This window comes from Akkermansia sp. UNK.MGS-1 (assembly GCF_000980515.1).
Classification (GTDB): domain Bacteria; phylum Verrucomicrobiota; class Verrucomicrobiia; order Verrucomicrobiales; family Akkermansiaceae; genus Akkermansia; species Akkermansia muciniphila.
In genome coordinates this window covers 1-56,634 of sequence record NZ_LBCB01000036.1, presented here as the reverse complement: position 1 = coordinate 56,634, position 56,634 = coordinate 1, and the positions used below count along the sequence as shown (strand labels likewise).

Genomic DNA, 56,634 nt, shown 5'->3' with positions numbered 1-56,634 from the left:
GCTGTAGTCAAATGCTTTCTCCACGGAAACGGCGATGGGGGGAGCGGTGGCCGGTTTTGCGTGGAGCGGGAGAATATTGAATGCCGAAAGAAGGAAGAGGCTGAAGAACAGCCATGAACGGGAGAGAGGGCGGCGCATGGGGGAAGGGCTGAGGAGGTGTGGTCAATGAATTTTTGCGGCGGCCAGGGAATCCGGCAGGGGCTTGTTCTGGGCAGGGATTTCCCTGACCAGGCGGTTGATGACTGCGGCGGGTGTCTGTCCGTCCAGACGGGCTGTGTGGTTGAGCAGGATGCGGTGCTCCAGCACGGGATGAATAACGGCCTGCACATCCTCAAAGGAGCAGAAAGCGCGCCCGTGGCGCAAAGCTCGGGCTTTGGCGGCAGCCGCCAGGCCCAGGGCCGCCCGGGGGCTGGCCCCGTATTTAACGCCTCCGGAGGCTTCCGATTCTCCGGGATGCGTAGCGTTGACCAGCCTGCCTATATAGTCCGCCACCACTTCGGGAATGGCTACATTCCGGGCCATTTGCATGAGTTCCTGCAATTCCTGCGCGTTCAAAACCGGGGATATTTCAGGTTCCACGCCCATTTCCCGGTTGAGGACAATGCGGGCCAGCACATCCGCCGGTGTGCGGTTGACGTTGATTTTGAAAAGGAAGCGGTCCAGCTGCGCTTCCGGCAGGGGAAAGGTTCCTTCCAGTTCAATGGGGTTCTGGGTGGCAAGCACGAAAAAGGGGGAGGGGAGGGCATGGGTCTCTCCCATGACGGTGACGCGGCGTTCCTGCATGGCTTCCAGCAGGGCGGACTGGGTCTTGGGGGAGGCGCGGTTGATTTCATCCGCCAGCATGATGTTGGCGAAGACGGGCCCTTCCTGGAAGATGAAGTTTTTTGTTCCGTCCCTTTCCTGAAGAACCGGGGTTCCCGTGATGTCTCCCGGCAGTAGATCGGGTGTGAACTGGACGCGGCGCGCTGTGATATCCAGTGCCCTGGAGAGGCCTTTGACCAGTTCCGTCTTGCCCAGGCCGGGCAGGCCCTCCAGCAGGATATGCCCGCGAGCCAGTACGCCAATGAGAACCAGTTCAATGAGATCCTTTTGACCGAACAGGACCTGGTTCATGGCGGCAGCCAGAGCACGGAGCTTTTGCATGGCGCAGCCAAGTTCTTCCTGAGAGAGGATAGGGGGGGTATTCATGGGAAACTGCCGGATTTCCGCGGCTTTTGGGAAAAAGACCGGGCATTTGTTAGATTTCTTCATGAACTTATGCCATGCATCCAGAGGGGCTGCAAGCGGAAAGATAGAGGGACCTGTTAATTTTCAGCAATATGAAGAGAAAATACCCTGCGGGGTTTGAGTGGTAAATGGAATTGCCGCAATATATGTTCCATCTGTTGAAAAAAGAAGGCTTCCTGGCATGTATTATTGTCATGCCTTCCGTATATCCCCCCGGCAACGAACGCATTTACGTGGTGGACGCTCTGCGCGGCTTTGCCGTAATGGCGATCATGCTGCTGCATTTTCTTGAACATTTCATCTATAATTCCTATCCCGTGGCTTCTTCCCCAATGATGGAAGCGGCCAACCAGCAGTTTAAGGAGGTCTTTTTTTTCCTGTTTGCCGGCAAGTCCTACACCATTTTCGCCCTTCTGTTCGGATTCACTTTTGCGGTCCAGTACCGTAACCAGGCCCGGAAGGGAAGGGATTTTGCGGGCAGGTTTGTCTGGCGCATGTGCCTGCTGGCGGTGTTCGCCTGCATGAATGCAGCGTTTTTCCCGGGCGGTGATGTTCTGCTGACTTTTTCACTTGCAGGTTTGTTGCTGGTGCCGTGCCGCCGGTTGAAGACATCCTCGCTGGTGGCTTTGTCCCTGTTTTTCCTGGCCCAGCCGCTGGAGTGGGCCTATGCGGCGGTGCAGTGGATGCATCCGGGCTGGGTTCCTCCCTCCCTGTCTGTTGCGGAATCGTACGCTTCCCTGAAATCCGCCGTGGATACGGGAAATTTCTGGGTGATGGCCTGGGAGAACCTGACTACAGGACAATGGGCCAGCCTGGCATGGGGTATTGAAGCCGGGCGTTTGATGCAGGCCCCGGGCCTGTTCCTGCTGGGGTTTGTTCTGGGGCGCCAGGATTTCTTTTTGCAGAATGACGGAACGGCTGTGTTCTGGACCCGCGGACTGCTATTTTCCCTGGCCGGGGCCTGTGCATTTTACGTGGTGATGTGCCTGCCGGGGCTGCCGGGGCCTGTGCATACCGTGTTTAGCATGTGGCACAATGTTTGCTTTACCGGCGTATGGGTGGCCGGGTTCGTTCTGTTGTACCGGCTGGAATATTTCAGGAAAGCGACGGCTCCGCTGCTGACCTACGGGCGCATGAGCCTGACCAACTATGTTTCCCAGTCCGTGATCGGCTCCCTGATTTTTTTCCCGTATGCACTGGGGCTGGCTCCCTACTGCGGGTATCTGGCCAGTTTTGCGGTCGGCTTTGCCGCCATGACCGGACAGATATGGTTCTGCCGCTGGTGGCTGGAGCGGCACCGCTACGGGGTGCTGGAAGGATTGTGGCACCGGGCGACATGGCTGGCCGCCGGGAAGGTTTCCGCTCCGGAACACCGGTAAGAAACGGGGGCCGGCGCAATGATGTTTCCCGATACTTGCGGGACGCTTTTTAGCGTCTTCTGCCAAAGCCGGTGATTTATCCGGACGGAGGATGCATCCGGTTCCGCAAGGGGCATTTTGGAGAGGAGACATGGAACAGGGGGCAGAGGCAGGAGGAAAAGGGATGAACGTTTCATGGCGGCGGGAGACATGAAAGCGCGGTATTTTTTGAAGAATGGCTTTCCGGGAGATTTTTCCCACAGGGAACGGTCTGTTTTCCTGGGGATGGCGTGCCGCGCCCTCTCCGGTCCGTGTTCCGGCGGCTTTTCCGACGGACTGATGCAGGAGGGGATTCCGTACCAGATGGCGCTTTTCTTTAAAGGGGAGATGTAGTATGGCATGGTGTATGGAAAGGAGGACGGGCATAGGCGGTTTTTTCGGGCTGGAATTGCCGGAGTACGGCAATTTCCCGCAATGGCATCCCGGCAGGAGTGTAGCCGTGAATTCCGGCAGACGCGCTTTGGAATATATCCTGCGCCGCCTGGGGGATGTGCGCTGTGTCCGTGTTCCCCTGTATACATGCCGGACGGTGGTGGAAACGATGGAACGGCTTGGCATTCCCGTGATTACTTACCGCATTGACGAACGCCTGGAACCGGAGGAACTGCCGGAATTGGAAAAGGGGGAATACCTTTTGTACACCAATTACTTCGGAATCAAAGAGAAATGCGTGGACCGTCTGGCTTCCCGGTATGGCGGCAGCCTGATTGTGGACAATGCGCTGGCCCTGTATTCTCCGGCCCGTTCCGGAGTGGCCTCCTTGTACAGTCCGCGTAAGTTTTCCGGTCTTCCTGACGGGGGGATCGCCGTGATGGATGCGGAGCGGTCCTTGCCGGAACCGGAGGAGCGGGACGAATCCCTGCCTGCCGCCGCTTTTTTGCTGGAATGCCTGGAGCATGGGCAGGAAAGGGCTTCCGCCGCCTGTGAACGGAATGAACGGCGCTTGCGGAATACCCCGCTGCGAAGGGTTTCCCGGCTGACGGAGCGACTGATGAGCGGCATTGATTATGAACAGGCGCGGCTGCTCCGCATGAATCATTTCCTTTTTCTTCATGAAAGGCTGGGCCATTTGAACCGTCTTTCCGTGGAGGCGGATTCCTTGTCCGCTCCGTGTTATTATCCGTTTTGGACAGCTTTTCCCGAGCTGAGGAACGTGCTGATTGATAAGCGCGTTCTGATTCCTCTCCTGTGGCCGGAGGTATTGGAACAGGCCCCTGCCAGCAGCCTGGAACGGAAACTGGCGCTGCATCTTCTGCCGCTTCCTGTGGACCAGCGCTGCGGGCCGCAGGACATGGAACGCATCGCCCGGATTGTGGAGGCATTCTATTCCTGAAGAGAAGGGAGGATTATTTTGTTAGACAGTTGGATAAGACGTTGACGATACGTGAATGAATGTTCTAACATTTTTGGTGTGTCCGACTACCTTTCCTCTCTGGGCTATCCTTTCCGTGGAAGGCCCATGGTTTTTGTCTTTTCCGTCATGATGGTATGGGGCATGTTCCTGGCGGCCCGGGATGTTCTCATCGGATGGATTGCCGCCTTTTGTTTTCTGCTGCCTTTCATGTGCGCCTTTTTCATGAAAATGGTGAGGCAGTCCGCCATGGGAGAAGAGGATATCTGCCCCTTTCCTGAACTGGATGAATGGCTTGACTCCCTCATGCTGCCTTTTGTCCGGCTGGTGGTGTGCATCATCGTTTCCTTCCTGCCTTTCGCCGTGTATGTGCATACTGCGGCCTGGGCGGCGGATACTCCCCTGGCGTGGCTGTTCCTGGCGGCGGGTGTGATTTACTTTCCCGGCGTATTCATGAGAACCTCCGTTCGGGAACGTTTTTCCGGTCTTTCTCCCGTGGGCTGGTGGGGGCTGGTCAGAAGGGCTCCCTTTTCCTATGCCGGGTTGCTTGGCGCCATATGCGCCGGGGGATGGATCATCCTGAACCTTCCTTCAGGGCCTTTGATGGATTTCGCCATGGTGCCCGTGAAGCTGTATGTCGCCTGCGTGTTGATGAATATGTGCGGACTGTTCATGCTCAAGCATGAATTTGCTGGGGAGGAAGAGGACGGCAGCTTTTCCCCTTCCGGGCCTGCGGCCTCGTGATGCTGCCGCCTTTCCGGCGGGCCGGGAACAGGTGAGTTTATTTGGCGGGTTCCTTGTCCAGGTTCAGGATACCCAGTACAGACATGTTGCCTTCCGCATCTTTTCCGGAGGGGAGATAGACCTTCGCATTGTTCAGCATGTTTTCAAAGGCCTTGGCGCGGAGCATGTTCGGTCCCATGGCCTTTTCCTTCAATGCCAGTCCTTCCGCTTCCGCCCGGGCTGCTTCCAGGGCTGCTTCCGCCTGGGCCTTGCCCCGCATGACAATGACTTTGGCCTCCGCTTCTCCCCGGGCCAGGTTAGCGTTTGCTTCCTGGCGCGCTATTTCCATTTTCATGGCGCCTTCCGCCTCCCCGCGTGCACGCTGGATAGCGATGTCTTTCCGGGCGATTTGAAGTTCCGTTTCCTTGCGTTCGTTTTCCTGAGTCGTCTGAACTTTTCTGACGACGGATTCAATGATGGCCTGCGGGGGATTTGTTTCCCCCACGGCTACGGAATCCACAATAAAGGGGGTGCCGTCCAGCCGCTTGCTTAACTGCGTGTAAACGTTGTCGGAAATTTTTTGCAGGCTGCCGGAGGCGTCCAGGGCATTGTACTGGCTTAATTCCGCCCGCACGGCTGTACGGAAAGGCTGCTGAATGAAATTTTTGTAGGCAAAGAGCATGATTTCGTCCGCCACTTCGTCATCATTGCGGCCGGAGCTTTGGGCGATGCCTCCGTAATCTTCCATGAATTCCTTGACCCGGGACGGGTCCAGCCGGTAAACCAGAGAAGCTTTGCAGGAAATGGGGAGCTTGTCCTTGCCCAGGATAGCCCCTCCATTGCGGGCGTCGAATTCTTCCACCGTGGTATCCGGAGTGATGGAAACCTTGCTGACTTCCTTTCTCCACGCCCATCCCGTGGAGGACGGCCCGATCAGGATGCCTTCAAACCTGTTCTGTCCGAAAATGGGTTTGGAATAGACATATCCGGCAAAGCCGGACAATACGCGCTTGTTGCTGAAATTCTGGAAGGCAAAAATGGCGGCGCCCGCAGCGACGAAGATGACGGCGGGAATGAGCAGGGAGAAGACGGTTTTGGGAGATTTATTCATGACAGGGCAGCGGTTGTGACGGTATCCAACATAAGATGAGGCTGGTGAAAATCAAGTTATCTTTTCCTGTGCGGCCGGGAAAAGTGTTCCACTGAAAAAATTCTTTCCGGAAGAGGGAATGCGGCAAAGTATGTCCTCTTCTGAACACAGGGGAGTGCCGGAAATGTCTTATCCGGCAAAGGCTGCCTGTTCCGTGGGGGAGATTCCGGCGAGGTGCCGGACCTCCGCCCCGGAGGCGGGCCTCCATTTGGGTTAAGGTGATGAATGTAGCCATTACGGGATCCGGAGGATTTATAGGGAGTCATTTGTCCAAGCGTCTTGAGATGTTCGGGCATCGGGTGACGCCCTTGCGGCGCTATCTATTTGCCCAGGAGGGCGTGGATTGCCTGGCGCAGGCCCTGGCGGGATGCCATGCCGTCATCAATCTGGCCGGAGCGCCCATCGACCGGCGCTGGACGGATGCCTACAAGAGGGAGCTGGTGGAGAGCCGCATCATGACCACCCGCAAGCTGGTGGAAGCGGTCAACAGGCTGCATGAACCGCCGGGAGTGATGATTTCCGCCTCTGCTGTCGGGTACTATGGCTCGTCCGGCGGCTGTCATGGGGAACTGGACGCTCCGGAAGCGGATTCCTTTCTGGCGGAATTGTGCGTGGCCTGGGAAAAGGAGGCCGGGCTGGTGAACAGCTCCGTGCGGCTGGTCCTTACCCGGTTTGGCGTAGTCCTTTCTCCGGATGGAGGGGCGCTCCCCGAGATGATGCGGCCGGCCCGGTTCGGCGTTACGGCAACCGCAGGAAATCCGGATCATCTTTTTTCCTGGGTGGCTTTGGAAGATCTGGCGGATGCCCTGGTCTTCATTATGGGCAGGCAGTATATTTCCGGCCCGGTCAATGTAACGGCGCCGGAGCGCACCACCAACCGGGAATTCTACAGGGCAGCCGCGGAACATTTCCACACCCGTCTGTCCATCCGTGTTCCGGACGCCGTTCTGCGGTTGCTGATGGGAGAAGCTTCCCAGGTGATTACCGGCGGCCAGTGCGCCGTTCCGGAGACGCTGATGAGGGAAGGGTTTACGTTCCAATATCCGGATATCCGCACTTTTTTTAACAAAGCATTTTCTGTCAAATCATGAGCATGATACAGACCATCGTTACTTCCCTGTTTCACGGTCATTCCGTCAAAACCGATCCCATGCCGGATTTCAATCTGGAACGTTATCTGGGGGAATGGCACGAAATAGCCCGTCTGGAAAACTGGTTCGAGCGCGGGCTCAGCAGGGTTCTTGCCCGGTATGACCGCAGGGAGGACGGTTCCATTTCCGTGGTTAACAGCGGTTATGACGTTCGTACCGGGGAACGGAAGGAGGCGCGTGCACGGGCGGTGGCGGGGGATGCCCCCAATCATTTGAAAGTGTACTTTGTACCACTGGTATACGGCCGGTATGAAGTGGCTTTCCTGGATGAAAATTACACCCGCGCCGTAGTTTCCGGCGGTTCCCTGAATTATCTGTGGCTGCTTGCCCGCTCGCCGCAGTTGAAGGATGACGAGCTTCAGCCGATGCTTCATTGCGCGGAAAAACTGGGGTATGATACTTCCCGGTTGATTTACGCCAATGTCCAGGCCTCTCCGGACAAATGACATGGGGCGGGCTTGAAGAAGCGGTGTGCCGTGAATATGGGATATTTTTGAAATGGGGAATGTGGAAAAGGTGGCTTTTCTCCTGCCAGGAAAAAATTTTTGGGCATGGGCCGGGCGTTCCTTTCCAGTGTTCCGCCGTGCGGGAATGTCATGCTTTTGAATTCTCCGGTGTGGTTCTTCTTCCTGCATGGCTCCGGTCCCGTATTTTTCCGCTTTTTCCTGCCCCGTCCTTTCCGTTTTTTTGCAAAGAACAGGGAAAAACACAGGCGCCTGCTTAAAATAGGCTTGCAATCATGAGAAGGATGGATATGTTGACATTCATCCAAACATTGGATGTTTGGATGAATTACTTAAAGAAGGAGTAACAATGGATATTATTCATGACAACGCCGCTGATCTCAGCGCATTGAACGGCAAGACCGTTGCCGTGATCGGATATGGCGCCCAGGGGCGCGCTCAGGCACTTTGCATGCGTGATTCCGGTGTGAACGTGATTATCGGCGTTCGCCCCGGCAAGTCTTTTGACGCCGCCGCCCAGGATGGATTCCAGGTAATGAGCGTCGCGGAAGCCGCCGAAAAAGCGGACATCATTCACATTCTGCTGCCGGATGAAAGCCACGGCGCCGTGTATGAAGCTGAAATCAAGCCTCACTTGAAGGCCGGCAAGACGCTTTGCTGCTCCCATGGCTTCGCGTATGTTTTCAATACCATCGTCCCCCCCGCGGATGTAGATGTCATCATGGTGGCCCCCAAGGGCCCGGGCACGGAAGTGCGCCGAGTATTTGAAGAAGGGTTCGGCTGCCCCGGCCTGATTGCCGTTCATCAGAACCCCTCCGGCAAGGCCCGTGACGTGGCTCTTGCCATGGCCAAGGCTGAAGGCCTGACCCGCGGCGGCGTGCTGGAATGCACCATGGCCCAGGAAACGTATGAAGACCTGTTCGGTGAACAGAACGTCCTGTGCGGCGGTCTGGTGGACCTGATGAAGTACGGCTTTGAAACCCTGACGGAAGCCGGCTACCCGCCGGAAATGGCTTACTTCGAATGCGTGCATGAAGCCAAGCTTATTGTGGATCTGATTTATAACGGCGGCATTCAGAAAATGAACTCCGTGATTTCCAACACGGCCGAATTCGGCGAATATTACAACGGCCCGCAGATCCTGCCCGCGGAGGTGAAAGAACGCATGAAGGAATCCCTCAAGCGCATTGAATCCGGCAAGTTCGCCAAGGACTGGCTGGAAGAGGCAGCCAAGGGCGCTCCCAACCTCAAAGCCAAGCGCGAAGCCCTGGGCCAGCACCCGGTGGAAATCGTGGGCGCCAAGATTCGCAGCCTGTTTGAAAGGAACTAAGGTTTCTTTTACCTGGAACGCGTGCCGTTCCGCCGGAATGCGGCGGAGCGGCACGGATATTCCCGGGCTTTTCCCGGAAATCCGCCATTTGTTCAGTTTATGGAGCACGCCACGCCGGCCGTCAATGTGGAAAACGCCAGGGTATACCTGGGCGGGCACGAAATCCTGCACAATATTTCCTGGCAGGTGCAGCGCGGAGAACGTTGTTTTATTCTGGGGGCCAACGGCGCCGGAAAGACAACGCTGGTCAAGGTGCTGATGGGGTTTGCGTGGCCGCTCTTCGGAGCCAGGGTGCAGGTTCTGGGCAAGACCTTCGGGCACGTGAACCTGCTGGAATTGCGCAAGTCCATTGCGTGGGTGAGTCCGTTCATGCACAAGTGGCTGGAGGATGGCTCCTGGAACGGGCGCGACATGGTGCTTTCCGGCCCCGACGGCACTATCGGCCTCTTGAGGGAGCCGACGCCGGAAGAGGAGGAAAAAGCCGCAGGAATCATGAAATCCCTGAAAGCGGAGCATTTGATAGACAGACCGGTGGTAGCCATGTCTTCCGGGGAACAGGTGAAAGTGCTGATTGCCCGGGCTCTGATGACGAATCCGGAACTGATGATTCTGGACGAACCCAGCGTTTATCTGGATTTGGCAGGGCGGGAATTTTTATTGAAAACCATTGAAGAACTGGCTGAAACGAGGCCTGATCTGACCATCGTGTTCATCACCCAGCGCATTGAAGATATCCTTCCCGTATTTAACCGCGGCATGATTTTAAAGTCTGGAGAAATCGTGGCGCATGGAAGCCGGGACGAGGTGCTGACGGAGGAAAACCTGAAAGACGCCTTTGGGCTGGATATCCAGTTAATCAAGACGGAGAAGGGGCGTCTCTGGACCGTTATCCGATAATTTTTCATGAAGCAGTCCAAGACAATGGAGCTGAAGAAACCGGTGCGGGTGTCCCTGGCCCGCCAGGTGCTTACCGCCATGGAATCCATGATACGGTCCGGCAAATGGAAGGTTGGAGACCGCATTCCCGCGGAAGCGGAACTGGCCCGTGCCTTTTCCGTCAGCCACAACACCATCCGCGAAGCCCTTCAATCCCTGATTCACATGGGGATGCTGGAAGCGCGCCCCGGGGACGGCACGTACGTGATGGCGTCAGACCGCTTTGCCGTCGCGGTGAGCAACCGCCTCAAGGAATCCGAGCTGCCTCAGATTCTGGAGGCGCGGCTGGCTTTGGAAAAGGAAATTGCGCGGCTGGCCGCCGTTAAAAGGACGGATGAAGATTTGAAGGAGCTGGAAAATGCCCTGGAAGACTGCCACGGCAGGGTAAGGCAGGGCATTGAGGATGACATGCTGTTTCATGCCGCCGTGGCCCGCGCCACGCATAATCCGGTGCTCTCGGAATTATATAACGTGGTCATCCGCCATGTGCAGGAGAATCTGGAAAAGCTGCTTCAGGAGAAGCAATACGACTCCGGCGCCATGAAGCTGCATGACGACCTTCTCGCAGCCATCAGGAATCAGGAGGCGGATGAGGCGGAGAACATTATTGTAAAGATTGTGGAATTTGACACCGTCAGTATAGGCGGGTCATGCCCTTCTTAAATTAACGGAACAGGCGATTCCCATCATGCGGAATCGGCATTTTTTTCTTTTCGGCCTTTTTAGTAAGGCCGTCCGGAGAAATGAAATTGGGGAACAAGAAAGCAGAACCGGCATGAATAATTCTGAAAGAAAAAGTGTTGCGTTTTGTATTCATTGGTAATGAAGGCGAATGTATTTTCCATAATGATGTTGTTCTTTCATCTGTTTCCGGCATATGGAATCGACCCCAGCGTGAGGGGATTTGAAGAACTTCATGAAGTGTTGAAAAGTGCGGTTCGGGAACTTGATACCGTTCAGTCTCCGGATCATCTTTCTATGGCTATGAAGTATTTCCGTGCCTTGGTGGAGGAATGTGGGCGTAATCCCGATCTTGTTGCCGTTCTTGAGCTTACTTCAGAATCATGTCCCCCTCAACTAAAGGAGGCTTATAAAGCGGCAATGGAGTTGCAGGGGAAATTGCATGATGCCTCTAAACGGCTGGCTATGAGTGGAATGATGCAAAATAAAGAGGAAATCAAACCGTATTTGGAGTTTATGCAAAAGTTTACTTTAAAGAAAAATGCTCAAAAAAGAACGGAACCGCAGGTGCATGAAGGAGCGCCTCCCGAGACTGAGGATGCCCGGGACGCAAGAATGAAATGGTGGCGAGATGGAAAATTCGGCATGTTCATCCATTATGGGTTGTATTCCGGGCTGGCGGGGGAAATTCAGGGGAAAAAATATAAGGGATGCGTGGAATGGATTATGCAGTATTCCGGAGTGGATAGCGAAACATACGCCAGAGAGGCCCTTCCCCGGTTTAAGCCCAAACGCGGAAAGGCTGAGACATGGGTAAAATTGGCCAAAGAGGCCGGGTGCGTTTATACAATCCTGACAAGTCGGCATCATGAGGGTTTTAACATGTTTGATTCAAAATTCAGTGATTTTAACGTTAAAACGACCAAGGGTGTTGATATTGTAAAGGAATATGCAGAGGCATGTAAAAAATATGGAATGAAGGCAGGATATTATTTTTCCCTTCTTGACTGGAGCCATCCGGATTACGATCCGACAGGTTCAGGCATTTCTTATCCTAAGGGTAACTATGAGGCTCAAAAACAAGGACGGCGGCAATTCGGGAACCATGAAAAATACAAGGATTACCTTTACAATATTTTCAATGAGCTGCTGACCAGTTATGCCCCGGTAGATCTGGTATGGTGGGATTTCAGCCAGCCTGGTTTTCAGGGAGATAAGGCGTGGAATGCGACAGCATTGATGAAGAATCTTTTTGAAAAAAATCCCAAGGCAATTCAAAATAATCGCTTGTACCATTCTGCAAATCATCTTAGTGAAGGGGGAATCAGAGTAACTCCCGCATGGAAAGGGGATTATTCCACAGCGGAACACCATATTCCGGCAACTGGCATTAATGGAGATTGGGAAGCATGCCAGACTCTTAATGGAACATGGGGATATTCAGCGGATAATCAGGAATGGAAAACATCTCAAGCCCTGATTCGGGAGTTAATTGATACAGTTAGCCGCGGAGGGAACTTTCTGCTTAATATAGGCCCCATGCCCGACGGATCCATTCCTCCTGAAAGCATCCGTATTTTCAAGGAAATCGGTTTCTGGATGAAAAAAAACGGTGAAGCCATTTATGGAACCAGAGCCAATCCGCTGAATATTGAACTGACATGGGGACGCCTTACCAGAAAGGGGGAAGATATTACCTATATTTTTGTTTATGATAAACCGGATAATGGAGAGCTGACCATTCCCTGCTCGTTTGAGGGTGATGTGAAAGCGGTTCTGCTTGGCGGAGAGAAAACTGTCAACATGAGTCAGGATAAAAAGTCCAATACCACGACATTCTACATAAAAAATATGAAGATGGATACAGCCGCCACTGTGATCAAGGTGATGGGAAAACGCATGATTCACAAGAGGTCCGCGTGACCCTTCCGAGGGAGCTGGAAGGGGCGAAGGTTCCAGCTCCCCATTTTGAAAATGACATTGGATCGCCCTGTGTCACGGATGATAGTTTGCCGGACAAGGCAGTAAAAACAGCCAATGTGGTTTGTTTTATATTCTATCTGTAAAAATAGAATGAAGCCGGATTGTGTAGGAAGAGAAAGACCGACGTCCTTTTTTCCTGTTTTTAAAAAGTGGTATTCCCATGAATGGGATGCGTGTGGGAACGGGCTATGTTTTTTATTCTTTAACGAATATGGAAGTTTGTTAGAGTGCCCGATATGGCTATCCACACTGAATGGAAGTGCCTGGCATGCGGCGCCTTTCTGGCTATGGAAGATGTGAATATGGCTGCAGATATGGTGTTATGCCGCTCCTGCAATAAGATAAGCAAATTTTCAGAGATTGTTCAGGAGGAAAGGGATGAGGAAATTCTTGATTCCATTCCCCGCCGCATGAGCGTGACGAAAACGGCGAGGGGGCTGGAAATAACGTATAAGAAACCAAAAGGTGCGGGACTTTTTCTACTGATGTTTTCGATTTTTTGGAATTCTGTAACATGCGTTGCCCTGTTTGCGGTGAGGAAGGAAATGTCTTGCGAAAATCTGTTCGGACTATTGTTTTTAATCCCTTTTGTTCTGGTTGGGGCTGGTACATTTGCGGGAGCTTTTTATGTGTTGTTTGGCCGCATGACGCTGATCCTGACGCCAAGCAGGGGGGAATTGTTCCGAGGAGTAGGTAATCTGGGCCGCCGACAGCATTTTTTGCTGGAGAAAGATTCCCGTATTTCCATCGAGGAAAGCAGTATACGGCGGAATCATGGAACTCTGTATAAAATTGTGGTGGAGCAACCGGGAGGAAAGCCATTCGAGTTTTGTACGGGTATTGAGGAAGCGGAGGCCCGGCAGTATATAGCGGCTCTTTTACGACAGATGAGAGAGTAGTTCTGCCGTTCCGTAATTTCAGGCAAAGTCATGGAACGCCGGAGGATCTGGTTTGCGGAAACGAAGCGTCAGGGAATTTCTGAATGAGGTTTTTTGATTGATAGGGCGGCTAAGATACGTAGATAAACGCATGATGAAGAAAGAGCGCCTTTTGTTGATTCTATGCGGTTTGTTTTGCGGAGCGGCAGTGGCGCAGCCCCGTCTTCCCACACCGCCGAACATGATTGTCATTCTGGCGGATGACCTGGGTTATGGGGATTTGGGCTGTACTGGTTCCAGGCAGATTAAAACGCCTTCCATTGACCGGCTGGCCAAGGAGGGCGTGTTTTGCTCCCGGGCGTATGTGACGGCACCGATGTGTTCCCCCTCCCGCATGGGATTGCTGACGGGGCGTTTCCCCAAGCGTTACGGCATCACGACGAATCCCAATATCCAGATGGATTATCTTCCGGAGTCCCACTACGGGCTGCCGCAGACGGAAAAATTGATTCCGGAGTATTTGGCCCCCTACGGGTACCGGAGCGCGGTATTCGGCAAGTGGCATCTTGGCCATACGAAGGGATACACGCCGCCGGAGCGCGGTTTTACGCATTGGTGGGGGTTCCTGGGCGGTTCCCGGCATTATTTCCCCGTGAAGAAGGAGGCTGAAGGCCTGAATCCCTCCATGATTGTATCCAATTTTACGGATAAGACGGACATCACCTATTTGACGGACGATATTACAGACCGGGCGGTCGAATTTCTGCGGGAAGCCGGAAAGGATAAGAAACCTTTTTTCATGTTCGTTTCCTACAATGCCCCCCATTGGCCCAATGAAGCCAAACCGGAGGATATCGCCAAATTCAGGAACGTGCAGAACGGGGAACGACGGGTTTATTGCGCCATGGTATATGCGATGGACAGGGGAATAGGCCGCATTCTGGATGCCTTGAAAGCGGACGGTTTGGAAAAGGATACCATCGTCGTCTTCCTGTCGGACAATGGAGGCGCTCCGGAAGCTTCTTCCTGCAATGCCCCTTTCCGGGGTGCCAAGAGGCAGCATTTTGAGGGAGGTGTTCGCGTACCTTTTATTATCAGATATCCGGCGGACAAGCGTTTGATTCCCGGAAGCGTTTGCAGACAGCCTGTTTCCTCCGTGGATTTGCTTCCTGCTTTGCTGAAGGCGAATGGCCGTCACATTCCCAGGAAGCTGGACGGCATGGATATTCTGGAGCTGGTGGGGAACAAGGGAGCTTCCGTTCCGCGCACCTTTTTCTGGTGTACGGATTATACGTCCGCTGTGCTGGCCGGTGATATGAAGTACCTGCTGGTACCGGACCGCGCTCCGCAGTTTTACAATGTGGCGGATGATCCCCAGGAACAGAGGGATTTGTATTTTTCCAGGCACCAGGATGCGGATTCCCTCGCTAAAAAGCTGGGAACATACCTGACTACGACGCCTGCATGCCGTTTTCCCGACAGTATCAGCTGGTCCGCCAAATTGATGAGGGAGTATGACAAGACTGAGCCGGACAGACAGCCAGAGTAAGGCTGCGTTAGATTTAGCCCGTATTTCGTTCTGCATGCCAGCGTTTGGGAACCTCCCACGACGGGAGAGGGGGAGGAACCGCGTGCATGGTTTTCTTTTCCCGCTGAAAAACGCTTTATTTCAGGCGCTTGGGTTCCGCAATGCGGAGAATGTGCTCTCCGGGAAGGGCCAAGTTGCCTTTATCCCGGGCAATCATTTCAAAGTAGTGGGGATCCTGTGAGATCCAGATAAATTCGTTTTTTGCCTGTTCCATCTGCTCCCTTGATTTTTCCAGATGAGCCTGAAGGAAGGAACGTTCATGCTCCAGGGAGCGCAGATCCTTCCATGGCTTGAAACACACCAGGGAAAGCAGCATCGTCAGGCACAGGGCCAGGACAATGGCAAAGAGGCGCAGGGCTCTCTGGACGATCAGGGCACGTTTCTCCCGGCGGATTTCAAGCTCCGCCAGGGTAAAACGGTGGTAGTAGCGGCGTCTCCAGAGCATTCCTTGCAGTCAAACGACACATTTTTGATCATAGAATATGAATTTTACCACCATAAACTGCGTCATTTCCCAGTTCTTCTTCAATTCTAAGCAATTGGTTGTATTTGGCCATGCGGTCGGAACGGCTTAGAGAGCCGGTTTTGATTTGCCCCGCGTTCGTCGCTACGGCAATATCCGCGATCGTGGCGTCTTCCGTTTCCCCGGAGCGGTGGGAGATGATGGCGGAGTATTTGTTATCCTTGGCCAGTTCCACCGTATCCAGCGTTTCCGTCAGGGAACCTATCTGGTTGACTTTCACCAGGACGGCATTCGCTACATGGCGGGAAATGCCCTGATTCAGGAATTCCACATTCGTCACGAACAGGTCGTCCCCTACCAGCTGGGTATTGCCGCCCATGGCTTTAGTGAGCTGTTCCCAGCCCAGCCAGTCGTTTTCCGCACAGCCGTCCTCAATGGAAATGATGGGGTATTTTTTCTGGAGTTCCTGATAGTAAGCCGTCAGTTCCTCCGCCGTTCTGCCTTGGCCGTCTGATTTTTTGAAGACGTACAGGTTCCGGGAGGGATCATAGAATTCGGAGGAAGCCACGTCCAGGGCAATGAAGATATCCGTGCCCAGGGTGTACCCGGCCCGTTTTACGGCCTGTGCAATGCATTCCAGGGCGTCGTCCGCTGATTTCAGGGCCGGGGCGAATCCCCCTTCATCCCCCACGGCAGTGGAAAGGCCGCGGTCATGCAGCACATCCTTGAGCGCATGGAAAACTTCCGCCCCGTAGCGCAGGGATTCCCGGAAAGTGGGAGCCCCCTTGGGCATGATCATGAATTCCTGAAAGTCAATGGGGGAGTCCGAATGGGCCCCTCCATTGATGATGTTCATCATGGGGACGGGCAAAACCTTGGCGTTCGGCCCGCCCAGGTATTTGAAAAGGGGAAGGTTGAGCTGAATGGCGGCGGCTTTCGCCACGGCGAGGGAGACGCCCAGGATGGCGTTGGCCCCCAGGCGGGATTTATTGGGCGTGCCGTCCAGGTCGATCATGATTTTGTCAATGGCCGGCTGCAGGGTGGCATCGTGCCCTGATATTTCCGGGGCAATGATTTTATTGATGTTTTCCACGGCTTTAAGCACGCCCTTGCCTCCGTAGCGCTTGGCGTCCCCGTCCCGGAGTTCCCAGGCTTCATGCTCTCCGGTGGAGGCTCCGCTGGGGACGGATGCGCGTCCGATAGCTCCCCCGGCGAGGGCCACGTCCACTTCCACGGTGGGATTGCCCCGTGAGTCGATAATTTCACGGCCGCGGACGTCGATGATTTCCATTTCATTCATGATCATAAGATTTTTTCTTGTTCTTTTTAGACAGGGAAACGGGTTTTTCCGTTCCGGAGAAGCATGTCATGTCCCTGGAAGTTCCGGTTTCAAAAGCAGGACTGGCGCAGAAGGGGGGATGAAGATTGCCGGCGTCTTCAGGACCATAATGCCCCGCAGAGTGAAGGTTTTTTCTTGCCGGGCATCTGCCTGCCCATTTTTGGGAATCTTGCCCGGAAAGAAACTCAGGGAAATCAGGGAAGACAAGACGTTTGGTGAGGAGCATGAAACGCAGAGGGACAGGAGCAGCCGCTTTGGCACGGTGGAAACAGCATCAGGGGAAGACGCACCGTTTCGTGACGCAGGGAAGGACGGCATGCCGGAAAGGGGCCTTGATTCCGTCCCGTTCCGGGTATGGAATAAAAGCGCTTACTACTAAAACCATGCCTAACATTAACGATAATTTTCTCAAGTTGCAGGCGGGATATTTGTTCCCGGAAATAGGGCGCCGCGTACATGCGTTTGCCGAATCCCATCCGGAGGCGGCCAAAAGGCTGATTCGCTGCGGCATCGGCGATGTGACGGAGCCGCTTCCCATGGCGGCTATTGAAGCCATGCACCTGGCCGTGGATGATTTGTCCACTCATGAACGTTTTCACGGCTACGGTCCGGAGCAGGGGTATTTCTGGCTGAGGGAGGCAATCGCCAAAAAAGCCTATCAGGTTCACGGCGTGCATGTGGAAGTGGATGAGATTTATGTTTCTGACGGAGCTAAATGCGACACGGGAAACATTCTGGATATTTTCGGGACCGGCAACAAAATCGCCGTGCCGGACCCGGTTTATCCCGTGTATGTAGATACCAATGTCATGGCCGGGAATACCGGGAGTTCCAGCCCGGATGGTTCTTATGAAGGGCTGGTGTATCTGCCGTGCACTCCGGAAAATAATTTTGTGCCGCAATTGCCTGATGAGCATGTGGATTTGATTTACCTGTGTTTCCCGAACAATCCCACCGGAGCCGTGGCTTCCCGGAATGAACTGCTGAAATGGGTGGAATACGCCCGGGCGAACCGTGCCATTATTCTTTATGATTCCGCTTATGAGGCTTTCATACAGGATTCTTCCATTCCCAGATCCATTTTTGAAATTCCCGGCGCGCGGGATTGCGCCATTGAGTTCCGTTCCTTCTCCAAGCAAGGAGGCTTTACAGGGGTGCGCTGCGGTTATGTGGTGATTCCCAGGGAATTGCACGGATATGATTCCGAAGGGAACAAGGTTTCTATCAGCCAGCTCTGGAGCCGCCGCACCAGCACGAAATTCAACGGCGCTTCCTATATTGTCCAGCGGGGCGCCGCGGCTCTGTTCACCATGGAGGGCATGGCCCAGACCGCCGCGCTCATCAGCCATTACCTGGGGAATGCTTCGCTTCTGCTGAATGCCTGCCGCCAGGCGGGCATGCGCGTGTGGGGCGGGGAAAACGCCCCTTATGTATGGGTACAGTGTCCGGATGGTCTGGACAGCTGGCAAATGTTTGACAAGATGCTGCATGAGGCGAATGTGGTTATTACGCCTGGTTCCGGTTTTGGTTCCAGGGGGGAAGGATTCTTCCGCATTTCCGCGTTTAATTCACGGGAAAACGTGGATGAAGTCTGCCGCCGCATCCACAGCCTGTTTGCCAGATAGAAGGGCGTTTTCAGACAGATTGTCCAGGCCGCGGTGCAAAACACCGCGGCCTGTGTATTTCTTTTCGGGTGAGTTGATGACCGTGGCATTGCATTTCCTGCCGGGAGGGGGCTCCTGTAAAAAGGTCATCTTCCTTTCTTACGGATTTGGACCGGGAAAGAGCAGAGTCCGTTTTCAAGTGATGGGATTCCGGTAAAGGGGCGTTCCTATGGCATATTCGGCCCTTGCCCCCGTTCATTTGTACGGAGTAGGTTGTTGCTTATGTCCCCGTGGGTGCGCATGAGTTCCTTTTTCCGGCAGGCTGCTTTTCCTGCATGTTGCGCCTGCCTGCTGTCTGTTGCTGGCGCCATCCGGGGGCAGGAAGGGGAAGCGGAGCTCCCTTCTGTGGAGCCGCTTTCCTGCGCGCACTCCCCGGATGGGAGGGTAACAGTTCGGGGGGCGGTTATGGGTACGGTGTTCACGGTGCGCGCTTATCCCGGGAGTGGCATGGACGCGGGAGATGCGGAGAGGATTTGCGGGGAGGCTCTGGCCTGTGCCGCCCATTGGGAAAAAGTGATGTCCGCCATGGATGCGGAAAGCGGTCTGGCCCGGCTTAATGCTGCGGAATACGGCATTTCCGTGCCTGTTTCTCCGGAATTGGAAAGGGTGCTTCTTCTGGCCCTGGATTATGCCCGGCTGACGAACGGCGCTTTTGATCCCACGCTGGGGCCCTGCATCCGTCTGTGGAAAAAGAGCCGCCGCCTTGGCATTCTTCCGTCCGGCGAGGAACGGGAATGCGCGCTCCGTGCATGCGGATGGGAAAAGTTGTCCGTCCGTAAGGGAATGGCGGTCAAGGCGGTTTCTGGAATGAGGCTGGATTTGGGAGGCATGGGAAAGGGCTTTGCTGTGGACCGGATGGCGGAGATGTTGAAAACAAGGGGTGTATGTTCCTTCTTCATTGACAGTACCAGCGATGTTCTGGCCGGCGCTCCTCCTCCCGGGGAACCGGGATGGCGGCTGCGGGTGGATACGGGAAATGGGCAGGGGGAAGTGTTGCTGTTGAGCCATGCGGCCGTTTCCACTTCCGGGAGCGCCCGTCAGATGGTGAAAATTGGCGGGAAAGCGTATTCCCACGTGCTTGATCCCCGGTCGGGGCTGGGCGTTACGGAAGGGAGGCAGGTGAGCGTCCGGGCGTCTTCCGCTGCGCTGGCGGATGCCCTGGCGACGGCAGGGTGTGTGATGCGTGAGGAGGAGTTCCGTTCCCTGGCGGCCGGATTGCCGGGAGTGTCCGTTCCGGCCTTTTTTCAAAGTCCGCCATGTTCTGCGGGGGAAACGCAGAAACAGGATGGACTGCGGAAGGAGGGATGAATGGGGGCAATGAAAGGAATGGCAAAGCAACTACGTTTTTAAGGTACACCTTTATAACCCTATTTATGAGATTGTACCATTTTTTACTCCCTGCCGTTGTCAGCGCTGCCGTATCCGCATCATTTGGGGCAGAGTTTCCTAATCCCTATCCTGCGCCTGTTCCCGGTGTCCGCCTGACTCCAGAAATTCCGCTTTCACCCTCCATTAATGGCGCCCGTATCGTCGGGGCTACCCCCGGTTCCCGCATGCTGTTCCAGGTTCCCGTCTCCGGGGAGCGGCCCATGAAAATTCAGGCAACAGGGCTTCCCCCAGGCCTGAAGATGGATTCGCGCGGATTGATTGCGGGTACCGCTCCGTCCGGGAAGAGGGAATACAAGGTAAATATCCAGGCTTCCAACAGGCATGGAAAGGATATGAAGGAGCTGATTCTGAAGGTGGGGGACGAATTGTGCCTGACTCCGCCCATGGGCTGGAGCAGCTGGTATTCCTACAGTGAGGCTGTAGGGCAGGATAATGTGCTGAAGACGGCACGGCTTTTTGTGGAACGGGGGCTGGTCAATCATGGCTGGACCTATATCAACATTGACGACTGCTGGCAGGGCAGGCGCGGAGGGAAGTATGGCGCCATTCAACCCAATAAGCGTTTTCCTGACATGAAGGCCATGTGCGACGCTATTCACGCCATGGGCATGAAGGTGGGCATTTATTCCACGCCTTGGATGGGAACGTATGCCGGTTTTATCGGAGGGAGCGCGCCTAACGCTAAGTCGGACTACGGGGAAATGGCCATTCCGGAAAAGGAGCGCAAGCAGGAGGATCAAATTTTTGGAAGTTATCCGGGCGTTCATCGCAGAAAGGCGGATCATGTGGGAGCCGTCTGGCTGTTTGACCGTGACGCTAAACAATGGGCGGATTGGGGGGTCGATTATGTGAAGGTGGATTGGAACCCCAACGATGTGCCTACGACAAAACGTATCCGCAAGGCGCTGGACGAGTCCGGAAGGGATATCGTGCTCAGCTTGTCCAATGCCGCCCCGTACGAACATGTGGAAGAGCTGGGCAAGCTGGCGAATTTATGGCGGACGACGGGGGATATCCAGGATCACTGGGGCAGCGTCAGCGGCATCGGTTTTTCCCAGGAACGCTGGCAGAAGCATATGCGCCCGGGACATTGGAATGACCCGGACATTCTCCAGATTGGGAAGCTGGGCAAACCTAACCAGCCCAACACCACGTTTGTCCAGACGCGGCTGACTCCGGATGAACAGTACACTCACGTGACCCTGTGGTGCCTGCTGTCCGCTCCGCTCATCGTCTCCTGTGATTTGGAGCATATTGATTCGTTTACGATGGGGCTGCTTACCAATGACGAGGTGATAGCGGTGGATCAGGATCCGGCTGCCCGCCCCGCCCGCAAAGCGTGGCGCCAGGGGAGTTTCCAGGTGTGGACGAAGGAGTTGTCCGACGGTTCCGTGGCGGCCGGCTTTTTCAATACCGGGAAGGAGAAAGGAATTTTGAAGGTGAATCTGAAGGAGCTGGGGCTTTCCGGCGCGTATGAGGCAAGGGACCTCTGGAAACGCGCTGACCAGGGGACCGTACAGGGAGATATGGCGGTAGAATTGAACGGGCATGGAGCATCCATGTTCCGGTTCAGCAAAAAGAAGTAACGGGAAGGAGACGGCTCTGTATTCATTCAGGGGCGGCAGGTATATGCCGCCCCTGAAGCCTGTGGCAGGGGAGGCTTTTAATTGAACCGGCATCCATAGAAACAAACCTTCTGCACAAAATCCCACTTTTAAAGTACCTGCCTGCGGATTGCCGGATTCCAGGGGGCAGGAGGGGCTGTGAATGCCTCCCCTGTACCAGAGCTTGCGCTTCAATTCCGGAAAGTTTTTCCCGGGAAGCCTTTGTTATTGTGTAATAAAAAAACCGCTCCGGCAGATCCGGAGCGGTTCTTATAAAAGAGATTGATGTGACTTGCCTTAATCTCTCCCGACAGCTTTTCTAGGCGGCAATGCCGAAATGCTGCTGAATGGAGGCGAAAATCTTGTCGCGACGGGCGCGGGCTTTTTCAATGTCACGGGTTTTCAGCGAGAATCTCAGGCGTTCCGCCGTGGAGTCCGGCTTGTGAACCGTAACGTGGCACCACCAAACCCCCCTGTTATTCCACAGGTGGTGGTTGGGGTTGTCATCATTAATTCTAAGAGCGATTTTGGTTTGGGCTTTCATCTGTGTGATCTTTTCCAGTAGAGGACGTATTGTTTACGTCCGTTGGCGTATTAATGTTTCAATAAAACCTTCAACTTGGAGGTGCCTCACTTAAGCAGATGATCCCTTGTCTTTTTGGACATCTTTTTCTGCCAGTTGCTCACCTCGTTGAAGCCTTAGAGTTCAAGTGGTGAAACAACGTTCAAAAAAAAGAATCTTTTTTACAGGAGACCTACTTTTTTAAGAGTGTTGTAAGCACCGTTCTTGTTGATCGTACGCAGGGCCTTGGCGGAAATCTTCATTTTCACGAATTGACCGAGTTCAGGAACCCAGATGCGCTTCTCCTGAAGGTTGGGGAAAACGGTACGATTGACAGTCTTAGTGACGTGACGACCAATACCGCCCTTTTTCTTGGCAAGACCGGAGCGATGGATACGACGACCTTTGTGAGGCATGGTACCTCTGATGATGCAAATTCGGGACATGGCAATCGAAGTTATTTGTTAATGCGAGAGAGATAGTCTAGCGTATTTTTGCCTAAGGTCAAGAACAACCGGACGAAAGCCCTGGAATTTATCCTGGACTGTACGGAAGCATGCCTTTTCTTTTGCGTGAACTCCGGTTTTTTCTTCCATGATGAAGAGGGGCTGCAGAGGCGGTGAGCTGAAAGCGGGAGAGGCTGATCCGGGAAAATGAACGGTACCGCAGATAAAGAGGAAAATGAGGCGTTCTTCCGTATTTTTTCCCGGACTTCCTCTGTGGAGCAGGGGCAGGCCGGATAGCCGGGCCGGATGAAGGTCTTTCTCCACAGGAAAAGTGCAGAATGCGGGAAAGATTGCACCCCTGGGTTTTTTCACGGCAGCGGTATTATGGCTGACTGCTCCCGGGTAAAACGTATCCGGCGCTTGCACGGAGGGGCGTTCCATGAGAAAGTGAAAGCATGAGTGAGAATCATTATGCAGAGTTTTCCGAATGCAGCATGAAGCCCCAGGAAGTGCTGGAGTACGTTTCCGGCCCCATTCCCGTTCCGGAGGAGGGAGAAGTTCTGGTCCGGATGAAGGCGGCCCCGATCAATCCGGCGGACATCAATTTTGTGCAGGGAGTTTATGGTTTGAAGCCCGTATTGCCGCACTCCCGCGCCGGCCTGGAAGGCTGCGGCGTGGTGCAGGAGTCTCGCGCAGAGGGATTCCGAGAGGGAGATGAGGTGATTCTCCTGCGCGGCGTGGGTTCCTGGAGCGAGTATGTGGCGGTTCCCTCCGTGAATGTCATGAAGCTTCCGGTGGGGGTAGATCCCGTCCAGGCGGCCATGCTGAAGGTGAATCCCCTGACCGCCCTGCGCATGCTGGAAGGGTTCGTTTCCCTGGAGCCGGGGGATTGGCTGGTGCAGAATGCCGCCAATTCCGGAGTGGGAAGGTGCATTATTCAACTGGCCCGTGAAATGGGCGTGAAGACAGTGAATTTTGTGAGAAGGCCGGATGAATTGAGGGATGAATTGACTGAGCTGGGCGCCGATCTGGTGGTGGGCGAGGATGACGGGGATGTGGTGAAGAATACGCTGGCCCGCCTGGATGGAAAGAGGCCTGTGCTGGCTTCCAACGCCGTGGGCGGAGAAAGCGCCCTGCGCCTGATGGATATACTGGCTCCCGGCGGGAGCATGGTGACGTACGGAGCCATGAGCCGGAAGAGCATCAAGGTGCCGAACGGTTTTCTGATTTTCAAGGGTATTAAACTGGAGGGGCTGTGGGTGACGCAGTGGCTTAAGAATGCCCCTGTTTCAGAGATTGAGGCCGCCTATGACAAGCTGGCGCGCCTGATGGCGGACGGCAGGTTGAAGCAGGCCGTGGACACCGTTTATCCGCTGAGCGATGTGCGGAAAGCTGTGGAGAAGGCCCAGGAGGAGTTCCGCAGCGGCAAGGTGGTGCTGAGCATGGATTGCGCCTGATGCGCGGAAAGGGAGCTTTGTTTTCCCGTACTGCGGAATGCTGAAAGGACGTTTTCAGCGTTCCGTGGTTGGGGGCGTTGGCTGGCGGCGTTTTTGTTTGCCGGGAGAATGGTCTTGCTCAGGAAACGGGAAGTAAGGAGTTCCGTAGGAGCGTAGAGCCGGGAGGGACGGAGCGTGCGCGCCGTTTGGCTTCAGCCCAGCGTGGAATCAAGCCAGGTGTTGAGTATTTCCACGGCGGCTACCTGGTCGATGACGGGGCGGAAGTTTTTTGCCTTTTTCCCGGCGGCGTGCAGTTTTTCCTGCGCAATGACGGTGGTGAGGCATTCATCCATGAAGATCAGGGGAAGGCCGGGAAGGGCTGCGGCCAGTTCCCTTCCGAAAGCGCGCACCTTGGCCGCGGCAGTTCCTTCCGTGCCGTCCATGCGGACGGGAAGACCCAGCACCAGGGTGCGTATTCCCCGTTTCTGGACGAGCTGGACAATGCGGGAAATTCCGTCCGTCTGATGCCTGTGGATGGTTTCTACGGGATGGGCCATGATGCCCACGGGGTCCGTGGCGGCAATGCCGATGCGGGCTTCTCCGTAATCGATGCCCAAGGCGGGGTGCGGACTGGTCATCTGAGTTCGTCCGGCAGCTGGTTGACGATTTTCTTGATTTCGTCCGCCTTGTTTTTATCCGCAATGAGGATGGCGTCCGCCGTTTCCACCACAATCAGGTTTTCCACTCCCAGCAGGGCCACGTGCTTGTCTCCTTTCTGGGAGAAAACAATGTTGCCGGAGGCGTCCTGCACGGTGATGTCCGTGTTGGTGGTATTTTTATTGTGGGTTTCCAGATAGTTGGCTACGGATATCCAGGATCCTACATCGTCCCAGTCAAAGGTGGCTTCTATGTTCAGCACTCTGTCCGCATGCTCCATGAGCGCGAAGTCTATGGAAATGGGGGTGAGCGCCGGAAATTCTTCCCGAATGGTTTCCTGCGGGGCCGGAGATTCGGCAACGTGTTCCACGAAGGAGGCCAGTTCCGGGCAGTGCTTGTCCAGCTGTTCGCACACGGCGGGAATGCTCCAGACGAACATGCCGGCATTCCAGCAGAAATTGCCCCGGCTCAGGTAGGATGCGGCCGTGGCCGTGTCCGGTTTTTCGCGGAATTGAATGACTTCACGGCAGGAACAGCCCGGAACGGATTGGATTTCTTCTCCGCGTTCAATGTAGCCGTAGGAGGGGCAGGGCCAAGTAGGCTTGATCCCCACAGTGACAAGCGCTTTTTCCCTGGCAGCCGTGTCCATGGCAGCTTTCATCAGGGTGCGGAAAGATTCCTGGTCCTGAATGAGCTGGTCGGAGGGGATGACGAGCATGACTCCGTGCGGATCCGCCGCCTTGATGAGGCCGATGCCCAGGGCGATGGCGGGAGCCGTGTCCCGGCGCACGGGTTCGGAAATGATGTTGTCCACGGGAATATCGTGGGCCTGGCGGCGCACTTCCGCTTCCTGCAGATGGTTGGTCAGGATAAAGATGTTTTGCCGGGGCACCAGCCCGTCCAGCCTGTCGATGGCCTGGCGGAGGAGGGTTCCTTCCCCGAACATGTTCAGGAGCTGTTTGGGGCGGTGGTCGCGGGAGAGGGGCCAGAAACGGGTGCCGCTGCCGCCGGCCAGGATAAGAGCGTATTGGTTCATGTCTGTTTCGCAGGAATGGGGGTTAAAAAAGGTCAGAGCGCTCCGAAACGGCGTTTTCTGCGGGAGTAGTCCAGCAGAGCGGCTTCCATGTCCCGGTCGCCAAAGTCCGGCCACAATGTGTCCGTCACGTAAATTTCCGCGTAGCTGATCTGCCAGAGAAGAAAGTTGGAGACGCGCATTTCTCCGGAGGTGCGGATAAGCAGGTCCGGTTCCGGCATGCCGGCGGTGTCCAGATACTCGCCGAACAGGTCTTCCGTCACGGCATCCGGCTGGAGCTCCCCGCGGGAGACTTTTTCCGCTATTTTCCTGGCGGCGGAGGCAATTTCCCCACGGCTGCCGTAGGAAATGGCCAGAACCAGGTTGAGCCTGGTGTTTCCCGAAGTGGCTTCCAGACTGTCCTGAAGAAGTTTCCGGGTGCGGGCGGGAAGACGGGAAAGGTCGCCTATGGCATGAAGGCGCACGCCTTTTTCCATCATTTGATGGAGACGTTTTTTCAGGAATTCGTGCAGCAGGAGCATTAACGCGTGCACTTCCGTCTTCGGGCGGTTCCAGTTTTCCGAGGAAAAAGCGTAAAGAGTGAGCCAGGGAATATTATGGGTCATGCAGAAGTCCGCACAGCGCTCCACCGTATCCGCTCCCGCCCGGTGGCCTGCCTGCCGCGGCAGATGACGGCTGTTCGCCCAACGGCCGTTGCCGTCCATGATGCAGGCGATGTGAATCGGCAGTTTTTCCTTGGGAATGGTAAGCATAGATAGGCGTTGCTTTACTCTAGTCCATGACCGGATCCAGTTCAACACGCAAGTTGTTCAGGATGTATTCCTGTCTTTCCCGCGTGTTTTTGCCCATGTAGAAGGACAGCAGGTCTTTCACCTTGTGGGAGTCTTCCAGACGGACGCGGTCCAGGCGCATCCCTTCCCCGATGAAAGCCTTGAATTCCTGGGGGGAGATTTCTCCCAGGCCTTTGAACCGGGTAATTTCCGGGTTTTTCCCCAGCAGGCCGATGGCTTCCTCCCTTTCTGCGTCCGAGTAGCAGTAGATCGTTTGCTGTTTGTTGCGCACGCGGAAGAGGGGCGTCTGGAGGATGAAAAGGTGTCCCTCCCGTATCAATTCCGGAAAGAACTGGATGAAGAATGTCATCAGCAGGATACGGATGTGCATGCCGTCGTCATCAGCGTCCGTGGCGATGACCACTTTGTCATAGCGCAGTTCCTCCAGCCCGTTTTCAATGTTCAGGGCATGCTGGAGGAAGTTGAATTCCTCATTTTCATAGACGACTTTACGGCTCATGCCGAAGGAGTTCAGCGGCTTGCCCCGCAGGGAGAAAACGGCCTGGGTTTCCGCGTCGCGCGCCGTCGTGATAGAGCCGGAGGCGGAGATACCTTCCGTAATGAAGAGGGTGGTTTCCCCGGCGCGGGAGTGCTTGGAGTTGTAATGCACCCGGCAGTCCCGGAGATTCTTGTTGTGAATTTTGGCCTTGCGGGCGTTTTCGCGCGCCAGTTTCTGGATGCCGGAGAGTTCCTTGCGGTCCCGTTCGGAATCCTTAATCTTGGCTTCCAGGGCTTTGGCCGTTTCCGGGTTTTTGTGCAGGTAGTTGTCCAGCTCCCTGGCAATGAAGTTGCCCACAAAGGTGCGGATGGTTTCCCCTTCCGGGCTGATGGTGTTGGAGCCCAGTTTGGTTTTGGTCTGGGATTCGAAGACGGGTTCCTTCACCTTGATGGAGATGGCGGCTACGAGGGAGGAACGGATGTCCCCCGCCTCATAATTTTTCTTGAAGAAGTCCCTCAGGGTTTTGACGATGGCTTCCCGGAAGGCCGCCTGGTGGGTGCCTCCCTGGGTGGTGTGCTGCCCGTTGACGAAGGAGTAGTGCTCCTCCCCGTATTGGCCGCCATGAGTGAAGGCCACTTCAATGTCATGCCCTTCCAGGTGGATGATGGGGTACAGGGGTTCTTCGCTCATCGCTTCCGCAAGCAGGTCCAGCAACCCGTTTTTGGAGATGTAGCGGCGGCCGTTGAAATGCAAGGCCAGCCCTTTGTTGAGGTAGGAGTAGTATCTGCACATTTTTTCGATATACTCCGGCCGGAATTGCGTGGCCGCTGGAAAGATATCCGGGTCCGCGTGGAAAGCCGTGCGGGTGCCGTTGGGTTCCTCCGTGGCGCCGTCCTTCCGTCCCTTGGGGATTTCCTTTCCGCGGCAGAACTGGTAGGACCGCGTTTCCCCGTCGCGGTAGGCCTGGATTTCAAAAAAGTCGGACAGGGCGTTGACCGCCTTGATGCCCACGCCGTTGAGGCCTACGGATTTTTTGAAAGCGTCGCTGTCATATTTGGCTCCGGTGTTGATTTTTGCGGCGCAGTCCAGCAGTTTGCCCAGCGGAATGCCGCGGCCGAAGTCGCGCACTTCGCACAGGCCGTCCGGAGTCACGTCAATGGTGATTTTTTTGCCGAACCCCATGACGAATTCGTCGATTGAGTTGTCGATGACTTCTTTTAAAAGGACGTAAATGCCGTCGTCCGGAGAAGCGCCGTCCCCCAATTTGCCGATGTACATCCCCGGGCGCATGCGGATGTGTTCCCTCCAATCCAGGGTTTTGATGCTGTTTTCGTCGTAGGCCATGTGCAACGGGGTCGCGCTTATTATAGCGGCGCCCCCGGAATTTGCGAAGAAAAAATGAGGGCCCGTCCGTTTGTGTTTGATGAAGCTTGACCCGGAGGCCGTCCCTTGGTGGAATCCACGGCGTATGATCAGTTGCAAGGCTCCGTGCAAAGTGAACGTTTCCCTCCGCGTTCTGGGAAAGAGGCCGGACGGCTTCCATGAGGTGGATACTGTGATGGTTCCCCTGGATTTGTGCGATGTGCTGGAGTTTTCCCCGGCGGCCTGTCTGGAAATGAGCTGCGACGCCCCGGGCGTGCCTCTGGATGAGAGCAACCTGGTTATGAAAGCGGGACGGCTGATGGAGCGGGAGCTGGGAAGGTCCATGCCGTGGCATGTCCGCCTGGTGAAAAAGGTGCCCCATGGTGCGGGGCTGGGCGGCGGCAGCAGTGACGCCGCATGCGTGCTGCGTACCCTCAATGAGCTGGAACACGGAGGTTTGTCCCGGGAGCGTCTGGCGGAGCTGGGAGGGGAAATCGGCTCCGACGTGGGGTTTTTCATTTATGGCGCGGCGAGCCGCTGCACCGGGCGCGGAGAGAAGGTGGAGCCCTTGCCGGAGTGGAAGGGATGGCGTCCCCGGGTTGTTTTATTGAAGCCGTCGTTTGGGGTTTCCACACCGGACGCCTACCGCCGCTGGTCCGGTTCCAGGGAATTGCCCGACATTCCTTATGGGGAGCAGGATGTGGGCGGCCATGTGCTGGTCAATGATCTGGAAAGGCCCGTGTTTGAAAAGCATTTATTCCTGGCGGAAGTGAAGCGCTGGCTGATGGGGCGGCCCGGGGTGCGCGGCGCCATGATGTCCGGTTCCGGTTCCACCATGTTCGCCGTGGTGGAGGATGAAGGAACCGGACGCGCGCTGATGGAGGATGCCGCCCGGGAGCTGGACCCCACTTTATGGATGTGGTCCGGCCTGGTGATGCAGGATGACGCGCGGTAAAAACATGATTCCGCAGGAGGCCTTGCCTTGACGGAGGGGGATGCATGCCGTTACACTCCGTCCATGATTAAGAGTTTGTTGGCAGGCATGATGGTGGCGGCTGTATGCGCCGTCCAGGCCGGTGAATATGGGGACAGCGCCGTCCGGGCCGCCCGGGAGCTTTCCGGGGCGGTGAAGACGGGCGACATGATGTGGATGATTGAGAAGATGTACCCGCCCATGAAGAAGCAGCTTGTTGCTTCCTTTCCAGGCGGGGAGGCCTCCTTCATGGAGACCATGAGGGAAAAGATGCAGGCCGCCGCCGCCGTGATGAAGGAACGCGGCATGGTGGTGGAGACGTATGAAATAGGCCAGCCTGCGGCGGAACATCTGGTGAAGGGAGGCGGGGAGGTGCTGGTGGTGCTTCCCACGCGGATGGTCATTTCCATGAAGCGTCCGGACGGGGTGCCCGTGAAGGTGGAGAATACCGGTGTTCTGGTGCTGGTGAAGGATTTGAAGGATAAGGGGCCCTGGACGTTCATCGACGCTTCCAGAATGAATGCGAACGGCTTGCGCTCCATGTTCTATGACCTGCCTGAAAAGGTGAATCTTCCGCCGGTTTCTTCCCGCCAGCTTCCCGTGGGCCAGTAAGGGGGGCAGGTTCCCACATATGAAGGCCGCCGGGGAAGAGGGCATGGAAGGCGTCAGCGCTTTTGAGGCTTATGTCCACCGGGCATTTGCCCCGGACGGATTGTTTTCCCGCGCCAGGGATTTTGAGTACCGGGAGGAGCAGCAGAGCATGGCCCTGGCTGTGGCGAGGGCGCTCCAGGTGGATGCGCCGCTGCTGGTGGAGGCCGGCACAGGCGTGGGCAAATCCCTGGGGTATTTGCTGCCGGCGGTGAAGTTTGCTTTGGATTTTGACCGGAAGGCGGTGATTTCCACGCATACCATCAATTTGCAGGAGCAGTTGTTCAACAAGGATATTCCGCTGCTGCGCACCGCCCTGGGGATTGATTTTTCCGCCGCCCTGCTGAAGGGCAGGCAGAATTACCTGTGCCATACCCGCCTGCGGCGTGCGCTGGCGCAGATGGATTCCCTCTTTACGCAGGGTGAGGCCGCGGAGTTGAAGAGGATCCAGGACTGGGCCCTGAGAACGCAGGACGGCACCCTGAGCGATATGGCATTTCGGCCGTCTTCCAAGGTATGGGCCATGGTCTGCAGCGAACCGCATGCGTGCAGCATGCGCCATTGCGGCCCTTCCTGTCCGTACCAGGCAGCCCGCAAGCGGGTTCTGGAGGCCAAAGTAGTGGTGCTTAACCATACCCTGTTTTTCGGGCTGATGGCCCAGGCGGAGGATTCCGAGGAGGCGGGGTTCGTGTTTCCCGGGGATTTTGTGATTCTGGACGAGGCTCACATGATTGAGAACATCGCCGCCCGCCAGCTAGGCGTCCAGCTCTCGGAACCGCATTTGAATTATGAATTGCTGCGGATGTACAATCCGCGCACGCACAAGGGGTTGCTGAAACCGCTGAACAATCCGTCCCTGTTTCAGCGGGTTCAGGACGTGATGGACGCCTCCGGCCTGTTTTTCCAGAATGCGCGGGATGACCTGGGGTTTGCTGGTTCCGGAAAGATTGTCCGCATTCTTCAGCCGGAGTGGTCGCAGGATATTCTTTCTCAGCCTTTGATGGAACTGATCGGGGAATTGAAAACGGAGAGGGAGAAACAGGAGGAAAACGCAGCCGCGAAGGATGAACTGGCGGATATGGCCGCCCGGATGGAGGAGGCGCAGGCTTCCCTGAAGGTGCTGATGGACATGACGGAGGAAGGTCACGTATATTGGGCGGAGCGTTCCGGTCCGGATGGAAGGAACATGAGCGTTTGCTCCGCTCCCGTGGAGGTGGGAGATATTTTGAGGGAACGCCTGTTTTTCGCCGGACGTTCCGCCATTCTGACTTCCGCCACGCTGGGGACCGGAGATGCGGACATGAGTTATTTTGCGGGGCGCGTAGGGGCGGAAAGCGTTCGGAAGCTTCAGATTGGAAGCCCGTTCAATTACCGGGAGCAGATGCGGCTGATTGTAGCCCGCTCTATGCCGGAGCCGGACCAGCCGGAGTATGCGGAAGTTTTGCCGGAATGGATTAAAAGGTATCTGGCGGAGTCCCGCGGCAGGGCTTTCGTGCTGTTTACCAGCTATCGTCTGATGGTTCAGGCGGCGGAGAAAGTGCGTCCTTTTTGCGAGGAACAGGGATGGACGCTGTATGTGCAGGGGCAGGATATGCAGCGGCATGCCATGCTGGAGGCGTTCCGGAAGGATGTGGACAGCGTGCTTTTCGGTACGGACAGTTTCTGGACCGGGGTGGATGTGCCGGGAGAATCTCTTTCCAACGTTATTGTCACGCGCTTGCCGTTTGAAGTGCCGGATCATCCGCTTGTGGAGTCCCGTTTTGAGAGTATCAGGGAACGCGGGGGGAATCCGTTTTACGAATATTCCGTACCTGTAGCCATTCTGAAGCTGCGGCAGGGGGTAGGGCGGCTGATCCGCACCAGGAGCGATTCCGGCATGGTGGTGATTCTTGATCCGCGCGTAGCTACCAAGAGGTATGGAATGCGTTTTCTCAAGTCCCTGCCGGAGGCCCGGCTGGAGTTTGTATGAGGTTTTTTCAGGATGCCCCGGAATTGTTCCGTTGCCTCTCCTGCCGCATCAGGAGGTAGCTGAGGGGTTGTTCCAGGCGCGCTTCTTCCAGAAGGGAGCGGTCTGCAAAGATGTCGGGAACGGGAGCGTCTGCCAGGATGGAACCGTCTTTCATTACGATGCAGCGCGTGCACAGATCCATGACCATGTCCAGATCATGGGTAGCAATGATTTTGGTATGGGTGAATTGGCGCAACAGGCTGATGAGGGTACGGCGGGAGGCAGGGTCCAGGTTAGCGCTCGGTTCGTCCAGCACCAGGATGTCCGGACTCATGGAGAGGACCGTGGCGATGGAGACGGCCCGTTTTTCCCCTCCAGAAAGATGGTGGGTCATTTTGTCTGCCAGGGCTTCCGCATGGACTTCCCGCAGGGCCTGTTCCACGCGGCGGCGGATTTCCTCCGGGGGGAGCCCCATGTTGAGCGGCCCGAAGGCCACGTCTTCCCGGACAGTAGGCATGAATAGCTGGTCTTCCGCCTGCTGGAAGACCATTCCCACGCTTTCCCGGACGCGGGCGACGGTTTTGGGGGTCACGGGAATGTCCCCTACCCGTACCTGGCCGGAAGAGGGGGGCAGCAGGCCGTTGAGGTGGAGCAGCAGCGTGGATTTCCCTGCGCCGTTCCCGCCTACGACGGCGACGGATTCCCCGTGGGTGATGCGCAGGGAAACGCCGTTCAGCGCCGGAGGGGAATCCGGGTAACTGAAACACAAGTCAATAGTTTCTACAAGGTGGTGGCTCATGGGATGAGGCTGCGGGCGTACTGGCCCGCGAGCATGGTGATGTTGAAACAGCGGAACAGAATGACGAGAATGCAGAAAAGAAGGCCTCCCGCTGCGCCGCGGCCAGTGATGACGCTGCGGGAATTGACGAATTCAGGATCTTCCCCGCCTCTGCACAGGACGGCCTGGTAAATGCGTTCCGCCCGCCCGAATGTCCGCAGCAGAAGTTGTCCGGCCATAGCCCCCCACGTGGAAAGAGGGATGGGCCCGGAGCCTCCCCGCCGGGAGCGGAATGCCATCAGCATATGTTGGCATTCATCCACCAGGATAAAGGCGTACCGGTACAGGAAGGTCATCAGCGTGATTAGAATGCGCGGAGCGCCGAGCTGCCTCAGGCCGCGGCAGAGAGGCGCAAAGCCTGTGGAGGCCAACAGCGTGAAGGCACCCAGGATGGTGAGCATGCACCTCAGGATGATGGAGATGAAGGAGATCATGCCCTGCGTGACGGGAATGCCGAACCATTCTCCCATGGGAGTTCTGTCCACCAGAGGGTTGAAGAGGCCTATCATGACGGCGACGGGCAGCAGCCACAGGGTACGTTTCAGAAGGTAGCCCAGGGGAAGGCCCGCCAGGCGGATGACACAGACCGGGAACAGGAAGAAAGGCAGGAGCCCCGTAATTTCCTGCGGAGGCCAGGAAAGAACGCAGATTTGATAGACGAGGAAAGCTCCGATTTTAATGCGGGCGTCCAGACGGTGGATGCCGGTATTTCCGCAGGAAAACCGATCCATCTGGCGGAATTGCTGCGAGGCGTCCGTAAACAGTGGCATGGGGAGGGTCAGCGGGGGCAGTGGCTGTGCGGTTTTCTGCCGAACAGGAAACCGGCCGCAAAAATAAGGGCTGCGATAATGGCGCTTCCCAGCACGCCGGCCATGCTCGTTTCAGGGTTGACAATGGAGGAGGAAGCTTCCGTTTCCGCGGTGTTTGCCCCGTCATCAGCGGGAAAGGCGTAGTCCGGCATAATGGCGGTGGCCTCCTGTACGGTTTCCAGGTTCCGGTGGAGGGGGGACGGTTCCGCCAGCCTGGTTTCTTCCGACCCGGTGACTCCGGCTACAGACCATTCCAGTCCGTCAGGATAGGCGGAGGCGAACCAGGAGAGGGCGGCTCCGCAGAGCAGGGCCGCTACCGCAAAGATGCCCAAAACGGTCCAGGATGCTTTTTTGACGGTTCCGGTTTCCAAGTCGGCCGGGCGCAGCAGGGACGGCTGTGCCTTGCTGATGAAGATGACGACGGCTGCCGTAGCAAGGCCTTCTACGGTGCCGATGGCCAGATGAATGGGCAGCATCAATTCAACAAATTGGGCGAAGGGCAGGGCTGAGATGCCGGAGGCCGTTGTTTCCAGAACGACGGAGAAGGCCCCCATCTGGAGCCCGATGACGGCGGCGATGACGCTGGCCAGCGTGATGCGGCCCGTGCCGGTTTTTGTTCCGGCCAGGGGCCTGTAAATGAAAGGGTAAGCCACCAGGCAGGAGAAAAACCCCATATTGAAAATATTGCAGCCCAGGGCCAGCAGTCCCCCATCCGCAAAGAAAAGGGCCTGCACCGTCAGGATGGCCGCCATGACCAGGAACCCCGCATACGGTCCCAGAAGGACCGCCAGGATGAGGCCGCCGCCCAGATGGCCGCTGGAGCCGGTGCCCGGAATGGTGAAATTCAGCATCTGGCAGGCAAAGATGAAGGCTCCCAGCACGCCCATGAGCGGGACGAGCCGCATTTCTTTTTCCTGCCTGACCTTACGTGCGCAGAGCGTTGTAATTGCAGCGGAAGCCGCCCACATGGTGCAGCCTACCGCCGGTGAGATGAAGCCGTCCGCCATATGCATGATGTTGATGCCTTTCTATTGAATAGTGTGAAGTATTGCTGAAAGCCCCGTACCGGGCAGATTGGCGCCACTTTAGCATAAACGCCGCAAAGCCGAAGAAGGAAATGCGGCAACGGAGGAAAGTATGTTCCTTCCGCTTCTCGGTTTTGGTTCCCGTGCGGAGCTGGTAAGGACTATTTCCGGCAAAAGAGCCTTTCCGGAGGGGGAACGGAAGGGAGGGCGCGTTTCTTCGGGTGTATCCGGCGGCAATTCATCTGCCGTTCCGTGCCGACAAAGGGTGTGGACGGGTTGGGCGTGATGCAGGCGGGAAAACTGTCTGCTAGACGGGACCCATGATGAATTTTTCCATAGCCAGGTGTTTGTTTTCCATAGGAGGATGCACGACAATCCTAGGCAATATTTCCGCAGACACGGCCGTGTCTTCCGCCGGAGCCATCGGAGGCCTGGGCGTTCTGACGATTGCCGTGAATTACACGCTGAATTTGCTCAAAAAGAAGGATGAGCAGTTGATGGCGAAGGATGCCCGCATTGAAGCCCTGATGGACCGCCTGATTGACAAATGCCCGAATTGCGAGCTGGCGAAAGCAGCCAACAAGTCCCTGCTGGATGATGAATGACGGCAGGCGCGGGGGACTATCTCCCGTCAGCGTCCGCCATGCGGGTGTAAACCTCCCGGGTTCCGTCCGTGTTCAGAATCAGCGTGTTTCTGCTGAGACTGTCAATGGTGGAGGTAGCGGTGAAGAGGGAGGAATTGCCGTTTCCCATGCTTTTCCCCGTCAGGATCAGGCGGCTGCCGTCCAGCTGCCAGCCTTGGTAGAGAAGCGTGTGCATGTTGATGGAAACGGCCCTGCCGTCCGGCAGGAGCTGCATTCCCTGGACATGCCCAGGCTGCCCGGGGACGGGCTGGGTCCAGGAGCCGGAGAGGCTGGCGGGAGTGGGCTGCATGGAGCAGGATGCCGCCAGCAGGAACAGGGCCGGGAGAAAGAGGGAAAATTTCACGGCGAGGGAGTTCAGCGTTGTTCCCGGATGATTTCCGTGCCGATGCCGTCCGGAGTGAAAATTTCCAGCAGCAGGGTGTGGGGAAGGCGTCCGTCAATGAAGTGCACTTTGCGCACACCCGCGTTCAGGGCGTCAATGGCGGAGTGGATTTTAGGTATCATGCCGCCGGATACGGTGCCGTCCTTGATAAGGTCGAGGGCTTCCGTACGCGTGACGGATTTGATGAGGGTGGAGGGATCCGAAGGGTCTTTCATGATTCCGGGGACATCGGAAATATAGATGAGTTTCACCGGCTTGAGTTCCTTGGCCAGGGCGGCGGCTGCCAGGTCTGCGTTCACATTGAGCGGTTTATGGGTGCCCAGTTCTTTTGCCAGCGGAGAGACGATGGGGGTGATCTGGAGTTCCAGCGCTTCCGTGATGCGCTCCGTCAGGCAACCGATGACGTTGCCCACTTCACCGATATCTATGGGGTTGCCCTGTTCATCTTTTTCATGGATGCGTTCCCCAACGAAGATTTCCGTGCCGGGAATGCCTACGCCCTTGCCGCCGTAGTCGCGGAACATTTGAACCAGACCGGGATTGATGGTTCCGGAAAGGGTGCGTTCCACAATGGAAATGGCTTCCGGAGTCGTGACGCGAAGCCCGTTGACGAAATGGGCTTCCAGCCCTGCCTCCGCCATCGCCTTGGAAATGGCTTTGCCCCCGCCGTGGACAATCACGGGGTTGAAGCCCAGGACTTCCAGCAGAACGATGTCCCGCATGAGCTTTTTGACCAGGCGGGCGTCATCCATGGCGCTGCCGCCGAATTTGATGAGGAATGTTTTGTCCCGGTAGGCCTGGAGGTAGGGGAGGGCGCCGACAATGACGGAGGCCTGTTCAATCAGGCGGGTGATTTTGGAGTCCATGTCAGTAATGAAACGGTAGGAGTTTTAACGGAAGGAGAGGGAGATTTTGAGGCAGGACCCGTTCAAAGCAGGCGCCTGCTTCTGAAGTAAACCAGGGGCAGGATGATGGAAACGAGCATGACTACCAGGGAGATGTAGTAGCCGTATTCGTTTTCCAGGCCGGGCATGTGGGCGAAGTTCATCCCATAAATGCTGGCAATTAACGTGGGGGGCATGAAGACCACGGCCGCCACGGTGAAGATTTTAACGATTTCGTTCTGTTCGATGTTGATGAGTCCCAGAACGGCGTCCAGCATGAAGTTGACGTTGCTGGAAAGGAAGTTGGCGTATTCGGAAAGGGAAGTGACGTCCCGGCTCAGAGGACGCAGCTTGATGTACAGCGTGGAGTTGGTGTCGTCCAAGGCCTCTTCGTTGCTGGCGTACGTGAGCAGGCGCAGAAGGTTGACCAGGCAGTCCCGCTGGCGGGTGAGCAGGTCGCCCACGCGGCCCAGGTCCTGGAGCGTCAGGCGCAGGGCACTGGAGACGGGCACCCGCTTGCTGGTCTTGCCTTCAGGTTCGTCCCTGCGGAAGATGTTTTTGGAAAGGCGGTCCAGTTCTGCGCCGAAACGTTCCAGCACGTCCGCTTGGCGGTCCACGATGGTTTCCAGCAGGCCGGTGAAAACCTGGTCCCGGCTGATTTGCTTCTGGCGCAGGAGCTGGTGGGAAAAAACGCGGAAGGAATAGGAGTCCGAATGGCGGATGGTGATGATTTTCGCCCCCATGAGGACGAAGGTGATTTCCGACAGGGAGGGGGATTCCGTATCCACGCGGCTGAGAACCGTGGTGGTCATGAAGCGCGCTCCGTCCTCCGTGTACAGACGGCTGGTGGCCTCAATCTCCCTCATTTCGTCATAGGTCGGCATTTCCAGCCCGCAGAGGCGTTCCACAAACTTGATTTCCGCCGGTTCCGGGGTAAGGAGGTCAATCCAGAAGACGGAATCCAAGTGTTGTTCCGCCGCATCCACCTGGGTGGTGCGCTCAATGCCTTCCGGAGTTTGACGATAGAGCCGGATCATGCCGTTGATTTCGGTGGGGGGATGGAACGATGCCGTGCATGAGGTCGAGTGACACCCAACGCAGGCATGATGCCTTGTTTGTTCAGGGAAGGGAAGTAAAAAGGGTGACAAAAAGAGGCCCGGTCCCCAAGGTGGGAACCGGGCCTGCCGGAAAAGGGATGCGCGCCTCTTAGGCGTTTTCCTTGACGATCACCTTGAGCGTGGCTTCCACCTGGGGATGCACCTTGATGACGACTTCGTGTTCGCCTTCGCTCTTGATCGGCTTTTCGAGTTCAATCGCCCGGCGGTCCACTTCCACGCCCTGAGCGGTCAGGGCATCGTGAATGTTCTGGTTGGTGATGGCGCCGAACGCCTTGCCGCCTTGGCCCACTTCAAGGGTGAGGTCTACGGTCAGTCCGCTGATCTTGGCGGCCACTTCCTGAGCGGCGCTGAGTTCTTCCGCTTCGCGCTTGGCGCGGGCGGCCTGAAGATTGGCGATGAAACGGCGGTTGGAGGCTGTTGCTTCGTGGGCCAGACCCTTGGGGATGAGGTAGTTGCGGCCATAGCCAGCCTTAACGGTCACCAGGTCGGCTTCTGCGCCGAGCCCTTCAATTTTTGTTGCGAGAATTACTTCCATCGTTGCCATGGCTAAAAAGAAATGGTTATTTGTGAGCGGTTGAAGTAGTAAGTATTCGCCCGAATGTCAAGACAAGAGCGATAAAAAGGGCGTTTTTTTATGTTTTGGGAGGAAAAATCCTCCCGGTTGTCATGATTGGTGACATTGCGCTTGCTTCACGCGGCAGTAGTATGTAGGGAAAGGAACCGCATTTATCGCGTTCTCTCCCGGAGGGGTGGGGTTCGCCCGCGGGTACATTACAGATATTTGATCTTATGGCTATTCAGCGCGCATTGATATCCGTTTCCGACAAGACCGGCCTGGAGGAGTTTGCCAAGGGCCTGCACGAGTTTGGAGTAGAGCTTATTTCCACTGGCGGGACCGCCGCTTTCCTGAAAGGCCTGGGCCTTCCGGTGATTGAGATTTCCGACTATACCGGAGAACCGGAGTTGTTTGAAGGGCGCCTGAAGACGCTTCATCCCATGGTGCACGGGGGTCTGCTGCACCGCCGCGATAATGAGGAGCATGTGCGCCAGGCTAAGGAAAACGGCATCAAGCCCATCGACCTGGTCTGCGTGAATCTGTATCCTTTTGAAGAAACCGTCGCCAGGCCCGGAGTCACGCTGGAGGAAGCTATTGAAAAAATAGATATCGGCGGGCCGTCCATGCTCCGTTCCGCCGCCAAGAATTACGCTTCCGTCACGGTGGTTTCGGATCCCGCGGATTACGCGCGCATTCTGGATGAAATGCAGACCCACAAGGGGGATACGACCCTGAAGACCCGTGAAAACCTGGCGGTGAAGGTGTTTATGCGCACCTCCAATTACGATAACGCCATCACTAATTATCTTGGCCACCAGAGCGCGGAAAGCACCAAGGGCAGCTTCTGCATCTGCGCTCCCCTGTATCAGGAATTGCGTTACGGGGACAATCCCCACCAGGAAGCCAGCCTGTACGGCAGCTTCGGGGATATTTTCCACCAGCTTCAGGGCAAGGAGCTTTCCTATACGAACGTGCTGGACATTGAAGGGGCTGCCGAGCTGATTACCCAGTTCCGCCGCCCGACGGTGGGCATTTTGAAGCACACGAATCCCTGCGGCGTGGGCCAGGACGACGAAGACCTGCGCAACGCATGGCAGAAGGCTTTTGAAACGGATACGCAGGCCCCCTTCGGCGGCGTGATCGTGGTCAACCGCCCGATGACGGAAGGCCTGGCCCGTGTGCTGAGCGCCATTTTCACGGATGTCATCATCGCTCCGGAGTATGATGCGGAAGCCCGCGCCATTCTCCAGAAAAAGAAAAATTGCCGCATCATCCGCATGAACACGGAAGCCTGGATGAAGGCGCGCCGCGAACCCATCATCCGTTCCGCGCCCGGCGGGTTCATGACCATGAAGCGGGATACGGACGTGATGGGGCTGGACAATCTGGAAGCCAAGGTGGTGACCAAGCGCCCCCCGACCGAGGAAGAATTGACCGCCATGCGTTTCAACTGGCGCGTCGTGAAGCAGGTTCATTCCAACGCCATCGTTTTTGGCGGTACGGACCGCACGCTTGGCATCGGCGCCGGGCAGATGAGCCGTGTGGATTCCGCCCGCATTGCCGTCTGGAAGGCCGGGCAGGCCGGCCTGGATCTGAAGGGCAGCGTTGTGGCGTCCGACGCCATGTTCCCGTTTGCAGACGGCCTCCAGGTGGCGATTGACGCCGGAGCCACCGCCTGCATCCAGCCCGGAGGTTCCATCCGCGACGAGGAAGTGATTGCCGCCGCTGACGCCGCGGGAATTGCCATGGTATTTACGGGACACCGCCATTTCCTCCATTAATTTGAATGTTCGTCCCCGCCCCTTTGTCTTAAAACCGATATGCTGCTAGGTGTAAATATAGACCACATCGCCACGTTGAGGCAGGCCCGCTACGCGACCATGCTGGATTCCTTCAATGTGGAGCCGAGTGTTTTGGACGCCGCTTATGCGGCGCAAAGGGGCGGGGCGGATTCCATCACCCTCCATGTCCGGGGCGACCGCCGCCACATGCAGGATGCGGATGCCCTGAGCGTCCGGGAGAGCGTGGCCCTTCCCCTGAACCTGGAAATGGGAAATACCCCGGAGATGGTGGATTTTGCCCTGCGGCTGAAACCGGACTATATCTGCATGGTTCCGGAGAAGCGCGAGGAAATCACTACGGAAGGCGGCCTGGACGCCGTTTTTCATGAAAAGGATCTGGCTCCAACCATGGCAAGAATGGCCGACAACGGCATTCAGGTGAGCCTGTTCATTGATCCGGAAGTGCCCCAGGTGGAGGCTGCCGCCCGCCTGGGCGCCCCCATGATTGAGTTGCATACCGGATGTTTTGCCAACCATTCCGGCAGGGAGCGCACGGAGGAACTGGCCCGTTTGAAACGCGCCGCGGAACTGGCCCATTCCCTGGGCATCCAGGTGAATGCGGGCCATGGCATCAATTACCAGAATCTGGAACAGCTGCTGGCTGGCGTCCCTTGCCTGCATGAGCTGAACATCGGCCATACGATTGTATCCCGCGCTCTTTTTGTGGGGATGGAGCAGGCCGTGAGGGAAATGCGCCAGGCGATCGACCGCCTGAGCTGATTGCGCCGTTTCAATTGATCCCGGTTGCCGGAGTATGAGCCGCATTGCAGGATTGGGAATGGATTTGGCGGATATGGAACGCGTACGCCAGGCCCTGCGGAAAAACGGGGAGGCGTTTGCGTTGCGCATCTGCACCCCTGATGAGTGGGCTTATTGCCGGAAGCACGCGGATCCCGTGCCGCATCTGGCGGCGCGCTTTGCGGCCAAGGAGGCCGTGGCGAAAGCCCTGGGAACGGGAATCGGGGCGAAGTGCGCTTTTACGGATGTGGAGGTGGTGCGCGGCGATGCGGGAGTTCCTTCCATTCTTTTGCACGGGGCTGCGGGAGTGACCGCCCGGGAGCTGGGCATTACGGGCTGGTTCCTGACCATGACCCATTCCAGGTTGAGCGCCGCCGCCACCGTTATTGCCTTGGCGCAATAAAAAAGCCGTTCCCTGGGAAGAAAGGAACGGCTGGCATTAAAGGAGGAAAGGGAAGTTATTTTCTCCTTCTGCGTGCGGCAAATCCCGCGAACGCAAGCAGAGACAATGCCGCTGTGGAGGGTTCCGGAACAGCGGCATAAGAGACGGAGAGCGAACTCAGTTTCGTGCCGTTCAAGCCGTCATTATTCCAACCGGGAGCACGATGTCCAATGCTGTACATCTCGTTTTGGGTATCTCCTCCGTCATCAGTTCCGGTGTACCAGGCGATATCGCTGATAGAAACGGTTGCGGTGCTGGCAGCAGTACCATTATCAAGAGTAACGGTTACGTCATGTCCCAGGATATCAACGGTTACGTTTGTCCACGTATTTGCCGTCAGTCCGGCTTCTGCGATTGCTCTTCCGGAGGAGAGATTGCCGGAGTTGATGGCAACAGCCCCATTGCTGAGTCCCAGGCTGAAGCCGAATCCGCTGCGGGCAACGTGAATGATATTCTCAAGGGAATTGTTGCCTCCCCATGAGATGTCCATGGTGATGCTCATGGTCCCCTCCCCGGAAAGGGCTCCGTTCAGCATTTCCCGGAATACATTTGTACCGCGTTCGTCAAAGGTGGAACCGGTAAGAACCGTCCCCTTCTCTGTATCTTGGGCAGTATTGAAATTACCTGTAGCAGTTCCCCCCATGACGGCAGCCGCGGAGGAAAAATCCCATGTATAGGTAGCTGTCTCCGCCGCCTTTGCCGCACCACAGAAAAGCAGCCCTGCTGCCAGCAGCAAATATTTTTTAATGGATAGATTGATAGCCATATGACAATAGCACGTAATTGCAAAAAGATTCAACGATTTTCAAATTCGTTGAATGTTTTTCTATCTTAACCCATTAATAAATAGGTTTTTGAAAATATCCCTATTACAAGATTGGTTTCTTTTTTCGTTTGTTTATTTTCACTGTTCCATACAGAAAACGAGAAAATTATAGATTTTTTTCTTGTAAAACGGATTTGAAATTCGTTGCTATGGAATAAAAGAGGCCGCCCTGTCAAAGGGCGGCCTCTGCCTTAAGAGTTTTTTCTTAAGTCAGGTGGACTTTTAAGAAAAGCTCTTAATGAGGAGCTGGCGCTGTTCTTCCAGTTCGGCCGGGAGCTTCTTGCCCACCTTGTCGAACAGCTCGGTCTGGCTTTCCAGTTCAGCCTGCCATTCGCTCGGGTTGAGAGCCATGTTGGCGTTGAACTGTTCTTCGCTGTAGTCGAGGCCCGTCTTATCCAGTTCGGCATAGGTCGGGGAGACGCCCAGCACGGTCTTCTGGCCTTCAGCCTTGCCCTTGGCGCGGCGCAGGATCCAGTCGAGAACGCGCATGTTGTCGCCGTAGCCCGGCCAGATGAAGTTGCCGTCCTTGTCCTTGCGGAACCAGTTCACGTTGAAGATCAGCGGAGGATTGGCAACGGTCTTGCCCATGTCCAGCCAGTGCTGCCAGTAGTCGCCCACATGGTAGCCGATGAAGGGAAGCATGGCCATCGGGTCGCGGCGGACCTGACCGATGTTGCCGAAGGCGGCGGCGGTCATTTCGGAACCCATCGTCGCGCCGACGTAAACGCCGTGCGTCCAGTCGCGGGACTGGAAGACAAGGGGCATGGTGGTGGCGCGGCGGCCGCCGAACAGGATCGCGGAGAGGGAAACGCCTTCCGGGTTCTGCCATTCGGGATCAATCGTCGGGCACTGGGAGGCGGGGGCGGTGAAACGGGCGTTCGGATGAGCGCACTTGCGTCCGCAATCCGGGGTCCAGTCATTGCCCTGCCAGTCGATGGCGTGGGCGGGAGCGGGGCCGTCCATGCCTTCCCACCAGACGTCGCCGTCGTCGGTCAGGCCAACGTTGGTGAAGATGACGTTTTCCTTGATGGTGTCCATGGCGATCGGGTTCGTCTTGTAGGACGTGCCGGGAGCCACGCCGAAGTAGCCGTTTTCCGGGTTGATGGCATGGAAGGTGCCGTCTTCATGAGGCCAGATCCAGGCGATGTCGTCACCGATGATGGAGGTTTTCCAGCCGGCTTCCCGGTAGGAGGCGGGGGGAACGAGCATGGCCAGGTTGGTCTTGCCGCAGGCGGACGGGAATGCGCCGCCGACGTAGGCCTTGGTGCCGTCCGGGGATTCAATGCCCAGAAGGAGCATGTGTTCAGCCATCCACTTGTTCTTGCGGGCGATGGCGGAGGCGATGCGCAGGGCCAGGCACTTTTTGCCGAGCAGGGCGTTGCCGCCGTAACCGGAACCGAAGGACCAGATTTCTTCCGTTTCCGGGAAATGGCAGATGTACTTTTCTTCGTTGCAGGGCCACGGCACGTCCACCTGGCCGTCTGCAAGCGGAGCGCCCACGGTGTGGAGGCAGGGAACGAATGTCCCGTAACCGTCACGCTTCGGGTTGCCGCCGCCCTTGACTTCGTCTTCCAGGCGCTTGAGAACCTGTTCACCCATCTTGGTCATGATGCGCATGTTGGTCACGACATAGGGGGAATCCGTGATTTCAATGCCGATTTTGGCCAGGGGGGAGTCCAGGGGGCCCATGCAGAAGGGAATCACGTACATGGTACGGCCCTTCATACAGCCATTGAAGAGGCCCTTCAGTTTGGCCTTCATTTCAACGGGATCAGCCCAATGGTTGGTCGGGCCGGCGTCTTCTTCCTTCTCGCTGCAGATGAACGTGCGGTCTTCCACACGGGCTACATCGGAGGGGGTGGAACGGGCGAGGAAGCACCCGGGGCGCTTCTCGGGGTTCAGTTTGATAAAGGTGCCCTTTTCTACCATCATGTTGCAAAGCTCGTCATTTTCTTCCTGAGAGCCGTTGCACCAGTAGATGGAGTCGGGTTGGCAAAGCTGGGCGATTTCTTCGACCCACTTCTTAGCTGCTTCGTGAGTGGTACTCATGGTGAAGATAGTGTATGCACGGAAATAGCCGTTGGCAAGCCTCCCGTGCGGCTTTTTATGGGGCGGTTTTGTTTCTCCGGGCATGGAAACCGCATGCGGGGAATGGCGTTGCCCTGATTGCCGGATGGCTGTGCGCGGGGGCTTTCTTCAGGATATCCCTTTTTCCTGCTGCCGTGTTTCTCGGAAAGGGTGAAAAAGACTGTTTTGACTGGAAATCTGCTTGCCAGCTCGTCTGCGATAGTCTAGGGAAGAATCATGAATGTCAGAATGTTGTCGGCAAATGCGGTGTTTCTGATGCTGCCGGCTTTGCTGGCGGCGTGTTCGGACGCCCCGCGCCCGCCCGCCGTCAGCTTCAGGATTCAGAATGTGCCTCCCGTGCCGCGCACGATGGCCCAGATGTCCAGAGAGGTGCACATTAACCGTGATTTCATGTCCCCGCGCTCCCGTGCTCGCCGGGCCGCCCATTCCATGCATCCGCGGTTTATCACGATTCACAGCACAGCCAATCCCAAGGGTGACGCCGCGGCGCATGCCCGGGCATTGAAAAGGGGGGCCATGGGGTCCCTGAACTGGCATTTTACGGTGGACCAGTACTGTGCCGTCCAGCATATTCCGCTGAATGAGACGGGCCGCCACGCAGACCGGGGCGGCCCCGGAGACATGTACTCCATCGGCATTGAGATGGGGGAGGTAAGGAGCCATAACCCCATTGTTACCTGGAACCGCTCCGCCAAGCTGACGGCAGTGCTGATGAAGCAGTACCATATTCCGCTCCGTAATGTGGTTCCTCATTATTATTGGACGGGGAAGAATTGCCCGGCCCCGCTGCTGACCAACGGCCGTCCGGGACATAAATGGAGCTGGTTCATTTCCCGCGTGGATTATTACAGGCGCTGTCTGGAGACACGGCCCGCCGCAGCGCTCTGACGGGTACGCGCACATGGTGCATGATAAGGGATACGTTCTTGGGTTCATGGCTGGAGAATTGCTTTTAACATCTTCTCTGGAGGAATGCGTTTTTATCCGCCCCAGAGAGTTGGCGGCCATGCAGGCGGCGGGAATGGCCTCCGTACGGGATTTGTTGTTCATGCTTCCGCGCAGGTATGAAGACCGCCGCATGTTTGACCGCTATGATTCCCTGTCTTCCGGTGTGCCCGTCTGCCTGAGAGGGAGGGTGGTGGATGTGGGCTGGAAAGGCTGGGGCGGACGGGGCGGCAAGGGCCGCGGCCGGTATGTGGAAGCCGTGCTGGCGGATGAGCAGTCTTTGGGGCAGGCCCGTTTTTCCTGCCTGTGGTTCAGCATGCCGGGCGTAGCCAGGATGCTGTGCGCCGGGCAGGAGATGATTGTATACGGGCGCATGAAACCGTATGGGAAAAAGCTCAGTATGGTGCATCCGGATTTTGAAATTATCCGGGAAGGAGATGAGCAGTCCATTCATTTGAACCGCATTGTTCCCGTGTATGGCGGCCGTATGGGGATTGCGGTCCGCAGGCTGCGGGAAATCGTATGGGAGACGCTGTCCAGGCTTTCCCCGGCTCCGGAACCGGAGGTGTATGAGTTTGTGCCGGACACTCCGTGCAAAACGGCATTGAGGGATCTTCATTTTCCTGAGACCGCAGAGGCCCGGGACCGGGCGCGGCGCCGTTTTGCGTTGGAGGAATGCCTTGCTCAGCAGTTGAACGTGGCCTACAGAAGAAGGCGGGCGGATGAAATGCCCGGCATGCGGACCGCAGGTTCCAGCCATTTGGTGAAGGATCTGGCGGATTCCCTGCCGTTTGAGCTGACGGAGGCTCAGAAGCGCTGCGTGAGGGAGATTTACCGGGATATGAAAGCCCCCCGTTCCATGAACCGCCTGCTTCAGGGGGATGTCGGGTCCGGCAAGACGCTGGTGGCTCTGTGCGCCATGCTGCTGGCCGTGGAACACGGTTATTCCGCCGTGATGATGGCGCCCACGCAGATTCTGGCGGAACAGCATTATTTGAAGTTCCGGCAGATGCTGGACAAGCTGGATGTGCCTGTTTCCCTGGTGACGGCGGACAGGAAGGAAGAATCCCATGTATCGTTTGGAAAGCAGGGCGGGATTGTGGTTGGCACGCATGCCCTGCTGTACGGGAAAAATGTGCCGGAGCGTGTGGGGCTGGTCGTGATTGACGAACAGCACAAATTCGGCGTGAATCAGCGGGAGAAGCTGATTGACCGGGAAGAGCGCCCCGACGTGCTGGTGATGACCGCTACCCCTATCCCCCGCACGCTGACGCTGACTTTTTACGGGGAGCTTGACGTTTCCATCCTGGACGGCGTGCCCGGGGGGCGCGGGGCGGTCGTAACAGCCATCCGTACGGAGAAGGATAAGGGAAAAGTGCTGGCATTCGTTCGGAACCAGCTGGAGGAAGGGAGGCAGATTTACGTGGTTTCCCCCCTGATTGACGGAGAGGATTCCCGGAAGGGGAAAGCCGTGACGAAGGAATGGGACGAGTGGAAGGCTCTGCTGCCTCATGTGGATGTGGGGCTGCTGCACGGCAGGATGTCTTCAGAGGAAAAAGAGGCGGTGATGAAGGATTTCCGCTCCAACCGCATCAGCGTGCTGGTGTCCACCACGGTGGTGGAGGTGGGGGTGGATGTTCCGAATGCCACGGTGATGATCATCAATAATGCGGAAAGTTTCGGGCTTTCCCAGCTTCATCAGCTCCGGGGGCGCATCGGCCGCGGGTCGCACAAGTCCTACTGCATTTTGATGACGGACGCCCGTCCGGAGGATGAGCAATGGGAGAAGCTGCGCATCGTGGAAACTACGGCGAATGGATTTGACCTGGCGGAACAGGATTTGAGGCTACGCGGCCCTGGAGACGTGCTGGGTACGTCCCAGAGCGGCTTGAAGGGAGTACGTTTTGAGGAATGGCTGCTGGATGCGCGCCTGATTCACCGCGGGCGGCAGCTGGCGGAGGCTATTCTGGCGGAAGATCCCAATCTGGAATCCGCCAAATACTGCCCTCTCCGTTTTTTGCTGGAAGACGGGGCGGGGAGGCGTGTGGCCGGGTAAGATTGTTTTTCTGCCGTTTGCTGACGGTCAGCTTGTAAGAGGCGCATGACAGATAAGAGGGCAACGATTTATCCGCCGGAATGAATCTAAAGAAGCAAAGAAGATGTTTCTTCTTCAACCCGAACACCGATAAAACAATGATTCAGACGTATCAAGTACTCCCTGTGGTGGCCATCGTATGCTCCGCTTCCGCCTTTGCCCAGAACGCTGCCGATCCCGTGCAGATGGTCAAGCAGAATATCGACCTGATTTCTTCCGCCAACAAGGTTTTGGACGACGTGAAGGACAACGCTGCGGTTGAAATCGCCATTAAGCAGCTCAATGCGTTGACCCAGCAGGCCAAGCAGCTGGACAAGTCCATGGAAAAGATGAAGCTTACTTCCGAGCAGGCTATCCGCATCACCAAATTGAACGGAGACGCCCAGGACACCATCGTGGACATGCTGGAAAATTGCGAGCGCATTCAAAAGGACAAGCTGATGACTCCGGCTCTGCTCAAGGCGGTGAATGATTTTGCCGACGCCGCCAACATCGACGTGGTGGAAACGATTACGACCGTGGAGCAAATTGTGGAAGATTGAGTGACCAGCTTATCAAAAGACCTTTGACTGGTAAGGCCGCCTCCTGAAGAAGGCGGCCTTATTTTTTAAGGAAGGGCCGTTTTTTATCAATTTCCGGGCAGGGCATTTTATTTCTCCATGGCCGGATTGGGGTTTCTTGCCGGAACCAGGTAGCCCGTGCCGGGAGACGTGCCCAGGCAGGAGAGGAGATCCTGGTGGCGCGGCAGGGACTTGGCGCGGAAAACGGCTGCGGCGGGGTCCAGCACATTGCCGAAGGTGATGGCTCCCATCGGGCATGCGAGCTGGCAGGCCGTTTGAGCCGCCCCGTCCGGAAGCAGCATGTCCTGGGCCGTCACATGGATGGAGGTGGATGGCTGGCCCGGATGCTCCTTCATCAAGCGGGATTTGTGCCGGATTTTGGCACGTTCCACCATTTGGACGCAGTAGGTGCATTTTTCCATGACGCCGCGGGAGCGAACGGTTACATTGGGATTGCGCTGAAGGCGCGTGGCCTGTTCCGATGCTTTGGCGTAATCAAAAAAATTGAAGCGCCGAGCCTTGTACGGGCAGTTGGTGGCGCAGTACCGGGTACCCCAGCACCGGGCGTACACCATGGCGTTCAGGCCTTCCGCAGTATGCACGGTGGCATTGACGGGGCATACGGATTCGCATGGGGCCTTGCCGCACTGCTGGCAGGCCACGGGGATGGAGGTGAGCGTCCCTTCCTCCGTGAAGTATCTGTCGATACGTATCCAGTCCAGGGCGCGGCCCCTGGCCATCTGGTCACGCCCTACCACGGGAATGTTATTTTCCGCGCGGCATGCAATCATGCAGGCGTTGCAGCCGATACAACGGGACGTGTCAATGGCCATTTTCCACTGGTAAACGGCATCCGCGCCGGGAGGGGGAGGCGGGACGCGGGACAGACCGGGATGCAGGGAGAACGGGGCAGGTTGCACAACGGGGCTTTGAATGGCTTCCGTCCGCTCCCGGAGGGCAGACAAGGCAATCTGTTCCGGGGCAATGCCGTATGCTTCCGTTTTTTCCACCTGTCTGCGGAGTTCGTATCCGCCGGAATTTTCCTGCCTTTCCGCTACGTGGTTGATGCCGCCATAACCCAGAGGAAGAATAATGAGATTATCCGCCACTCCCGGAATGGGGCACAGGATGACTTCCATTTGCGTGGAGGGGGCGGTAAGCGTGCAGTGCATGGGCCCGGAATCCGAACCTCCCAGCCGCAGAAAGGTGGCGGGGGAGACCTGTGCGGACGCCGCCCAGCTGACGCCTGTTATTGGGTCCGGGCATTCCTGCATCCATGCATTGCGTTTCCAGCGGCCGTCCCCAATGGAATAGTCCGGGCGGAATTGCAATTCCAGCATCCCGGTTCCCAATTTTTTCCCGTGGCCGCCAAAAGGCGCTGCGGGCGTTTGCATCATGGCTGTTCCAAGAGCCGTTTCTTCCTGCGGGGACAGGGGAGCATAGGCCGTTTCTTCCGAATAGCCGCGCTGAAGCGCCTGAGCCCAGGCCGCAGTTTTATTTTCCGGATTCACGGCGCGTTCAAAGCATTTGCGCGCTCTGTGGTAAACGGGAGAGAGGTGGGTGGGGGAATTGTCCGCCGTGGAGAGATGGCCTTTGGAGGAAAGCAGGCCGGAAAGCACTTCTTCCGGAGAAATGCCCCCGTACAGGGGAAGAATGACGGGCTGGCGATAGCAAAATCTGCCCCGGTAATCCCGCTCCACTCCCCATGATTCCAGAAAGTGGGCTGCCGGCAGGTGCCAGCGGCAGACGCGGGAGGTTTCATCTTCATACATTCCAAGGTGGATGCTTTCCACCCTGTTCAGGGCTTCCGACAGTCTGGAACTGTGCCCGGAATCCAGCACGGGATTTCCCGCATCCAGTAAAAAAACGATTTCCACCTTTTTCCCCCGGATGTCCCGAACAAGATCGTCCAGCGTGCCATAGGGAGTTGGGCGCGGTGCCTTTAACAACTGGATGCATGTCCCCATGGAGCCGAGAAGACAGTTGAGCTTCCAGACGATGCCGGATAATTCCGGATGATTGTCCCCCAGGAGGACCACGCTTTCTCCAGAGTGGCTGAATAAGTCATCCGCACAGTGGCGAAGCCAGTTGAGTTCCCTTTCCGTCAGGGGATGGTCCGTTCGCCGGGGAGGGGAAAGCGTTTGGCCGGAGTTTTTTTTGCTGGAAAGATAGCGGAACAGTTCCTCCAGGAAAAACGCCAGGCGTGCGGGAGGAACGGGCAGCCTGTGGTCGGCATGGGCCCCGGTCAGGGAAACGCGTCCCTCCACGGCGTAAAGGCGTGTTCGGTTCCTGTTTTCTTCTTTGTAATAAAGCCCTTCCGGGGAGCGGGACGCAATGAAGTCGCGCGTGTTTCCATAGGGGTTTTGATGAAGAAAATCGCAATCCAGGGAGAGGATGCGCCTGGAGCGCGCAAAACGCACGCGGAACCGTACTTCTTCCGGCAGCCCCGCCTGCATGCCGGAACCCGGTTCAGGCACGGGGGAATACCGGTAGATGCGCACGAGTGAATTTTTCCTGGTGATTTCCTCCAGCATGGAATGGAGCAGAGGGGAAGCCGAAGGGGGAAGGAGAAGGCCGATGCCGCCACCATCCCGAAGATTGCGGGACCAGGAAGAAAAGGCTCCCCGGAATTCGTCTTCGGAGGCCGGATTGCCGTTGAACAGGACATGTTTGCTGCGGCCGGGGTCGTAAAGGTCCAGAATGGAGGCCTGAGCCGCAGCCGGCAGCCCCGGACCTTCCGGGTATTGCAGGGAGGGAATCAATTTGACGGGGCGCCCTTCATAACAGGCGGCCAGTACGGGTTGCGCGTTTCCTCCCATGGTCAGGCAGGTGGCGTAAGCCGTTTCCACGCCGGGAACAGACCATTCAGGCCCTTCGTTATAGGGAACCAGGTATTTTTCCACACGGCGGCAGGCCGGCAGCCCTATCCCTGCCAGGGCTGCCCCTGCACCCATCCATTTCATGAAGGAACGCCGCGTCATCCCCCGTTCTTCTTCCGGAAGAAAAGCGGGGTGGTTCTGGGGAACTTCATTCTGGGAAAATGGAGGGAGGGGAGTCAAACCGGGTAATGATGGGGATTGATGAAACAGGGATGGCTTTTTTTAGGAAATCCGAAGGATGAAATCAAGTGGTGATTGACGGTAGTCTTTATCTTTGGGCCAATAAGGGATAAACAGGGAACAGGAGGAAATCTTTCTTGTGGAATTCAATGTCATTGATTACGGATTCAAGGAAGGAATCATTTAATGAAAAGTCCTTTGGTCTTTTTATTACGCAGTATCCGGGAACGCAGGGAGGAATAACTTTGGCGCCGCGGATGTCAAACAGGCTATGGAGGTCAGTGATGGCATGCGGTGCAATCCGTTTTCGGCTGAATTTTCCATTGGCGTTTCAGGAAATTTCCTAGTTGAAGCGGGGTTTGGATGCTTTTCCCTTCTTCATCCCGGATGGAATGCGTGCGGAGGTAGTCTGCGGCGGAATAACGGGAACTGGCCGTTTCCTCCAGCGGGCGCAGATGGGGAGCCGGATTGCGGTGGCAGTCCAGACACCATTGCATGCGGGCGTCGCGTGGAGCCCTGATGCGTTCCATGCCCGCCACGTCTCCATGGCAGGACGTGCAGCCGATGCCCCGGTTCAGGTGGGCCATGTGGTTAAAATAGGCGTGACCGGACAGGCGGTTGACCATCACCCAGCGGACCGGTTCTCCTGTGTAACCGGGGTATTGCGGGTCCGCCGCTTCCCTCAGGGGGGCGATGAGCGGGCTGTCCGGAAGAATATGCTGGTGGCAGCCCAGACAGGACTTCGTATCCGGAATGCCGGCTCTGGATGAGCGCTGTGCGGCGCTGTGGCAAGCCGTGCAGCTCATCTTCAGATCTCCGGCGTGAAGTTTGTGGGAAAAGCGGACGGGTTGCACGGGTTCATACTCCGGAATGCTGAAATTAACATAATATATTCCCCCCAGTACGAACGCGGCAGCGAGCGCAACCAGGGCGGCAATCCCGTAAAAGCGCTTGTTGGTATTGGGTGGAAAGATGTTGGCCATGAACCGTGGAGAGAAAGGGATGGAGCCTCCGTCAGGCCGTTCTGCCCGGGCGCGGGATGCGGGCGGGCGGCAGGGGCGTATCCATCGTCAGGTCTTCAGGCACCAGCCGTGCGGTGCTTTTCTTAATCTGTTCCCAGGTAATGCGCTGGCCTGTGTGGGCCGCTTCACGCCCCATGATGGCAGCCAGGGTTTTATTGGCTGCGCTTTCCAGTGTCTGGGTCCAGGTGCCGGAGCGCAGGAAACGGTAAAAGGCCACATGCGTGTCTGCGTACATATTGCCGCGTTCCCCGCGGAAACGCCAGCGGTTATTCGCCTGAATGTAGGGGCGGTAGGGAGTAACCAGCATTCCTTTTTCGCAGATGGTGCGGTCCACGATTTCCCCGTGGCAGCCAACCCACTGTCTGCATGAAATGTGGGCCGTTACGTTGTGGCCGTACTCAAAATAAACGTCGTAATGATCCCATACGTCGCCGTCATCCCGGCGCTGGGCGCGTCCTCCGGAGCCGAAAGCCGCCAGAGGAAGCTGCTCGTTCATGGACCAGACCATGCCGTCAATCGTATGGACGATTTGTTCCACAAACTGGCCTCCGCTCAGCCAGTTCCATGCGGTCCAGTTGCGTAGCGCCCATGCCACGTCCGTATCGGAGGAAGGTCGGGAATCCAGGGCCAGCGGAGACTTGGGAGGAGTGGTATAATATAACCCGTCAAAGGAGAGGACACGGCCCAGCTGCCCGGAGGAAAGCTTGCGGTGGGCTTCCTCATTCGCCTTGTCGTAGCGCCAGCAGAAGCCGTCCAGAATCACCAGATTTTTGAGTTTTGCCAGCCGTGCGGATTCCAGTACGGAAAGCACGCCGGGAACGTCCACCGCCACGGGTTTTTCCGCATAAATATGTTTGCTGGCGTCAATGGCCACCGCCAAATGTTCCGGACGGAAAGCGGGGGGAGTGCAGAGCAGAACTACGTCAATATCCGTTTGCAGCAGTCTCTTGTAACTGTCCAGGCCGCTGAACAGGCGGCTCCTGTCCAGCCGGGCTCGGTTGCCGTACTGTTCCGCCAGTAATTTGGCGCCGAAATCGATACGTTCCTGAAACACGTCTGCCAATGCCCAGGCAATTGTTCCGGGATCGGCGTCCAGAGCGTTTTTCATGGCACCCAGGCCTCGGCCTCCGCAGCCTACCAGGCCCACCTTGAGCGGTTTTGTGTTCGTCAGGGCCTCTTCTGCGTTCAGGCAGGGCATGACGGCAAGGAATCCGGCTGTTCCTGCGGCGGTTTTCAAAAAACGGCGTCTGTTCCAAATAGGGTAACCCATCTCAGGGGAATTATACGGTGACGTCCTGTGAAATCAAACGTCGTATTGAAATGGTGACACAAAAAATAGGCGCAACCGTCATTCTCGGAAATGGTGCTCTGCGGAGGGAGTCAATGAACTCCCTATATTTTGCCTATTAAATGGGAAGGGCTGTTTCCTGCGTTCAGAACGAGAGGCAGAGGTTAAAGAGATATGTTGCCTGAAAAACAGTTTTTAAGGATAAAAACTGATTTGACTCCGGAATCCTCAGTGTTCATGATGAATTCAATGAGGCCTCCGGCTTTTCAACCAATCATCATGATGAAGCGAAATCTCATTCCTTCTACGGCTTTTTTGGCGGCGTTAGTGTTTGTTGCCTGTGACGGCGGCAAGAAGCAGGATCATCCCCGGGATGTTTCGGTTCCCAGCGAACAGGCCGTTCCTAAAACTCCGGGAGAAAAAATTCTGGCCGTTCTGCTGCTTATTCAGGATCAGGCTACGGCAAACGCCCACGCGGCGGAGGTGAAAGAGCTGGCTGCCTCCCTGCCCGGGGATATTCCCAATGAAGAAGCCGTAAATATTGCAAATGAATTGATGCGTCTGGCCAGCCGGGAATGTTATGGTTCTTCGTCTCTGGAAGATGCTTTGAAAGGAATTCATTTCGATGCCGGGGAATACACGGGCAGTGTGCCTCTGGATGTGGATGGATTCGAACCTACCGCGGAAGAGCCGTAAAAATAAATTCCCCGTGCCGGGAATTGGGTAATTACTACAATGTTCCTCTTCATTCTGTTTTGCCGGAATGAAGGGCGGTTTGATATGGTATCAGGTCCCCCGGTAAATCCTTTCCTCTTCCTGATGGGAAAATGCGCGAAGAGAAGGGGAAAATATCTGTACAGCCCGACTCCCGGAGTTTTCTTGCTGGAGAACAAAGGGCCACGGGTGGTAAACTCAATCCAGGAGGCGGCGCAATTCTTCAATGGCTTCCGCCATATCTTCCCGGGTAATTTTCGTAGAAATGCCTGCCTCCCCTGCTTTGGAAAGCAGAACAAAGCGGATGGTTCCGGCCCGGAACTTTTTGTCTGATGCCGTTTTTTGAAGAACAGTTGCCGTATCAATGCCGTCCGGAAGAACCAAGGGAAGTTCCAGCGCCTGAAGCGTGCGAAGGATCTTGTTGGCATCGGAAGAACTTAAACCGGCTTTCCGTTCACTCAGAAACAGGGCGGCGCGCATGCCGAGCGCCACTGCTTCCCCGTGAAGGATGGTTCCGTAAGGGACGGCAGCTTCAATGCCGTGGCCGATGGTGTGGCCGAAATTGAGCAGAGCCCGGATATCCAGAGTTTCCAATTCATCATTTTCTACAATGCGGGCCTTAATGGCCACGTTCCGGGAGATTAGGTCAGGAAGCCTGGTAATAGTATTCAGGGAGAAGCCGATGGAGAGTTCCGTCCCCAGCCCTTTCAATTCATGAAGCATGGAAGCGTCTTTGATAGCTGCGTGCTTGACGGCTTCCGCCAAACCTTCCGCCAGCGTACGTCGATCCAAAGTCACCAGCGTGGTAGGGTCGATTACCACGACGGACGGCTGATGAAAGGCTCCTACAAGATTTTTCCCTTCTGGAATATTGACGGCAGTCTTTCCTCCTACGGAACTGTCCACCTGGGCGACCACCGTTGTTGGAATTTGCATGAAGGGGATGCCCCGGTAATAAATGGAAGCGATGAAGCCGGCCAGATCCCCTACTACGCCGCCGCCCAGAGCGGCGATGCATCCGGTGCGGTCAAGCCCGGCCCGGACCAGTTCGGAACACAGCTCCTGGGCCTGAAGCATATTTTTGGAAGCTTCCCCGGCATTCACTACGTGCAGGCTGGGCATGAATCCCGCGCTCTCCAGGGACTTCATTACGCGCTCTGCATAAAGCGGGGCGACGCAGCTGTCCGTGATAACCGCAATCTTGCCGTCCAGACCGGCGCGGTAGGCAAACTCTCCGGTACGGTCCAGTGCTCCGTTTTCCACGTGGATGTCGTAGGAACGTTCACCGAGAGCAAGAGAAATGGTAGGCATGAGGCCAGTATGGGATATTCCGGAGGGAACCTCAAACGGAAAGTGCGGATGAGGCGAAGAAGACGCATTCTCCTTTTAATGCGTTCTTGTCCTGGGTGCCAGCGGAGAAAGAGTTTCCAGGATAACTTTCAAATGCTCCGCGCGTGAGGCCGTGAACCCGCCGTCATCCTTCCAGATGATATTGCCGTTGCCGTCCAGAAGGACAATCGCTGTTTCCGCCTTCTTGTGAAGGGAAAGTCTGCGGCGTACAAAAGACTGGTCATAATAGGAAATCAGGGAATTGGTCTTCATGTAAAAATCCGGAAAATCCCCCAGAGCCTGTGTAAAGGCGGGGACATCACCTTCAATTGGGGGTGGCTGCAGAACCAGCAAAATGCTATATTCCACCGGGGTTGGCGTATGTTTGTACTGTTTGCGGAGGTCCTCGCAGAAGGGAAGCCACTTTTTCATTCCGTACAAAGTTTCCGGGTGAAAAACAGTCAGCATGATATGGAAACTTTTTGGAACGATGGGAGGCAGGGAAATATTGTCTCCCAGTAAATTCATGCCGTTGATATCCGGAAAACGGTAACGTCCGTTTCCTCCTCCATAAGGATGCTCGGGATTGGGCGTTGGCAAGTGTATTTCCTGATTCTTCATGCCCTGTTAGACAAAATTCGAAGAAATAATGTTCATGTCGATGGTTGCCGAACAGGGTATGTTCATTGGTGCGGGGAAGGGCCTTTTTTCTGTTGGAAGGCTCTCTTTCTCTGAAAATTCCGGCCGATTAGAAAATCGGTATTCATGGAAAAGGGAATATATAGACCTGTTATAAGTTTTTCTCGAAGAAAGGTGGGGTACAAGAGTAGGGAAGAGAGGGACGTTCAAAAAAAGATGCGGTGGAAAGAGGCAGTATGACAAAAGCATATACTGTTCATGATATGTAGGTTATGTGAGTATTGGAGGGGTGGTGGGAATAAGCGGACGCAAAAAACATCTCGAAAAAAATTGACAAAAAGGTGTGGTATGGTAGATTTCTCGGCACGCCAACACGGCGACGGGATGAAAAGCCCGGCGGCTGAAGGGCTCGGAAGAGCGCTGGAGGCGGCTGGAGCCGGCCACCCGGAGAACCCCCCGGAAGGGGTTGCGATAAGAAGATTTGAAGGGAATGACTACCGAAAACCGCCGAGGGTTTTCCGAGGGCGTCGAGAGGTGCCGGAGGGATGAAAAGCCCGAAGGAGCTACCTGGCTCTGAGAGGGGTGGTTTGGTAGAAGCAAGGGGAAAGAAAAAAGGTCGTGACGCGCGCCGTGCGAGGCAGAGCGAAGAGGTCTTCAAGAGACACAACTTGAAGGAAGAGCTGGCTGAAGCATGGCGCAAATGAAATCGCAAGATTCCATTTGGTCCAGCAATTTCAAAAATTAATTTGATGGAGAGTTTGATTCTGGCTCAGAACGAACGCTGGCGGCGTGGATAAGACATGCAAGTCGAACGAGAGAATTGCTAGCTTGCTAATAATTCTCTAGTGGCGCACGGGTGAGTAACACGTGAGTAACCTGCCCCCGAGAGCGGGATAGCCCTGGGAAACTGGGATTAATACCGCATAGTATCGAAAGATTAAAGCAGCAATGCGCTTGGGGATGGGCTCGCGGCCTATTAGTTAGTTGGTGAGGTAACGGCTCACCAAGGCGATGACGGGTAGCCGGTCTGAGAGGATGTCCGGCCACACTGGAACTGAGACACGGTCCAGACACCTACGGGTGGCAGCAGTCGAGAATCATTCACAATGGGGGAAACCC

51 protein-coding genes and 1 rRNA gene (1 of these 52 only partly in view) are annotated in these 56,634 nt (G+C 56.2%); 27 read left to right on the top strand and 25 right to left on the bottom strand.

Translation table 11 applies throughout. The annotated features are described in order from the left end of the window. Window positions 1-138, bottom strand: the beginning of a protein-coding gene (locus tag WW58_RS10620) for a hypothetical protein (RefSeq protein WP_046437523.1). It extends 1,446 nt beyond the left edge of the window; the window shows 138 of its 1,584 coding nt (coding positions 1-138); its start codon is at window positions 136-138; its stop codon lies beyond the left edge, outside the window. A gap of 24 nt (window positions 139-162) precedes the next feature. After that, a complete protein-coding gene (locus WW58_RS10615; RefSeq protein ID WP_012420210.1) occupies window positions 163-1,188 on the bottom strand; it encodes an AAA family ATPase in 1,026 nt (341 codons plus the stop codon). 233 nt (window positions 1,189-1,421) lie between these two features. Between WW58_RS10615 and WW58_RS10610 the strand changes: the two genes are divergently transcribed. The 3 genes from WW58_RS10610 (at window position 1,422) to WW58_RS10595 (ending at window position 4,740) form a co-directional block, all read left to right on the top strand. After that, window positions 1,422-2,606: a DUF418 domain-containing protein gene (locus WW58_RS10610; protein ID WP_046437585.1), complete on the top strand. Its 1,185-nt coding sequence runs from the start codon at window positions 1,422-1,424 to the stop codon at window positions 2,604-2,606. 385 nt (window positions 2,607-2,991) lie between these two features. Next, a complete protein-coding gene (locus WW58_RS10600; RefSeq protein WP_046437519.1) occupies window positions 2,992-3,978 on the top strand; it encodes a hypothetical protein in 987 nt (328 codons plus the stop codon). Window positions 3,979-4,056: 78 nt separating this feature from the next. Continuing rightward, window positions 4,057-4,740: a hypothetical protein gene (locus tag WW58_RS10595; protein ID WP_046437517.1), complete on the top strand. Its 684-nt coding sequence runs from the start codon at window positions 4,057-4,059 to the stop codon at window positions 4,738-4,740. Between the two features lie 37 nt (window positions 4,741-4,777). On the opposite strand, the gene WW58_RS10590 is transcribed toward WW58_RS10595, so the two are convergent. Then, the gene (locus tag WW58_RS10590) at window positions 4,778-5,830 is read right to left on the bottom strand and encodes an SPFH domain-containing protein (protein ID WP_046437515.1); all 1,053 of its coding nucleotides are present in this window, start codon (window positions 5,828-5,830) and stop codon (window positions 4,778-4,780) included. 260 nt (window positions 5,831-6,090) lie between these two features. Here WW58_RS10590 and WW58_RS10585 point away from each other — a divergent pair, with 260 nt between their 5' ends. From WW58_RS10585 to WW58_RS10545, 8 genes are all read left to right on the top strand, one after another. Continuing rightward, complete coding sequence (locus WW58_RS10585) at window positions 6,091-6,960, top strand: TIGR01777 family oxidoreductase (protein WP_046437513.1); 870 nt, start codon at window positions 6,091-6,093, stop codon at window positions 6,958-6,960. Beyond that, entirely contained in the window at window positions 6,957-7,466 is a 510-nt protein-coding gene (locus WW58_RS10580) for a lipocalin family protein (RefSeq protein ID WP_046437511.1), read from the top strand. The genes WW58_RS10585 and WW58_RS10580 overlap by 4 nt, the downstream gene beginning before the upstream one ends. A 367-nt stretch (window positions 7,467-7,833) precedes the next feature. After that, window positions 7,834-8,814, top strand: coding sequence for a ketol-acid reductoisomerase (ilvC, locus tag WW58_RS10570; protein ID WP_012420218.1), 981 nt, complete (start codon window positions 7,834-7,836; stop codon window positions 8,812-8,814). A gap of 99 nt (window positions 8,815-8,913) precedes the next feature. Next, on the top strand, window positions 8,914-9,711 hold the full coding sequence (locus WW58_RS10565) for an ABC transporter ATP-binding protein (protein WP_046437583.1): 798 nt from the start codon (window positions 8,914-8,916) through the stop codon (window positions 9,709-9,711). A gap of 6 nt (window positions 9,712-9,717) precedes the next feature. Next, a complete protein-coding gene (locus tag WW58_RS10560; RefSeq protein ID WP_022197000.1) occupies window positions 9,718-10,413 on the top strand; it encodes a FadR/GntR family transcriptional regulator in 696 nt (231 codons plus the stop codon). Between the two features lie 159 nt (window positions 10,414-10,572). Beyond that, window positions 10,573-12,354, top strand: coding sequence for an alpha-L-fucosidase (locus WW58_RS10555; RefSeq protein ID WP_102733053.1), 1,782 nt, complete (start codon window positions 10,573-10,575; stop codon window positions 12,352-12,354). A gap of 347 nt (window positions 12,355-12,701) precedes the next feature. After that, entirely contained in the window at window positions 12,702-13,313 is a 612-nt protein-coding gene (locus tag WW58_RS10550; protein ID WP_217730260.1) for a hypothetical protein, read from the top strand. 130 nt (window positions 13,314-13,443) lie between these two features. After that, a complete protein-coding gene (locus WW58_RS10545; protein WP_102758663.1) occupies window positions 13,444-14,841 on the top strand; it encodes a sulfatase-like hydrolase/transferase in 1,398 nt (465 codons plus the stop codon). Between the two features lie 115 nt (window positions 14,842-14,956). On the opposite strand, the gene WW58_RS10540 is transcribed toward WW58_RS10545, so the two are convergent. Both WW58_RS10540 and eno read right to left on the bottom strand, forming a co-directional pair. Next, window positions 14,957-15,325 carry an FtsB family cell division protein gene (locus WW58_RS10540; RefSeq protein ID WP_022197005.1) on the bottom strand — a complete coding sequence of 123 codons (369 nt, stop codon included), beginning with the start codon at window positions 15,323-15,325 and terminating at the stop codon, window positions 14,957-14,959. A gap of 28 nt (window positions 15,326-15,353) precedes the next feature. Next, a complete protein-coding gene (eno, locus tag WW58_RS10535; RefSeq protein ID WP_102733072.1) occupies window positions 15,354-16,634 on the bottom strand; it encodes a phosphopyruvate hydratase in 1,281 nt (426 codons plus the stop codon). A 431-nt stretch (window positions 16,635-17,065) separates the two neighbouring features. Here eno and WW58_RS10525 point away from each other — a divergent pair, with 431 nt between their 5' ends. From WW58_RS10525 to WW58_RS10515, 3 genes are all read left to right on the top strand, one after another. Continuing rightward, on the top strand, window positions 17,066-18,307 hold the full coding sequence (locus WW58_RS10525) for an LL-diaminopimelate aminotransferase (RefSeq protein WP_046437574.1): 1,242 nt from the start codon (window positions 17,066-17,068) through the stop codon (window positions 18,305-18,307). A 279-nt stretch (window positions 18,308-18,586) separates the two neighbouring features. Next, window positions 18,587-19,654 carry an FAD:protein FMN transferase gene (locus tag WW58_RS13550; RefSeq protein ID WP_180975828.1) on the top strand — a complete coding sequence of 356 codons (1,068 nt, stop codon included), beginning with the start codon at window positions 18,587-18,589 and terminating at the stop codon, window positions 19,652-19,654. Window positions 19,655-19,719: 65 nt separating this feature from the next. Further along, window positions 19,720-21,321: a glycoside hydrolase family 27 protein gene (locus WW58_RS10515; RefSeq protein WP_180975827.1), complete on the top strand. Its 1,602-nt coding sequence runs from the start codon at window positions 19,720-19,722 to the stop codon at window positions 21,319-21,321. A 337-nt stretch (window positions 21,322-21,658) separates the two neighbouring features. Here the strand turns inward: WW58_RS10515 and WW58_RS10510 are convergent, their stop codons facing one another. Beyond that, complete coding sequence (locus WW58_RS10510) at window positions 21,659-21,883, bottom strand: hypothetical protein (protein ID WP_012420228.1); 225 nt, start codon at window positions 21,881-21,883, stop codon at window positions 21,659-21,661. 200 nt (window positions 21,884-22,083) lie between these two features. Next, window positions 22,084-22,347 carry a 50S ribosomal protein L28 gene (rpmB, locus tag WW58_RS10505; protein WP_012420229.1) on the bottom strand — a complete coding sequence of 88 codons (264 nt, stop codon included), beginning with the start codon at window positions 22,345-22,347 and terminating at the stop codon, window positions 22,084-22,086. A 455-nt stretch (window positions 22,348-22,802) separates the two neighbouring features. Between rpmB and WW58_RS10495 the strand changes: the two genes are divergently transcribed. Then, on the top strand, window positions 22,803-23,804 hold the full coding sequence (locus WW58_RS10495; RefSeq protein ID WP_022197010.1) for an MDR family NADPH-dependent oxidoreductase: 1,002 nt from the start codon (window positions 22,803-22,805) through the stop codon (window positions 23,802-23,804). Between the two features lie 191 nt (window positions 23,805-23,995). Here WW58_RS10495 and ruvX read toward each other — a convergent pair whose 3' ends face one another. From ruvX to WW58_RS10475, 4 genes are read right to left on the bottom strand one after another with little or no spacing between them, the layout of a single operon-like run. After that, a complete protein-coding gene (gene ruvX / locus WW58_RS10490; RefSeq protein WP_233465519.1) occupies window positions 23,996-24,400 on the bottom strand; it encodes a Holliday junction resolvase RuvX in 405 nt (134 codons plus the stop codon). Window positions 24,401-24,417: 17 nt separating this feature from the next. Continuing rightward, the gene (locus tag WW58_RS10485; protein ID WP_046437500.1) at window positions 24,418-25,476 is read right to left on the bottom strand and encodes a mannose-1-phosphate guanylyltransferase; all 1,059 of its coding nucleotides are present in this window, start codon (window positions 25,474-25,476) and stop codon (window positions 24,418-24,420) included. Between the two features lie 32 nt (window positions 25,477-25,508). Continuing rightward, window positions 25,509-26,273, bottom strand: a complete 765-nt coding sequence (locus WW58_RS10480) for an isoprenyl transferase (protein ID WP_257227932.1) — start codon at window positions 26,271-26,273, stop codon at window positions 25,509-25,511. Continuing rightward, window positions 26,245-28,086: a DNA topoisomerase IV subunit B gene (locus WW58_RS10475; RefSeq protein WP_022197014.1), complete on the bottom strand. Its 1,842-nt coding sequence runs from the start codon at window positions 28,084-28,086 to the stop codon at window positions 26,245-26,247. The genes WW58_RS10480 and WW58_RS10475 overlap by 29 nt, the downstream gene beginning before the upstream one ends. A 124-nt stretch (window positions 28,087-28,210) precedes the next feature. Here WW58_RS10475 and ispE point away from each other — a divergent pair, with 124 nt between their 5' ends. From ispE to WW58_RS10460, 3 genes are all read left to right on the top strand, one after another. Beyond that, entirely contained in the window at window positions 28,211-29,059 is an 849-nt protein-coding gene (gene ispE / locus WW58_RS10470) for a 4-(cytidine 5'-diphospho)-2-C-methyl-D-erythritol kinase (protein ID WP_046437497.1), read from the top strand. Window positions 29,060-29,122: 63 nt separating this feature from the next. Continuing rightward, complete coding sequence (locus tag WW58_RS10465; RefSeq protein WP_012420236.1) at window positions 29,123-29,689, top strand: hypothetical protein; 567 nt, start codon at window positions 29,123-29,125, stop codon at window positions 29,687-29,689. Between the two features lie 19 nt (window positions 29,690-29,708). Further along, window positions 29,709-31,694, top strand: a complete 1,986-nt coding sequence (locus tag WW58_RS10460) for an ATP-dependent DNA helicase (RefSeq protein ID WP_102738992.1) — start codon at window positions 29,709-29,711, stop codon at window positions 31,692-31,694. 7 nt (window positions 31,695-31,701) lie between these two features. On the opposite strand, the gene WW58_RS10455 is transcribed toward WW58_RS10460, so the two are convergent. Genes WW58_RS10455 through WW58_RS10445 form a run of 3 tightly spaced genes read right to left on the bottom strand, consistent with a single transcriptional unit; the run spans window position 31,702 to window position 34,333 of the window. Next, a complete protein-coding gene (locus WW58_RS10455; RefSeq protein WP_046437494.1) occupies window positions 31,702-32,472 on the bottom strand; it encodes an energy-coupling factor ABC transporter ATP-binding protein in 771 nt (256 codons plus the stop codon). Further along, complete coding sequence (gene cbiQ, locus WW58_RS10450; protein WP_022197018.1) at window positions 32,469-33,281, bottom strand: cobalt ECF transporter T component CbiQ; 813 nt, start codon at window positions 33,279-33,281, stop codon at window positions 32,469-32,471. The genes WW58_RS10455 and cbiQ overlap by 4 nt, the downstream gene beginning before the upstream one ends. Window positions 33,282-33,289: 8 nt before the next feature. Further along, window positions 33,290-34,333, bottom strand: a complete 1,044-nt coding sequence (locus WW58_RS10445; protein WP_022197019.1) for an energy-coupling factor ABC transporter permease — start codon at window positions 34,331-34,333, stop codon at window positions 33,290-33,292. 332 nt (window positions 34,334-34,665) lie between these two features. Here WW58_RS10445 and WW58_RS10440 point away from each other — a divergent pair, with 332 nt between their 5' ends. Continuing rightward, window positions 34,666-34,950: a hypothetical protein gene (locus WW58_RS10440; RefSeq protein ID WP_012420241.1), complete on the top strand. Its 285-nt coding sequence runs from the start codon at window positions 34,666-34,668 to the stop codon at window positions 34,948-34,950. Window positions 34,951-34,966: 16 nt separating this feature from the next. On the opposite strand, the gene WW58_RS10435 is transcribed toward WW58_RS10440, so the two are convergent. The 4 genes from WW58_RS10435 to rplI all read right to left on the bottom strand — a co-directional run bounded on the left by WW58_RS10435 (window position 34,967) and on the right by rplI (window position 37,908). Continuing rightward, complete coding sequence (locus WW58_RS10435; RefSeq protein ID WP_046437492.1) at window positions 34,967-35,332, bottom strand: lipocalin family protein; 366 nt, start codon at window positions 35,330-35,332, stop codon at window positions 34,967-34,969. 11 nt (window positions 35,333-35,343) lie between these two features. Further along, window positions 35,344-36,237, bottom strand: a complete 894-nt coding sequence (argB, locus tag WW58_RS10430) for an acetylglutamate kinase (protein WP_046437489.1) — start codon at window positions 36,235-36,237, stop codon at window positions 35,344-35,346. 62 nt (window positions 36,238-36,299) lie between these two features. Beyond that, entirely contained in the window at window positions 36,300-37,292 is a 993-nt protein-coding gene (locus WW58_RS10425; RefSeq protein ID WP_012420244.1) for a magnesium transporter CorA family protein, read from the bottom strand. A gap of 169 nt (window positions 37,293-37,461) precedes the next feature. Next, window positions 37,462-37,908 (bottom strand): 50S ribosomal protein L9, encoded by a 447-nt coding sequence (gene rplI, locus WW58_RS10420; protein ID WP_046437487.1) that lies wholly within the window; start codon window positions 37,906-37,908, stop codon window positions 37,462-37,464. A gap of 254 nt (window positions 37,909-38,162) precedes the next feature. Here rplI and purH point away from each other — a divergent pair, with 254 nt between their 5' ends. Genes purH through acpS form a run of 3 tightly spaced genes read left to right on the top strand, consistent with a single transcriptional unit; the run spans window position 38,163 to window position 40,911 of the window. Continuing rightward, window positions 38,163-39,710 carry a bifunctional phosphoribosylaminoimidazolecarboxamide formyltransferase/IMP cyclohydrolase gene (purH, locus tag WW58_RS10415; RefSeq protein ID WP_012420246.1) on the top strand — a complete coding sequence of 516 codons (1,548 nt, stop codon included), beginning with the start codon at window positions 38,163-38,165 and terminating at the stop codon, window positions 39,708-39,710. A 39-nt stretch (window positions 39,711-39,749) separates the two neighbouring features. Then, complete coding sequence (locus WW58_RS10410; protein ID WP_031930843.1) at window positions 39,750-40,490, top strand: pyridoxine 5'-phosphate synthase; 741 nt, start codon at window positions 39,750-39,752, stop codon at window positions 40,488-40,490. A 34-nt stretch (window positions 40,491-40,524) separates the two neighbouring features. Beyond that, window positions 40,525-40,911: a holo-ACP synthase gene (acpS, locus tag WW58_RS10405; protein WP_012420248.1), complete on the top strand. Its 387-nt coding sequence runs from the start codon at window positions 40,525-40,527 to the stop codon at window positions 40,909-40,911. A gap of 55 nt (window positions 40,912-40,966) precedes the next feature. On the opposite strand, the gene WW58_RS10400 is transcribed toward acpS, so the two are convergent. Both WW58_RS10400 and WW58_RS10395 read right to left on the bottom strand, forming a co-directional pair. Beyond that, a complete protein-coding gene (locus tag WW58_RS10400) occupies window positions 40,967-41,716 on the bottom strand; it encodes a PEP-CTERM sorting domain-containing protein (RefSeq protein ID WP_046437484.1) in 750 nt (249 codons plus the stop codon). 282 nt (window positions 41,717-41,998) lie between these two features. After that, the gene (locus tag WW58_RS10395) at window positions 41,999-43,825 is read right to left on the bottom strand and encodes a phosphoenolpyruvate carboxykinase (GTP) (RefSeq protein WP_031930846.1); all 1,827 of its coding nucleotides are present in this window, start codon (window positions 43,823-43,825) and stop codon (window positions 41,999-42,001) included. A gap of 255 nt (window positions 43,826-44,080) precedes the next feature. Between WW58_RS10395 and WW58_RS10390 the strand changes: the two genes are divergently transcribed. The 3 genes from WW58_RS10390 to WW58_RS10380 all read left to right on the top strand — a co-directional run bounded on the left by WW58_RS10390 (window position 44,081) and on the right by WW58_RS10380 (window position 47,446). Further along, window positions 44,081-44,752: a peptidoglycan recognition protein family protein gene (locus WW58_RS10390; RefSeq protein WP_102758659.1), complete on the top strand. Its 672-nt coding sequence runs from the start codon at window positions 44,081-44,083 to the stop codon at window positions 44,750-44,752. Window positions 44,753-44,765: 13 nt separating this feature from the next. Continuing rightward, window positions 44,766-46,865 (top strand): ATP-dependent DNA helicase RecG, encoded by a 2,100-nt coding sequence (gene recG, locus WW58_RS10385; protein ID WP_102758658.1) that lies wholly within the window; start codon window positions 44,766-44,768, stop codon window positions 46,863-46,865. A 137-nt stretch (window positions 46,866-47,002) separates the two neighbouring features. After that, window positions 47,003-47,446, top strand: coding sequence for a hypothetical protein (locus WW58_RS10380; RefSeq protein WP_022197033.1), 444 nt, complete (start codon window positions 47,003-47,005; stop codon window positions 47,444-47,446). A 107-nt stretch (window positions 47,447-47,553) separates the two neighbouring features. On the opposite strand, the gene WW58_RS10375 is transcribed toward WW58_RS10380, so the two are convergent. The 3 genes from WW58_RS10375 to WW58_RS10365 form a co-directional block, all read right to left on the bottom strand. Next, complete coding sequence (locus WW58_RS10375) at window positions 47,554-50,523, bottom strand: 4Fe-4S dicluster domain-containing protein (RefSeq protein ID WP_046437482.1); 2,970 nt, start codon at window positions 50,521-50,523, stop codon at window positions 47,554-47,556. Between the two features lie 278 nt (window positions 50,524-50,801). Then, window positions 50,802-51,506 carry a cytochrome c3 family protein gene (locus tag WW58_RS10370; protein WP_046437480.1) on the bottom strand — a complete coding sequence of 235 codons (705 nt, stop codon included), beginning with the start codon at window positions 51,504-51,506 and terminating at the stop codon, window positions 50,802-50,804. 31 nt (window positions 51,507-51,537) lie between these two features. After that, window positions 51,538-52,815 carry a Gfo/Idh/MocA family protein gene (locus WW58_RS10365; protein WP_102758657.1) on the bottom strand — a complete coding sequence of 426 codons (1,278 nt, stop codon included), beginning with the start codon at window positions 52,813-52,815 and terminating at the stop codon, window positions 51,538-51,540. Window positions 52,816-53,112: 297 nt separating this feature from the next. Here WW58_RS10365 and WW58_RS10360 point away from each other — a divergent pair, with 297 nt between their 5' ends. Continuing rightward, window positions 53,113-53,529, top strand: a complete 417-nt coding sequence (locus WW58_RS10360) for a hypothetical protein (protein ID WP_146023454.1) — start codon at window positions 53,113-53,115, stop codon at window positions 53,527-53,529. Window positions 53,530-53,745: 216 nt separating this feature from the next. Here WW58_RS10360 and aroB read toward each other — a convergent pair whose 3' ends face one another. Both aroB and WW58_RS10350 read right to left on the bottom strand, forming a co-directional pair. Continuing rightward, window positions 53,746-54,858, bottom strand: a complete 1,113-nt coding sequence (gene aroB / locus WW58_RS10355) for a 3-dehydroquinate synthase (protein WP_046437476.1) — start codon at window positions 54,856-54,858, stop codon at window positions 53,746-53,748. A 75-nt stretch (window positions 54,859-54,933) separates the two neighbouring features. Then, window positions 54,934-55,404 carry a hypothetical protein gene (locus WW58_RS10350; RefSeq protein ID WP_128191278.1) on the bottom strand — a complete coding sequence of 157 codons (471 nt, stop codon included), beginning with the start codon at window positions 55,402-55,404 and terminating at the stop codon, window positions 54,934-54,936. Between the two features lie 857 nt (window positions 55,405-56,261). On the opposite strand from WW58_RS10350, the gene WW58_RS10340 reads away from it, so the two are divergent. Continuing rightward, window positions 56,262-56,634, top strand: a 16S ribosomal RNA gene (locus tag WW58_RS10340); the annotation flags it as partial.

Excerpts from the sequence above, each read along its gene's own strand:
- WW58_RS10580 (WP_046437511.1), top strand. The coding sequence starts at position 6,957 with ATGAGCATGATACAGACCATCGTTACTTCCCTGTTTCACGGTCATTCC.
- ispE (WP_046437497.1), top strand. The coding sequence starts at position 28,211 with ATGATCAGTTGCAAGGCTCCGTGCAAAGTGAACGTTTCCCTCCGCGTT.
- WW58_RS10485 (WP_046437500.1), bottom strand. The coding sequence starts at position 25,476 with ATGAACCAATACGCTCTTATCCTGGCCGGCGGCAGCGGCACCCGTTTC.
- WW58_RS10545 (WP_102758663.1), top strand. The coding sequence starts at position 13,444 with ATGATGAAGAAAGAGCGCCTTTTGTTGATTCTATGCGGTTTGTTTTGC.
- recG (WP_102758658.1), top strand. The coding sequence starts at position 44,766 with ATGGTGCATGATAAGGGATACGTTCTTGGGTTCATGGCTGGAGAATTG.
- eno (WP_102733072.1), bottom strand. The coding sequence starts at position 16,634 with ATGGAAATCATCGACGTCCGCGGCCGTGAAATTATCGACTCACGGGGC.
- WW58_RS10400 (WP_046437484.1), bottom strand. The coding sequence starts at position 41,716 with ATGGCTATCAATCTATCCATTAAAAAATATTTGCTGCTGGCAGCAGGG.
- WW58_RS10550 (WP_217730260.1), top strand. The coding sequence starts at position 12,702 with ATGGAAGATGTGAATATGGCTGCAGATATGGTGTTATGCCGCTCCTGC.
- WW58_RS10350 (WP_128191278.1), bottom strand. The coding sequence starts at position 55,404 with ATGAATTTACTGGGAGACAATATTTCCCTGCCTCCCATCGTTCCAAAA.
- WW58_RS10525 (WP_046437574.1), top strand. The coding sequence starts at position 17,066 with ATGCCTAACATTAACGATAATTTTCTCAAGTTGCAGGCGGGATATTTG.
- WW58_RS10365 (WP_102758657.1), bottom strand. The coding sequence starts at position 52,815 with ATGGGTTACCCTATTTGGAACAGACGCCGTTTTTTGAAAACCGCCGCA.
- WW58_RS10610 (WP_046437585.1), top strand. The coding sequence starts at position 1,422 with ATGCCTTCCGTATATCCCCCCGGCAACGAACGCATTTACGTGGTGGAC.
- WW58_RS10465 (WP_012420236.1), top strand. The coding sequence starts at position 29,123 with ATGATTAAGAGTTTGTTGGCAGGCATGATGGTGGCGGCTGTATGCGCC.
- WW58_RS10390 (WP_102758659.1), top strand. The coding sequence starts at position 44,081 with ATGAATGTCAGAATGTTGTCGGCAAATGCGGTGTTTCTGATGCTGCCG.
- WW58_RS10615 (WP_012420210.1), bottom strand. The coding sequence starts at position 1,188 with ATGAATACCCCCCCTATCCTCTCTCAGGAAGAACTTGGCTGCGCCATG.
- WW58_RS10560 (WP_022197000.1), top strand. The coding sequence starts at position 9,718 with ATGAAGCAGTCCAAGACAATGGAGCTGAAGAAACCGGTGCGGGTGTCC.
- acpS (WP_012420248.1), top strand. The coding sequence starts at position 40,525 with ATGAGCCGCATTGCAGGATTGGGAATGGATTTGGCGGATATGGAACGC.
- WW58_RS10585 (WP_046437513.1), top strand. The coding sequence starts at position 6,091 with ATGAATGTAGCCATTACGGGATCCGGAGGATTTATAGGGAGTCATTTG.
- WW58_RS10425 (WP_012420244.1), bottom strand. The coding sequence starts at position 37,292 with ATGATCCGGCTCTATCGTCAAACTCCGGAAGGCATTGAGCGCACCACC.
- argB (WP_046437489.1), bottom strand. The coding sequence starts at position 36,237 with ATGGACTCCAAAATCACCCGCCTGATTGAACAGGCCTCCGTCATTGTC.
- WW58_RS10360 (WP_146023454.1), top strand. The coding sequence starts at position 53,113 with ATGATGAAGCGAAATCTCATTCCTTCTACGGCTTTTTTGGCGGCGTTA.
- WW58_RS10455 (WP_046437494.1), bottom strand. The coding sequence starts at position 32,472 with ATGAGCCACCACCTTGTAGAAACTATTGACTTGTGTTTCAGTTACCCG.
- WW58_RS10555 (WP_102733053.1), top strand. The coding sequence starts at position 10,573 with ATGAAGGCGAATGTATTTTCCATAATGATGTTGTTCTTTCATCTGTTT.
- WW58_RS10380 (WP_022197033.1), top strand. The coding sequence starts at position 47,003 with ATGATTCAGACGTATCAAGTACTCCCTGTGGTGGCCATCGTATGCTCC.
- WW58_RS10600 (WP_046437519.1), top strand. The coding sequence starts at position 2,992 with ATGGAAAGGAGGACGGGCATAGGCGGTTTTTTCGGGCTGGAATTGCCG.
- aroB (WP_046437476.1), bottom strand. The coding sequence starts at position 54,858 with ATGCCTACCATTTCTCTTGCTCTCGGTGAACGTTCCTACGACATCCAC.
- rplI (WP_046437487.1), bottom strand. The coding sequence starts at position 37,908 with ATGGAAGTAATTCTCGCAACAAAAATTGAAGGGCTCGGCGCAGAAGCC.
- WW58_RS10475 (WP_022197014.1), bottom strand. The coding sequence starts at position 28,086 with ATGGCCTACGACGAAAACAGCATCAAAACCCTGGATTGGAGGGAACAC.
- WW58_RS10590 (WP_046437515.1), bottom strand. The coding sequence starts at position 5,830 with ATGAATAAATCTCCCAAAACCGTCTTCTCCCTGCTCATTCCCGCCGTC.
- rpmB (WP_012420229.1), bottom strand. The coding sequence starts at position 22,347 with ATGTCCCGAATTTGCATCATCAGAGGTACCATGCCTCACAAAGGTCGT.
- WW58_RS10440 (WP_012420241.1), top strand. The coding sequence starts at position 34,666 with ATGATGAATTTTTCCATAGCCAGGTGTTTGTTTTCCATAGGAGGATGC.
- purH (WP_012420246.1), top strand. The coding sequence starts at position 38,163 with ATGGCTATTCAGCGCGCATTGATATCCGTTTCCGACAAGACCGGCCTG.
- WW58_RS10370 (WP_046437480.1), bottom strand. The coding sequence starts at position 51,506 with ATGGCCAACATCTTTCCACCCAATACCAACAAGCGCTTTTACGGGATT.
- WW58_RS10565 (WP_046437583.1), top strand. The coding sequence starts at position 8,914 with ATGGAGCACGCCACGCCGGCCGTCAATGTGGAAAACGCCAGGGTATAC.
- WW58_RS10510 (WP_012420228.1), bottom strand. The coding sequence starts at position 21,883 with ATGAAAGCCCAAACCAAAATCGCTCTTAGAATTAATGATGACAACCCC.
- WW58_RS10540 (WP_022197005.1), bottom strand. The coding sequence starts at position 15,325 with ATGCTCTGGAGACGCCGCTACTACCACCGTTTTACCCTGGCGGAGCTT.
- WW58_RS10460 (WP_102738992.1), top strand. The coding sequence starts at position 29,709 with ATGAAGGCCGCCGGGGAAGAGGGCATGGAAGGCGTCAGCGCTTTTGAG.
- cbiQ (WP_022197018.1), bottom strand. The coding sequence starts at position 33,281 with ATGCCACTGTTTACGGACGCCTCGCAGCAATTCCGCCAGATGGATCGG.
- WW58_RS10410 (WP_031930843.1), top strand. The coding sequence starts at position 39,750 with ATGCTGCTAGGTGTAAATATAGACCACATCGCCACGTTGAGGCAGGCC.
- WW58_RS13550 (WP_180975828.1), top strand. The coding sequence starts at position 18,587 with ATGAGTTCCTTTTTCCGGCAGGCTGCTTTTCCTGCATGTTGCGCCTGC.
- ilvC (WP_012420218.1), top strand. The coding sequence starts at position 7,834 with ATGGATATTATTCATGACAACGCCGCTGATCTCAGCGCATTGAACGGC.
- WW58_RS10395 (WP_031930846.1), bottom strand. The coding sequence starts at position 43,825 with ATGAGTACCACTCACGAAGCAGCTAAGAAGTGGGTCGAAGAAATCGCC.
- WW58_RS10515 (WP_180975827.1), top strand. The coding sequence starts at position 19,720 with ATGAGATTGTACCATTTTTTACTCCCTGCCGTTGTCAGCGCTGCCGTA.
- WW58_RS10445 (WP_022197019.1), bottom strand. The coding sequence starts at position 34,333 with ATGCATATGGCGGACGGCTTCATCTCACCGGCGGTAGGCTGCACCATG.
- WW58_RS10495 (WP_022197010.1), top strand. The coding sequence starts at position 22,803 with ATGAGTGAGAATCATTATGCAGAGTTTTCCGAATGCAGCATGAAGCCC.